The organism is Actinomadura physcomitrii (genome assembly GCF_008923205.2).
Lineage (GTDB): Bacteria > Actinomycetota > Actinomycetes > Streptosporangiales > Streptosporangiaceae > Spirillospora > Spirillospora physcomitrii.
On record NZ_WBMS02000062.1, the window covers coordinates 1 to 50938 of the forward strand.

The 50938-nt window shown below is 66.8% G+C and carries 42 protein-coding genes; 13 read left to right on the top strand and 29 right to left on the bottom strand.

The window, feature by feature from the left end:
• Positions 1–526 precede the first annotated feature (526 nt).
• Positions 527–1138, bottom strand: a complete 612-nt coding sequence (locus tag F8568_RS43145) for a hypothetical protein (RefSeq protein WP_151599951.1) — start codon at positions 1136–1138, stop codon at positions 527–529.
• A 397-nt stretch (positions 1139–1535) separates the two neighbouring features.
• On the opposite strand from F8568_RS43145, the gene F8568_RS43150 reads away from it, so the two are divergent.
• A complete protein-coding gene (locus tag F8568_RS43150) occupies positions 1536–3389 on the top strand; it encodes a serine/threonine protein kinase (protein ID WP_151599952.1) in 1854 nt (617 codons plus the stop codon).
• Here the strand turns inward: F8568_RS43150 and F8568_RS43155 are convergent.
• The 5 genes from F8568_RS43155 to F8568_RS43175 form a co-directional block, all read right to left on the bottom strand.
• Complete coding sequence (locus tag F8568_RS43155; protein WP_151599953.1) at positions 3373–5613, bottom strand: DUF3488 and transglutaminase-like domain-containing protein; 2241 nt, start codon at positions 5611–5613, stop codon at positions 3373–3375. The two genes, F8568_RS43150 and F8568_RS43155, sit on opposite strands and share 17 nt — an antisense overlap.
• Complete coding sequence (locus F8568_RS43160; RefSeq protein ID WP_151599954.1) at positions 5610–6737, bottom strand: DUF58 domain-containing protein; 1128 nt, start codon at positions 6735–6737, stop codon at positions 5610–5612. Before F8568_RS43160 ends, F8568_RS43155 begins: the two co-directional genes overlap by 4 nt.
• Positions 6738–6752: 15 nt before the next feature.
• A complete protein-coding gene (locus tag F8568_RS43165; protein WP_236010059.1) occupies positions 6753–7745 on the bottom strand; it encodes an AAA family ATPase in 993 nt (330 codons plus the stop codon).
• Positions 7746–7762: 17 nt separating this feature from the next.
• Positions 7763–9541: an NHL repeat-containing protein gene (locus tag F8568_RS43170; protein ID WP_151599955.1), complete on the bottom strand. Its 1779-nt coding sequence runs from the start codon at positions 9539–9541 to the stop codon at positions 7763–7765.
• Between the two features lie 200 nt (positions 9542–9741).
• A complete protein-coding gene (locus tag F8568_RS43175; RefSeq protein WP_328601300.1) occupies positions 9742–10347 on the bottom strand; it encodes a TetR/AcrR family transcriptional regulator in 606 nt (201 codons plus the stop codon).
• Positions 10348–10503: 156 nt separating this feature from the next.
• On the opposite strand from F8568_RS43175, the gene F8568_RS43180 reads away from it, so the two are divergent.
• The 4 genes from F8568_RS43180 (at position 10504) to F8568_RS43195 (ending at position 14281) form a co-directional block, all read left to right on the top strand.
• Positions 10504–10659 carry a hypothetical protein gene (locus F8568_RS43180; RefSeq protein WP_160573974.1) on the top strand — a complete coding sequence of 52 codons (156 nt, stop codon included), beginning with the start codon at positions 10504–10506 and terminating at the stop codon, positions 10657–10659.
• Between the two features lie 257 nt (positions 10660–10916).
• Positions 10917–12719, top strand: coding sequence for a serine hydrolase domain-containing protein (locus F8568_RS43185; RefSeq protein ID WP_160573975.1), 1803 nt, complete (start codon positions 10917–10919; stop codon positions 12717–12719).
• A 499-nt stretch (positions 12720–13218) separates the two neighbouring features.
• A complete protein-coding gene (locus F8568_RS43190; RefSeq protein WP_151599958.1) occupies positions 13219–13725 on the top strand; it encodes an SRPBCC family protein in 507 nt (168 codons plus the stop codon).
• 265 nt (positions 13726–13990) lie between these two features.
• Complete coding sequence (locus tag F8568_RS43195) at positions 13991–14281, top strand: transposase (protein WP_160573976.1); 291 nt, start codon at positions 13991–13993, stop codon at positions 14279–14281.
• Positions 14282–14825: 544 nt separating this feature from the next.
• On the opposite strand, the gene F8568_RS43200 is transcribed toward F8568_RS43195, so the two are convergent.
• Both F8568_RS43200 and F8568_RS43205 read right to left on the bottom strand, forming a co-directional pair.
• Positions 14826–15029, bottom strand: a complete 204-nt coding sequence (locus F8568_RS43200) for a hypothetical protein (RefSeq protein WP_160573977.1) — start codon at positions 15027–15029, stop codon at positions 14826–14828.
• A 113-nt stretch (positions 15030–15142) separates the two neighbouring features.
• A complete protein-coding gene (locus tag F8568_RS43205; RefSeq protein WP_151599961.1) occupies positions 15143–16054 on the bottom strand; it encodes a hypothetical protein in 912 nt (303 codons plus the stop codon).
• 421 nt (positions 16055–16475) lie between these two features.
• Between F8568_RS43205 and F8568_RS43210 the strand changes: the two genes are divergently transcribed.
• Entirely contained in the window at positions 16476–17750 is a 1275-nt protein-coding gene (locus F8568_RS43210; RefSeq protein ID WP_160573978.1) for an MFS transporter, read from the top strand.
• Positions 17751–17936: 186 nt separating this feature from the next.
• Here F8568_RS43210 and F8568_RS43215 read toward each other — a convergent pair whose 3' ends face one another.
• The 5 genes from F8568_RS43215 to F8568_RS43235 all read right to left on the bottom strand — a co-directional run bounded on the left by F8568_RS43215 (position 17937) and on the right by F8568_RS43235 (position 21454).
• Positions 17937–18491 (bottom strand): GAF domain-containing protein, encoded by a 555-nt coding sequence (locus F8568_RS43215; RefSeq protein WP_202126045.1) that lies wholly within the window; start codon positions 18489–18491, stop codon positions 17937–17939.
• Positions 18492–18555: 64 nt separating this feature from the next.
• Positions 18556–19131, bottom strand: coding sequence for a GTP-binding protein (locus tag F8568_RS43220; RefSeq protein ID WP_151599964.1), 576 nt, complete (start codon positions 19129–19131; stop codon positions 18556–18558).
• Positions 19112–19483 carry a DUF742 domain-containing protein gene (locus tag F8568_RS43225; RefSeq protein ID WP_328601301.1) on the bottom strand — a complete coding sequence of 124 codons (372 nt, stop codon included), beginning with the start codon at positions 19481–19483 and terminating at the stop codon, positions 19112–19114. Before F8568_RS43225 ends, F8568_RS43220 begins: the two co-directional genes overlap by 20 nt.
• Positions 19480–19911 (bottom strand): roadblock/LC7 domain-containing protein, encoded by a 432-nt coding sequence (locus tag F8568_RS43230; RefSeq protein WP_151599965.1) that lies wholly within the window; start codon positions 19909–19911, stop codon positions 19480–19482. The genes F8568_RS43225 and F8568_RS43230 overlap by 4 nt, the downstream gene beginning before the upstream one ends.
• A gap of 10 nt (positions 19912–19921) precedes the next feature.
• Entirely contained in the window at positions 19922–21454 is a 1533-nt protein-coding gene (locus F8568_RS43235) for a sensor histidine kinase (RefSeq protein ID WP_160573979.1), read from the bottom strand.
• Positions 21455–21816: 362 nt separating this feature from the next.
• Here F8568_RS43235 and F8568_RS43240 point away from each other — a divergent pair, with 362 nt between their 5' ends.
• Positions 21817–21993, top strand: coding sequence for a hypothetical protein (locus F8568_RS43240; protein ID WP_160573980.1), 177 nt, complete (start codon positions 21817–21819; stop codon positions 21991–21993).
• Between the two features lie 44 nt (positions 21994–22037).
• On the opposite strand, the gene F8568_RS43245 is transcribed toward F8568_RS43240, so the two are convergent.
• Together F8568_RS43245 and F8568_RS43250 are read right to left on the bottom strand one after the other, a co-directional pair.
• On the bottom strand, positions 22038–22472 hold the full coding sequence (locus tag F8568_RS43245; RefSeq protein ID WP_151599967.1) for a hypothetical protein: 435 nt from the start codon (positions 22470–22472) through the stop codon (positions 22038–22040).
• Positions 22473–22483: 11 nt separating this feature from the next.
• Positions 22484–23377: a sigma-70 family RNA polymerase sigma factor gene (locus F8568_RS43250; protein ID WP_151599968.1), complete on the bottom strand. Its 894-nt coding sequence runs from the start codon at positions 23375–23377 to the stop codon at positions 22484–22486.
• Between the two features lie 592 nt (positions 23378–23969).
• Between F8568_RS43250 and F8568_RS43255 the strand changes: the two genes are divergently transcribed.
• Positions 23970–24719, top strand: a complete 750-nt coding sequence (locus F8568_RS43255) for a hypothetical protein (protein ID WP_151599969.1) — start codon at positions 23970–23972, stop codon at positions 24717–24719.
• Here F8568_RS43255 and F8568_RS43260 read toward each other — a convergent pair.
• Complete coding sequence (locus tag F8568_RS43260) at positions 24676–25386, bottom strand: response regulator transcription factor (protein ID WP_160573981.1); 711 nt, start codon at positions 25384–25386, stop codon at positions 24676–24678. The two genes, F8568_RS43255 and F8568_RS43260, sit on opposite strands and share 44 nt — an antisense overlap.
• Before the next feature lie 177 nt (positions 25387–25563).
• Between F8568_RS43260 and F8568_RS43265 the strand changes: the two genes are divergently transcribed.
• Positions 25564–25920: a response regulator gene (locus F8568_RS43265; protein ID WP_151599971.1), complete on the top strand. Its 357-nt coding sequence runs from the start codon at positions 25564–25566 to the stop codon at positions 25918–25920.
• A 13-nt stretch (positions 25921–25933) separates the two neighbouring features.
• Here F8568_RS43265 and F8568_RS50830 read toward each other — a convergent pair whose 3' ends face one another.
• The 5 genes from F8568_RS50830 to F8568_RS51365 all read right to left on the bottom strand — a co-directional run bounded on the left by F8568_RS50830 (position 25934) and on the right by F8568_RS51365 (position 35853).
• Positions 25934–27895, bottom strand: a complete 1962-nt coding sequence (locus F8568_RS50830) for a sensor histidine kinase (protein ID WP_160573982.1) — start codon at positions 27893–27895, stop codon at positions 25934–25936.
• Between the two features lie 1472 nt (positions 27896–29367).
• On the bottom strand, positions 29368–30393 hold the full coding sequence (locus F8568_RS43285; RefSeq protein WP_151599973.1) for a phosphodiester glycosidase family protein: 1026 nt from the start codon (positions 30391–30393) through the stop codon (positions 29368–29370).
• A 602-nt stretch (positions 30394–30995) separates the two neighbouring features.
• Positions 30996–32858 carry a type IV secretory system conjugative DNA transfer family protein gene (locus F8568_RS43290; protein WP_151599975.1) on the bottom strand — a complete coding sequence of 621 codons (1863 nt, stop codon included), beginning with the start codon at positions 32856–32858 and terminating at the stop codon, positions 30996–30998.
• A 682-nt stretch (positions 32859–33540) separates the two neighbouring features.
• On the bottom strand, positions 33541–35178 hold the full coding sequence (locus tag F8568_RS43295) for an NlpC/P60 family protein (protein WP_151599976.1): 1638 nt from the start codon (positions 35176–35178) through the stop codon (positions 33541–33543).
• Positions 35179–35220: 42 nt separating this feature from the next.
• Entirely contained in the window at positions 35221–35853 is a 633-nt protein-coding gene (locus tag F8568_RS51365) for a DUF6668 family protein (protein WP_360753999.1), read from the bottom strand.
• A gap of 394 nt (positions 35854–36247) precedes the next feature.
• On the opposite strand from F8568_RS51365, the gene F8568_RS43300 reads away from it, so the two are divergent.
• Together F8568_RS43300 and F8568_RS43305 are read left to right on the top strand one after the other, a co-directional pair.
• Complete coding sequence (locus tag F8568_RS43300) at positions 36248–36847, top strand: RNA polymerase sigma factor (protein ID WP_151599977.1); 600 nt, start codon at positions 36248–36250, stop codon at positions 36845–36847.
• A complete protein-coding gene (locus tag F8568_RS43305; protein ID WP_236010060.1) occupies positions 36840–37889 on the top strand; it encodes a CU044_5270 family protein in 1050 nt (349 codons plus the stop codon). The genes F8568_RS43300 and F8568_RS43305 overlap by 8 nt, the downstream gene beginning before the upstream one ends.
• Positions 37890–37949: 60 nt before the next feature.
• On the opposite strand, the gene F8568_RS43310 is transcribed toward F8568_RS43305, so the two are convergent.
• The 8 genes from F8568_RS43310 to F8568_RS43345 all read right to left on the bottom strand — a co-directional run bounded on the left by F8568_RS43310 (position 37950) and on the right by F8568_RS43345 (position 48294).
• Positions 37950–39167, bottom strand: coding sequence for a hypothetical protein (locus F8568_RS43310; protein ID WP_151599978.1), 1218 nt, complete (start codon positions 39165–39167; stop codon positions 37950–37952).
• Positions 39168–39200: 33 nt separating this feature from the next.
• Positions 39201–40643, bottom strand: coding sequence for an AAA family ATPase (locus tag F8568_RS43315; RefSeq protein WP_151599979.1), 1443 nt, complete (start codon positions 40641–40643; stop codon positions 39201–39203).
• A gap of 228 nt (positions 40644–40871) precedes the next feature.
• Positions 40872–42440, bottom strand: coding sequence for an ATP/GTP-binding protein (locus F8568_RS43320; protein WP_328601302.1), 1569 nt, complete (start codon positions 42438–42440; stop codon positions 40872–40874).
• A complete protein-coding gene (locus tag F8568_RS43325) occupies positions 42437–43915 on the bottom strand; it encodes an SCO6880 family protein (protein WP_151599981.1) in 1479 nt (492 codons plus the stop codon). Before F8568_RS43325 ends, F8568_RS43320 begins: the two co-directional genes overlap by 4 nt.
• Before the next feature lie 135 nt (positions 43916–44050).
• On the bottom strand, positions 44051–45067 hold the full coding sequence (locus F8568_RS43330) for a hypothetical protein (protein WP_151599982.1): 1017 nt from the start codon (positions 45065–45067) through the stop codon (positions 44051–44053).
• 126 nt (positions 45068–45193) lie between these two features.
• Positions 45194–46690 (bottom strand): hypothetical protein, encoded by a 1497-nt coding sequence (locus tag F8568_RS47380; RefSeq protein ID WP_202126047.1) that lies wholly within the window; start codon positions 46688–46690, stop codon positions 45194–45196.
• 207 nt (positions 46691–46897) lie between these two features.
• Complete coding sequence (locus F8568_RS43340) at positions 46898–47806, bottom strand: hypothetical protein (RefSeq protein ID WP_151599983.1); 909 nt, start codon at positions 47804–47806, stop codon at positions 46898–46900.
• 167 nt (positions 47807–47973) lie between these two features.
• Positions 47974–48294: a hypothetical protein gene (locus F8568_RS43345; protein WP_151599984.1), complete on the bottom strand. Its 321-nt coding sequence runs from the start codon at positions 48292–48294 to the stop codon at positions 47974–47976.
• A 992-nt stretch (positions 48295–49286) separates the two neighbouring features.
• Between F8568_RS43345 and F8568_RS43350 the strand changes: the two genes are divergently transcribed.
• Positions 49287–49886 carry a hypothetical protein gene (locus F8568_RS43350; protein ID WP_151599985.1) on the top strand — a complete coding sequence of 200 codons (600 nt, stop codon included), beginning with the start codon at positions 49287–49289 and terminating at the stop codon, positions 49884–49886.
• Positions 49883–50455, top strand: a complete 573-nt coding sequence (locus F8568_RS50835) for an OmpA family protein (RefSeq protein WP_151599986.1) — start codon at positions 49883–49885, stop codon at positions 50453–50455. Before F8568_RS43350 ends, F8568_RS50835 begins: the two co-directional genes overlap by 4 nt.
• The last annotated feature ends 483 nt before the right edge of the window (positions 50456–50938 follow it).

A 50938-nucleotide genomic window follows, 5' to 3' on the forward strand; every position in this document is an offset into this window, starting at 1 on the left:
TTCCACCGCCATGATCCACCTCGCAATGATCGACCTCATGAGCCGCCGCCTCACCGGCGAATCCACTCCCACATGGCGGGGCACCTGACCCGGAATCAAACGGAACTCGCAGGATGAAACGCCCAGTTACTGCCGACTGTGCCGCTTGCATTTGCTCCTCCAGCGCACGCAGAGCCCGCTGAACCTCATCGGGCGTGCTGCCTTCTCTTGGAACCGCCACCATCCCGCCTCCGCCGTCGATCAGCCGCCTCGGAGATCAAGCGCGGACCCAGGCACTTTGGATCAACCGCCCGCACGCACAGGACTCGGTGGTTCGCTTCCACTTCACCAGCGTCGAGCCGATCGTGCAGGGAGCCTGGGGGATGGTCGCCGGACTCGTCTCGCTGGCCGCGGTGGCCGATCTCGCCTTGATCGTTGTGGCCTGGTGGGTCTGGCGCCGATCGCGGGCCCCTCGGGGTCGCCGCTGAGGAGCGCGGGCAGGTACCTGTTGAGGAAGGCGAACAGTGTCATCGGCGCGTTCGCGTGCTCAGGGCATCGGGTCGTCGCGGGACGGGACTCCCAGGCCCACATGAGGCACCCACATGCGGAGGGCCAGCAAGTACAGGCCGAGGATGAGCGCCGGCGCCAGCCACCGGGTGAGGCGCGTCCGGTTGGCCGGCATCGTGAGGACGACCAGCGCGGGAGTCGCCGACGCGGCGCACACCAGGCCGAGCGCATCGAGAAGCGGACCCGGTCGGTTCAGACAGCCGAACGTCTGGAATGCTTCTCCGCCGCAGACGTCCGCCTGGGTGTAGAAGAAGGCGAGAAGGCAGGACAGGCCGCCGAGAAACCATGCGCACGTGCCCAACGCCACGTCGAGGCCAGGACCCCGCATCGGCCGGAGCGAGCCATCGCGCCGGGTTGCGCGCACATCCTTGACCGCCACGGCCATCATCAGCCCGATCACGGCCACCACCGCCAGTGTGCCCAGGCCCCACCCCGCGCTGCCCGCCTGAAAAGGCGGTTCCTTCGGGTCCGTGTCGTCCGTCGGCCAGGTCGAAATGGTCATCACAAAAAGGGCCGCGAGCGCCGCCCAACCTCCGCCCAGCACCCCGTACTCGCGGAGGCGGCCGCGAGTCATCGCCAGGCCTTCGAGCACGCCGACGCCCCCATCCGTGATAGCCGGTGGTCGTAGATCGTTGTGCGTACCCAATGGCAGAAGTGCTCCTGGCTGCTCGGCTGCTCGATGTCGGGGACCATGACCCTTCCCTCGCTCTCGTTGTCGTTCGTCCCGCGCATGCCGAGACGAAGCATTACCGGATGATGGGCTTTAGAGACCGTCCGCGGTCGGGGCCGATGTACCACTCACCAAAGACCGCTGCTCAAAGGGCACGACCCGGGTTTTTGACCGTGCTCTGGGCGGTGACGCCCGGGAGGGCGCCGTCGGTGTCGGACCGGCCGGAAGGGTCGGTGATGGCGGTAGCGCCGCTCGCCTGAACTGTCTGTCTGGTGGAGCTGGTCCGGCTTGCCGTCTGAGCGCTGAGGATGAACAATCAATGACCAATGCCCTGAACCTTGTCGTGGCGGGAGACGTGGGCCTGTCACAGAAGTTGCGTGGCACAGGACAGTTTCCGGCCGTGTTCGATGTCGCCTCCGCCACCGAGCTTCGATCCCTGTCCAAGAGCGGCGAGGTTCGGCCTCCGGCCGCGTTCATGTTCGCGCCGGGCTTCGACGAGGACCTCCCCGACGTCCGTGTCACTCACCTGGCCAACGGGCTGGCGGCCGCCGGGTTCACTGTCCTCGTCCACTGCTTCTTCACACAACGTGGTGACCGCTTCAGCCCGGGGGTTCTCGCAAGCGCGGAGCCGATGAGCCTGTCGCAACTGCTGACGACGCTCGGCGCCGCCCCGCCCGTGAACGATGAGCAGCCGGACCTCCTGCCCGAGCCGCCACCGGAGCCCTGGGTGCTCCCGGGCGTGACGGCCGCGGGGCAGACCGGCCAGGCATGGCCCGCGGACGAGCCGCCGGCAATTCCGGTCCAGAGCGGCGTCGGCGATGAGCCCGTGGAAACCCCGCCCGGTTACGGCGAACTGACGGTCACCAATCGCGGTGTCGCTGCGGTCACCTACCGTGCCGTGCACGAAGAGTCCGGGACCATGGTCGCCCTCCGGATACGGCACGATGGTGTGGAGACACCGCCGGACGAACTGGCCGCCCTGGAGCGCGCCTCCCTCAGTGATCACATGGTCACCGTGCTGGAGTCCGGCCGCACCCCGGCCGGACAGGTGTACACGGCCTCAGAGCACTGTCTCGCGTACCCATCGGAACCGCCTCTGCCGCTCCAGGAGGCGGTCGACGTCGCTTTCTCGCTGGGCATGGGTCTGCAGGCACTGCACGAGCAGGGACTGATCCACGGTGACGTCAATCCCGGCCGAATCATGAGCGACGCCGGGAGGCCGCTGCTGAGCGGGGCGGCGAGTCTTCGGGGCCTGGCGGTACATTCCGCGCCGGGCATGCTCGAACCTGTGGACTTCGAACGCATCGATCCGGGGGTCGCCGCGCCCGAGGTCCTCCGTGGGCGACCTGCCACCGCGGCCTCCGATGTGTACGGGCTCGGCGCGACCCTATGGAGCCTGCTGGCCGGGCATGCCCCGTTTACCGGCGACGACCGGTGGGCCGTGCGGGAACGTGTGTTGACCGAGGCCGTGCCGCCGTTGCCGCGTGACGACGTGCCGGAGTGGCTCGCGAACCTCCTCTCGATCGCGATGGCGAGGGAGCCCGCCGAACGGTACCAGACGGCGCGCGCGTTCACCGATGCGATCGAGGAGAGCATGCGGGGCGTTCCCGAGTCCCCCACCGACTGGGAATCCCTGCTGGCATGGCCGTCGGGCACGACAGTGTCGGAGCCGGGCGGTGCGGGCCGCCGCCGCAAGCCCGTGATGGCGCTCCTGGCGGTGTTCGCCGTACTCGTCCTCGCCGGGGTAGGAATCAGTACGGCCGGACTGATGGCCGGGGACGACAGGGAGGGCGCGCAGCGGCGGCGGCCGAGCCCTTCGCGGACGGAAACATCGCCTTCGAATTCCTCGCCGGGCCCGACGTCCACCCCGACACCGGTGAAGCCGATCAAGGAGTACGCGCCCGGCCGGGTACGGATCGCCGACGCCAGGGTATCGATCGAGGTCGCATGGGCGGACCGCAGCGGGGGCCGGGCCGCGTACTACATCGTCGGGGGGCCCGTGGGACGCACACCCTCCACTCTGGCCAGCGCACCGCCGGGAACCGCGAAGGTCACGGTCACCGCGCTGAACCCGAGCGTGGACTACTGCTTGACGGTCGTCGCCGTCGTGGACGTCGACCGCGTGGCCCACGCCGAGCCCGTCTGCACCCACCGTGTCAAGAGGGTCGGCTGACCCGATCGCGGGGCCCGGCGGCGGGCTCTCCCCGCGTCAGGCGGGACGGTCGAGCCGCCCAGAGCGCCGCTCGCGGGTTCACCCACCACGACAGGCGGCGCGGCAGTGAACTGGAGCGCCGTAGCCGTGTGGCCAGCAGGCGAACCTGCTCGGACGTGAACGAGGCGTCGTCCGGTGTGACCGGACCACCGAAACCCGCCGCGTTCACCAGCCGGCTCAACCTGCGCAGTCGCCCAGGATCGGTGTCCGGCAGTGTCGCCGCGAGGCTCGCTGTCAGTTCTGCCGTTGTGGCGGACGCGGGCACGGTGTGGCCTGCGAGCCGCATCGCCACAAGGAGTTCTGTCCAGGCCGCGAGGATGCGCTTGCGGGCCGTTCCGCGGCGCGATCCGCGCGCCGCACGCAACCGCAGCAACGGCATCAGCAGCAGGAAGAGGACGAGCAGCCCCGGCGGGGTGGCGATCAGAAGGGTGTATTCACCACCTGTCGGCCGTGGCACGGCGCCGGGTGCACCAGTGTCCGTAGCGTCGGAGGTGTCGCCGCCGCGGTATGTCCCGTTGTGATCCGCCCGCTCCTGCGGGCCCGGACGCGCCGACGCCTCCGAACGCTTCCGCGGGTTCGGGTCGTAGGGCACCCAGCCCAGGCCCTCGAAGTAGATCTCGCCCCAAGCTACCGCGTCACCTGTGCGGATCACACGGCTGCCGCCGCCGCTGCCCGCCCCGAACCCGACCACGACCCGGCTCGGCAGTCCGGCCGCCCGGGCGAGGACTGCGAACGCGCTGGCGAACTGCTCGGAGGTGGCGCCGCCGCCCTTGCGTCCCGGCGGGACCAGCAGCTCGGCGAGTTCCGCGTAGCCGTGTCCGCCCGGGGCACCCGGCTCGAAGGTGTAGGAGTCTCGCAGGTACTCGGCGATCCGGGAGGCACGCTGGTGCGCGGTGCCGTTCCCTGCCGCCGCCCGGGCGATGTCGGGCAGGCGCGCCGGCGCGCCTGGCGGCAACCGAAGGTAACGCTCGTACCCGGTACCGGAGGCGGTCGCCGCCCGGGTCCCCTTCCATCCGCTCCAGTCGGGGACCATTCCGGCAGCCGTGTACGAACGGCCGGCGACCGCGCCGTCCAGGGAGAGCAATGTGCCGGAGACGGCGTCGTGGCCGACCGCGACGCCGTCCACCCTGGTGGCGATGCCCGGGACCGGCAGCCAGTCGCCGGGCAGGTCGCCGGCCGAGACCTTCACGGTGGTCCGCGTCGTCCGCGGCGGCACCACCTCGGGGAGAGGCAGGTCCGGCCCGGCAGGACGGTAGGAGCTGTCGGGCAGCCAGACAGGTCCTGTGAAATCGGCGAGCGCGACCCATCGCAGAGTGGTCCGCGGACCCGAGACCGTCATCAGCGGAACGTCCGGGGCGGCCGACCACGCCGACAGGTAGGACAGCGGATTGCGCACCTCGCGCGGCTTCTCGGGAAGATCGCGCTGCCCGCGCGGATCGGCTGCGCGCACCGGCCACCCCTCCAGCACAGCGGGCACCGCTACCGCGCCGATACCGATAAGGATCACCGAGCATGCCACCGCCGTCCCCGCCGCCAGGGTACGAAGAAGAGATCTTTTCCGGCCGTGCACCGCTGCCGCGGCCCACACGCGTAGCGAGAACCCGGCCCGAGTGGTAACGGGAGCATCGTGGCGAGCGCCGGCCAGTGCCATGGCGGCGGCGCCCGCCAGCAGCGCCGCCGACCGATATCCGGGCTCGATCGCCTCGGGATTGAGCGCGGCGGCCCCGCACAGGAGGACCGTGGCGGGGAGCAGGGAGGGCAGGACGCGGCCGTCGCGGCGCAGCACCGTCGCGATCGCTCCGGCGAGCCACACCGCAAGCACAGGGAACGCGAGCAGGTCCACGGTCGCCAGGGGGTGCGGCCCCGTGGTCAAGATGCGCGCTCCCGAGTGGAGCACCGCGTCCACCGCCGCGAGGACCGGCTCCTTGATCGGCCCGGGCGACCAGGCGGCCAGCGCGACCAGCACGACCGCGGCCATGGGAAGGCCGGCCGGCACCGCGACGGGCCCCAGCCCGCGCAGTACCCGGTGCGCCGCGGACGTGACGGCCACCGCCGCGATCGCCGTACTGACCAGCACGGCAGTGACCGGCGCCGACCGTTCGTAGCCGGCGGCCAGCAACGGCGCCGGCGCCGCCGCGGCCACCGCCACAGCGGCGGAGGCGAGGACTGCGCGTCCCCGGTTCATGTGGTCCACCAACAGGTCTGGTTCCAGCCGTTGGCGAACGCCGCGGGGGTGTGGGCCTGCAGGAGCCGCACCCCGGCGACCGATGCGGGGGGATGATCGGTTTCGCGGAAGCGGCCGATCAGGGCGACCAGTGACAGGACGCGCCGCGCGGCCAGAGCGTCAAGCGCCGCCGCGGTGTCCGCCGGCGTGGCTCGGGCGGACAACAGGACGACCACGCGCCCGGTCGGGGCTGAACGGAGCAGAGCGCACGCGGCCTTGAAGTCCGCGCCGGGCCGCGCCGCCGCCTCGGCGAGGAGGTCCAGATGCGCGGTGATCCCGGCGGATGGGGGCGAGTACCCGCCACTGGCCAGCCGCAGTTCGATCGGGAGCCCGCGGGCGGACAATACGATCGAGGCCGCCGCCTCCGCGAGGTCGTCCAGCTCCGCGTGGCCGTGGCGGTCGTCGACGAGCACGGTGACGCCGGGCCGGGGGGAGACGGCGTGCTCGCGCACCATCAGCCGCCCGCGGCGGGCCGTAGTGCGCCAGTGGATCTGACGGACGTCGTCGCCGAGCGTGTGCTCGCGCAACCCCGCGAAGGCGCCTTCGGTCGACCGGGTCACGGCCGACGAGGCGTCCCGGCCGCCGGCGCCGGCAGCGGTGAGGGCGGCCAGCTCGTGGTGGCGGGGATGCACGAGTACCCGCACGGTCTGGTCGTCGACCCGACGGGTGGCGCGTGCGAGCCCCAACGGGTCGGTGCGGACCAGGCTGAGCGGGCCCACCTCCAGCACGCCGCGCCGCCGCGCGGACAGTTCGTAACGGAGCGGGGCCCGGACTCTCCCCAACGGAATGTCGTACGTGCCGGCGGGCGAGGTCACACGTTCGGCGGCCGTCACACCACCTGCGTCCGCGTCGTCCGTCTCGATGATGACGGTGACGGACTCGCCGACGTGCACGCGCGTGTTCGTGATGCGGCGGTGCACCCGGGCGGTGCGCGGCGGCCGGGCCAGGACCATGGCCAGCGCGACGGTGGGGAAGGCGAGCGCGCCCAGCACGCCCGGTGCCAGGTAGCCGAGGCCGAGGCCGCCACCGGCCAGGACGGCGCCGGACGAGAGGATCCCCCAGCCGCGGCGGGTGGGCCGAGGCATGCGACCCGCCATCCGCTAGGGCCGGTTCCCGTGCGGCCCCGGTACCGGAACCTCGGCCAGGACCTCGGCCAACAGCGCTGTGTTCTCCTCCGCGCTGGAGGCGCGAGAGAAGGGCGCCAGCCGGTGACCCCACACGGGCCCGGCGAGGTCCTTGATGTCGTCGGGGGTGACGTACACGCGACCGTCGGCCAGCGCGTACATGCGCGCCGCCCGGCACAGCGCGATCGACGCGCGCATCGACACTCCGGCGCGCAGCCTCGGGTGTCGACGCGTCCGCTGGGCCAGCTCCAGCACGTACTGGTACACCGGATCGGCGAAGATGATCCGGTCGGCGGCGGCGGCCAAGCGCGACATCTCCGCTCCGTCGAGCACGCAAACCAGGTCCTCGGGAGCGGCCATGGACGCGCCGCGCATCAGCGACAGCTCCGCTTCCTCACCGGGGTAGCCCAGTGAGAGCCGCATCAGGAAACGGTCGAGCTGAGCTTCCGGCAGCGGGAACGTGCCCTCCAGATCGGCCGGGTTCTGCGTCGCCACCACCAGGAACGGGTCCGGCACGGGATGCGCCTTCCCGTCCACCGTGACCCGCCCCTCCTGCATCACCTCCAGCAGCGCCGACTGGGTACGGGGGGAGGTCCTGTTGATCTCGTCCACGATGACGACGTTGGCGAAGACCGGACCGGGGTGGAACTCGAACTCCCGGGTCCGCTCATCGAAGATCGTCACCCCGGTGATGTCGGAGGGCAACAGGTCCGGGGTGCACTGCACGCGGCGCGCGGTCCCCCCGGTCACCGCCGCCAGCGCGCGGGCCACCGTGGTTTTCCCCATGCCGGGCAGATCCTCCAGGAGCACGTGCCCGCCCGTGGCGAACGCGGTGAGGAGCAGCCGCACCGTCGCGGGAGCGCAGCGGGCCACGGTCCCCACGCTCTCCGCCATCCGGTCGAAGATATCGGCCGCCCGCATGGCCTCCTCGCCGGTGACCGCCGCAGTCTCGGGCGTACTGATGCTCAAGCTCGTCCCTTTCAGGGTCATCCGCAGTTGCCCCATCCGGCTGATGCGCTCGCGCCGGACGCGCCACCGGAGAAGCTGACGCAGATGCCGGGTGCATTCACGTACACCGGCCCGGCGTAGTACTTGAACGTGCCGCCGTCGTATGCGGGGTGGCCTCCGCTCTGCTTCTTCAACTGGACCCAAACACTGGTGCCCTTGCCGACGTTCGCGGTCTTCATCGTGACCGCGCAGTTCTTCTTGGTGCTGTTGCTGTAGAGCAGGTAGGCCCGCCCCCCATGGAATGAGATCGACCGCTGCACGTAATAGCCACCGCCAGAACCGACGTTGCAGACCTGCTGCGGTGTGTACGGGTTGCGCGTGGGCTTGGGTTTGGGCTTCGTCGTCGGCCGGGGCGACTTCTTCGCCGGCGCCTTGCTGGACGGCGCCTTGCTGGACGGTCCTCTGCTGGACGGTCGTCTGGTGGACGGTCTCGGCGCGGAGGGACGTCCACCCGAAGGGCCGGCCTTGGGTCCGGTGGTTCTGGATTCAGTCGGTTCGGGCGGGATTCCGGGCTTCGCCGGCCCCGGGTGCGGGGGAGTCGGGTCGAACGGGTTGGGGAAGATCGGGTCGATGGACGGTGCCGGTACCAGCGGCGGGGCCTTCTCGCCGCCCCCCGGCACGACCGGACGGTCTCCACCCTTCCCCGCCTTGCCCGGGTACTTGCCGACGATTCTGGCTCGGCCGTCGGATCCGATGACGCGAGCGTCCGGGCTGCCCGGTGCGTTGATGAACAGGTTGCCCTCCCGGACCTGCAACTCCAGGTCACCGCGTCCGGCCGGGATCGACTGCACACCGGTCTGCCGTCCGGCCGGGTCGTACACGTGGACCTGCCCGGTCTCCCTCACCGGCACGTACACCTTGCCCGCGAACGGTACGGCGGGCTCTTGGACCGGATCGCGCAACGGGAAGGACAGGACTGGGCCGCTCTTGCCCACGTCGCCCAGCGTGACCACAGAGCCGGCTGCGGGGACGGTGATCGCGGCCAGCGCGCCATGTGTGCGCTCGGGCACCAGCGCGCCCGCCAGCGGTACCGGCGCGGTGACGCGGCGGGTGCCGCCGGGTGTCGCGACCACCAGGTCACGTCCGCCGCGGTCGACCACCAGCGCTCCCTGGTCCAGCACGCTCAGCCCGAGATCACGGCCGGGCTCAGCGACTTCGGTGGTGAGGGTGACCGCGGCACCCCGAGCAGAGACCGTCAGCGCCACGGCCGTGCCCTGCTGGGGCACTGCCACCCACAACCGTCCGGCGTCGTCGAACTCGCCACCGGCCAGCGGGCCCGGCAGCTGCAGCACCGGTCCGACCGGGCGAAGCGTGGCGGGGTCCAGCGCGCGCACGGAGCCCGAGGCGCGGTCGATCACCGCGGCGGCGGTGGCGGTCATCGCCAGGTGCGGGTCACCGCGCAGGCCGACGTCCAGCCGTCCTGACAACCCCAGGCCGCTCAGGTCGAGGGAGGACACCCGGCCGGTGTCCAGATCGTGAATGAGCAGATGCTCGTCGTTCTGGGTGACCTGCACCCGATGGCCGCGGGCGTCGGTCACGCCGCGGCGTTGCTCCACCTGGCCGCTGTCGGGATTGACGCGCGCCACCTCGCCTGCCGTCCGGCTCCACAACCAGGCACTGCCATCGGACGCCTCGGTGGCGTGACCGATCTGGCCGCCGCCGAGCAGTGTCGCGGCAAGTGCCAGAGTGATGAGGGCGGCCGCGCCCCAGCCGCCGATGCGCGCCCGGCCCTTCGGCGCGGGCTTTCCCAAACCCATCAGAGGCACCCTTCGTCGTCCCCGCCATGCGGACCTTCTGGTACGGGGAACGACATCCGGACCAACCTCGGCCTCTGCAGCCTCCAGTTCCCGCTGCCGATCCAGCCCGCGCCACAGGTCTCCGTACCGACAGTCCGGAACGGCCTGCGATGTGCATCACCGGACCTGCGGTGGGCGAAGCGCCGGCCCGGGAGGGTGAGTCAGCGGTGACGGACCAGAGGCAGGAAGACCTGGTCGACGATCTCGATGAGGGCCTGGTCGGAGATGGGGGCGGTGCCGCCGCCCATCAGGTACTCGTTGCGGAGCAGGGCGATGGGGAGCGTGGCGATGCGGGGGACGAGGGCTTCCTGACGTGCCTCACCGCGGGCGACCGCTCGCGCCAGGATGGCCAGCATCACGCCCGGCTCCCCTTCGGCGAGTTCGTCGCGTATGCCGGCCAACAGTCCGGGGTCGCGGCGCGCGTCCATCATCAGCCCGCGGAGGATCTCGGTCCCTGCAGAGGAACTCATCCGGGCAGCGGTTGACCGGAGCAGCTCCAATACGTCGGAGCGGAGTTCCCCGGTGTCAGGTGGGCTTTGCGGACGGCCGACCATCTGCTTGTAGGCGGCGAAGGCGAGTGCCGTGCGGCTGGGCCAGCGCCTGTAGATCACCGTCTTGTTCGTGCCGGCGCGGGCGGCGACCCGGTCCATCGTGAAGCCGCCGTAGCCCCGCTCGGTCAACTCCTCGATGGCGGCCTGCAGGACGGCGCTGTCGATTTCCGCGGCACGGCGCCGTGGACGCCGTGCCGGGCCGTCGGCCTTCTCCACCGGGAGCACGTCCTCCGCTCGCATCGATGCCCCTCCGATCAGCTCGCCATCGGTTTGCGGGGTGCTGGAGGGCACATTCTAGCTTGATCAATCAAGAGACTGCGAGTACCTTATGAGGGTACTAATAGTACCTACAAAGGATGACAGGAGGAGATCATGTGCATCCGGTTGGCTCTCGCCGGCATGGCGTTCATCGTCCTGGGCGTGCTCGACCTCGGCGGCCTCAGGGAGTTCGTGATCGTGGCCGGCACTGTGGCTCTGCTCGGCTCTAGTATCGGCTGGCTCCTCGCCCGACGCGGCTGGACATCGTGAAGGGCGCACTCCTGCGCGCCGTCCTGTCCGGCCTGACGTCCGAAGGCGTTGCCTCAGCCGGGCCGCCGCGCGCAGAGACTCAGGCAGTGCACAGGACAGGTACTCATAGTGTCCAGGCCGACGAGCGTGGGGGAGGGGCGGCGAAGCGGCCGAGGTTCCTCGTCCGGTGGACGGCCCTGCCGCTCGCGCTCGGCATGGCCCTGGGCCCACTCACCCCGGCGGCTGCGTCCCCGCCCTCCCCGCCCTCCGCGCCGGACATGCGGAACGTCGGCTCGCTGGTCGACGCGATCGTGCCGAATCAACTCGCCGAGGAGAAGATCCCCGGAGCGGCCGTCACCGTCGTCGCGGGCGGCAGGACGGTGTTCAGCAAGGGATATGGGCTCGCCGACGTCGGCCGGCGCATGCCGGTGAGCGCCGAGCGCACCGAGTTCTTCACCGGCTCGCTGGCCAAGACCATCACCGCCAACGCGGTGCTGAAGCTGGCTGGAGAGGGGCGGATCGACCTGGACGCCGACGTCAACACCTATCTGCGCCGCTTCAAGGTCACCGAAGCTCCGGGCCGCCCGGTCCGGGTCCGCGATCTCCTCACCCACACCGCGGGGTTCGAGGACGATGTGCTCGGCCGGTCCTGGGGAGACCCGGACGACGTCCCGCGGCTGGCCGATCTCGCCGAAGACCGGCCGGACCGGGTGCGCCCGCCCGGCACGCTGGTCGCCTACGACAACTACGCCTACACGCTCGCCGGATACCTCGTGGAAGTGGTCTCCGGCCAGCCGTTCGACCAGTACGTGCAGCGCGAGCTCCTGGCCCCGCTGGGCATGAGCGGCACTACGTTCGCACTGCGGCGCCCGCCCGCGATCGACGCCGCGCTCGCCAAGGGCTACCGTCCCGACGGCGACGGGTTCACCGCCTACCGGCGCTACTACGGCGCCGCACCGTCCGGCGTCGGACCGGTCACCACCGCGGCGGACATGGGCCGATACATGATCGCCCAGCTGCGCCATGACCCGCTGCTCGGGAAGGACGCGGCCGTGCGTATGCAGGCCAGGCAATACGCCCAGGACCCCCGGCTGCCCGGCATGGGCTACGGGCTGGAGGAATGGCCGCGCAACGGCCGCCGGCGGCTCGTCAAGGGTGGAGACGTCACCGGCTTCCATCAGATCATGGCGCTGCTGCCGGACGACGGAGTGGGCATCTACGTCGTCTACAACGGCGAGGGCACGTCGATGGGGAAGGGGACCGTCCTCGCCGAACGCCTCGTCGACCGCCTCGTCGACCGCTACTTCCCGGCACGGCGACCCGCGCCGTCCCGGCCCATCGGGGCAGACGCCTCGAAGTACGCAGGCACGTACGTGCCGAGCCGGAGACGCGGCGACCTGCTGCGTTTCAGCACGTTGTTCAATCCGGTGACCGTCGAGGCGACCGGCGACGGGACGCTGCACACCACCGGGCTGTCACCCGATCCCGACAAGCCCGAGCAGGACTGGACGCAGATCGGCCCCGGCCTGTTCGCCGAGCGCGGCGGCCAGGAACGCATCGCCTTCGACGGGCACGGCCGGTTGGCCGGCGGCCACACCGAGGAGGCATCCGCCTTCGAACGCCGTGACGGGCTCTCCTCACCGGTGCTGCATCAGGTCCTGGTGTACGCCGGGCTGACCGCCTTCCTGCTGTCGTTCGCGGGCGTTCCAATCGCCGCGCTCGTCCGGCGGCTGCGGAAGCGCCGCGCCGACCATCCGTCCGCATGGTGGCTGGCCTGGCTGACCAGCGCCCTCGTGCTGGTCTTCGTGGCCGTCCTCGCCTGGCTGTTCATCGTCGACTCCAACAACGCAGGAGACGTGATCTTCCTCGGCTCACCGCTGCTGACGGGGGGCCTGCTCGCATCCTCGTCGGCCTTCGTTCTCACGGCCGGACTGGCCATCTGCAGCATCATCGCCTGGCTGCGCCGCTGGTGGTGCCTGCCCAGCCGCATCGCCTACACCGCCCATACCTTGTGCGCCGCGTCGTTCATGACGGTCGCGTACATCTACCACCTGGTCGGAGGCGTATTCGCCGCGTCCTGACTTCGACGTGGGTGAACGCGTCCCACTGAAACCGCAGGCGGGCCGCTGCTGATCGACCCGCATCGCACAGACAATCGAGCATCCACACGGCGAACTCCCTCCAGAAGCGGACCAGGGTGGCCGTGATGCCCTTCCCCCGGACGGTAGGCGGCACAAGACGCTTACCTACAAGACGTTGGATGGAGGGCAAGTCTCCTGAGCGGATTCCGCACCCAGAGGTTGGTCGTCCGCTTCCGATGCCGGAAGGACCGTGGTGTGAGCCGACCGCTACGTCCTATGGACCGAACTCCTCCCGCTCCCACGAGAGATGCAACAAGGGGACCCAGAGAAGAAGCTGCGCGGTGTGGCAACAGACGTCACGTTCTGTACCGCACAGCGGGCGTGCGCCTGACGGCCACCCAGAGCGGCTGCGGTGCGCGGTCGACGCAGCCCAGCACCCATGAACCACTCCCGGATACCTAGAGTGTTCGACGGCAAGGTCAGCCGAAGGAGATACCTGATGCGCATACCGCGATTCCCAGAGGCCGCCGCTACGGGCACGGTCACCATTGGGGCGACGCCGGACGAGGTCTACCGCGTCATCAGCGATCCGCCGTCCATGGCCCTCCTCGCCGAGGAGACCCACAGCGCCCGCTGGCTGGACGGCGCCACAGGGCCCGCCGTCGGGGCCCGCTTCCGCGGCTACAACCGCAACGGGCTGCGTCGCTGGTCCACCACCTGCAGCATCACGGACGCCGACCCGGGCCGACGCTTCGCCTACGAGGTGGCGGCGCCGTTCAACATCCCCATCTCGCGCTGGCAGTACGACATCGAGCCCACGGCGGACGGCTGCAGGGTCACCGAGACCAACTGGCTGCGCGTGCCGACCTGGTTCCTGCCGTTCGGCATCCTGATCACCGGCGTCGCCGACCGTGCCAGCACCAACGACGCCAACATCGCCGCCACACTGCGGAGCCTCAAGGCGCACCTGGAGACGACCCCCGACCTCCACACCGACAGGCGCTAGGCATACACCGTCTGTTCTGTGGCGTTCGCCCGATGGCTCATCCGGGGCTCGCATGCAGGCTGACGGCATAGCCCGGGTCGAGATTGACCAGCTCACGGGGTTACCGGCGCCGTACACGCGGATCCGGTTGGCCCGCAGCTAGGGCCTGTTTCGAAGTCGGTCGAGTGCCGGCGTGTTGTGAGCCGGACGCAGCGAGGTCTCTGGTAGGTGGTTCGTCTCTGGTAGGTGGTTCATCGACCAAGAAGAACCTGAAACCGGAGACCTCGTGGCCGGCGTAGTGGTGACGAGGCGGTTCGACCAGATCGACGCGCAATGGGCGATCCTGGGGCCGCTGCTACTCGTTGCCCGGCGGTCGGGTCGGCCGTCGAAGTGGACTAAACGGCAGCTCATCGATGGGCTCCGCTGGCGGGTGCGGACCGGCTCGCCGTGGCGGGACGTGCCCGCCTGCTACGGCTCCTGGCAGGCGGTCTACGGGTTCGGCCGCGGGCAGTGCAATGGCGTTTGGGCGCGCATCCTGGCCGGACTGCAGACACCCGCGCGGAGGCGGTCGGGCTGACCGGGTGGGATGTCAGCGTCGACTCCACCATCATGCGGGCGCACCAGCACGCCGCCGGGGGCCCGCCGGCGCGGTGACCTGCTGCGTGAACACCGGGCGGTGTGGCGTCCGAGCCGGATGATCACTCGCTGGGACGCTCCCGCGGCGGCGCTGTGCGGCGACTGGGCGTCCTTCAACCCGTTCGAACGGCTCGCGGGACTGCGGCTTGTCGACCAAGGTGGACCTGGCCTGCGAGCAGGGGCAGAGTTGGACGGGCTCGTCGCGCCTCGGGGTCACGTCCTCTCTGGTCATGTGAAGCTTCTGGGACGGCAGGCAGCGCCTCCAGGGCGGGGGCGAGACCGGGCACGGAACTGGGAGTAACAGAAGGCGGCCATACAATCCGTTCTGGCCTCTAAAGTGGCCATCGTGCCATTAGAAAACTGTGGACGGAGCCCTAGAGAAAGCCGCCACTGCAAGATTCTTCAATGACCATTGTGTCGACCCGCCGCGATGGTACTGCGCCAGCCGGACCAGGCGGTGACGCAGGCCCGCCGGGCCCTAGGAGTCAGCGGTCGTCTGCAGAGGTGACCGTGTGCGTAATGGTCAGCCGGTCGGCCTGCTCACCGGCCAGTTCCCGGAGCTCGTCCTCCAAATGCAGCGCGCAGCGCGCTGCCCCCGCCTCTGTGAGATGTCCGTGCCTGCACTCGCGCCTGTAAGTCTTCATCTCGTCCAAGACTGTGGTGACGGCGATCACAGTTGCGGTGTACACGACGCTCTCCTAGCCGGATTTCCTGTCCTATGTCCATATGAGACTGTCCTGGACATCGGCGCTCCGACAGCACGAGATAGGTTGGTGTAGCGAGTGGGTCCAGATGCCTCTCGTTACCGGCGCTCTGGCTGCCAGGTCATCTGGGGGATGCCGACCCTGGTGGGACGGGGGCGGCTCTGCACTGGGCCATCGAACGAGTATTCGACCCTGTGCATGGTCCATTTGCCGTCGCCGCTCGCCTGAGTCTCCGAGTATACGGGCAGCCGAGTCTGAGGATCGATATAGCGGACGATGCGCAAGGCGTCCACTTCCCTGCCTATGAGGTTGTACGGGTGGGTATCAGCCTTGAGTTCGGTGTACTTGAAGGCGTCCAGGTACATGCCTGCGCCGATGGGGTTCCCACTCCCGACGACTTGAGGCGTCACCTGGATCTCAAGGCGCACGTATTGTTTACCTGCCCGCTCCACCATGCTTTTCCCGCGGGCGTTGATCAAGCCTTTGCAGTCAGCGAGGTGTCCGACGAAGATATCGGCCTGCTCGGGGGTCAACCCGCCAACACCGAGTCCGTCGTTGAGCCATACCTGATCAGTAAGGGACGGGCACCGGTCACTCTCCTGCGTCCAGCGGCCCACACTCGACCAGAACCAATCCTGGTATCTGCCCTGGCACCAGTTCGCCCATGCGACGCTGGCCTTGCCGTTCTCCACCGTGACCTCTGACTTCTCCAGGCGGACGTCCTTGGTCCGGTAATCGACCCCCGAGATCACCGCCTCCCGGCTGCCGCCGGGATAGGCCTGCCGCTCCAAGTAGTATTCCTGCACCAGGTTGATGGACGGCTGCAGCGCCTGCCGACGCAGCGAGTCCAGATAGAGCCCACGCGCATCGGTGGTCGCGATGGCAGGTGCCCCATTCGCATTCACCCTGGCCGACGGCGAGTTACCAGCCGGCCGCGAGCCTCCTTCCTGATCGCCCGCCTTTCCGTGGATCACACCGCAACCGCAGATCACTGCCAGCAGAGTTGCCACCAGACCGTGTCGAAAAATACGCATCGGCACACCTCATCGTTCCGGCCGAGACACCGGCCACCGGTTTGACCAGCCTGGATTACCGTCCGTCGGCCTCGCGCGGCCGCAATCATCCCGGGCGCCGGATGTCGCCGCTTGCGATGTCGCTCACCCGGCGGACGGTCCTAGATGGCCCTTGGTGCAAACCAAGACAGCACAGATTGGAGGCAGTCATGCGTGACAGCGGCTGGGGCTGACGAGCCGACCAGAAGACCGATCCTTCATGAAGCGGCGGCAGGCCGGGTTCGGCTGAGCTCGCACCCCTGAGAAGGTCGCCTCCGCGGATGGGGCGCGCGGATGCCGGGTTCCGCGCATCCGCGCGCTCACAGATGGGTGTGAGAAGTACTCCGAGAAAGCTGAGCTCATCAAGGCGTGGGGGACCGTGTCAGCGGATCGGACGGCCACGTTCGCCGACCTCTTTCGGGTCGGCGAATACCGGGCGCTATTGATCGCCAACCTGATCTCCAATCTGGGGGACCAACTCGCCCGGGTGAGTCTCGCCCTCCTGGTCTTCGACAGCAGCGGTTCATCATTCCTCACCGCGCTGACCTACGCGCTGACCCTGCTCCCCGCGATGGTGGGCGGGCCGCTGCTGGGCGGGCTGGCCGACCGGTACCCACGTCGCGACCTGCTCATCGCGTCCAATCTGATCCGAACCATCCTTGCCGCGGCGATGGCACTGCCCATGTTGCCCTTGGCCGCGGTGTACGCACTGGTGTTCGCGTTGGCACTCCTGGACGCGCCGGAACGGGCCGCACGCACCGCCCTGGTCCGGGACCTGCTGTCCGGGGATCTCTACACGCTCGGAGTGGCGACCAATCAACTCACGTACCAAGTGACCCTGCTGGCAGGGTTCGGTGCTGGCGCCATGGTCGTGACCTCGATCGGCCCATATTCAGCCCTGGCGGTCAACGCCACGACATTCGCCTGCTGTGCGCTGCTTCTTTGGACATGTCTTCGACCGCGTCCCGCTCTGCCCGCAGCAGGACGAAGAAGCTGGCGAGTTGAACTCGCCGAGACATTCCGGCTGATAGCCGGTTCGCCGCAACTGCGCGCGATCCTCGCCCTCGCTCTGCTCGCGGGATACTTCGTGGTCCCCGTGGGCCTCGCCGTTCCGTACGCCGCTCAGATCCACCTGCCGACGCGGCTAGTGGGCCTGCTGCTAGCCGCCGTCCCGGCCGGAAACGTGGTCGGCATGGTCGTGATCGGCCGATTGCTGCGGCAAAGGACGCGGGTCACGGTCATGGGACCGCTGGCGGCGCTGGCCGGGCTCCCGCTCACCGCCTGCGTCCTGCACCCGGGGGCCACCGGATCCCTGACCCTGTTCGGTCTCACCGGTGTGGCCGCGGCCTATCAGGTGATCGCGCAGGCGGAGTTCGTGCGGGCCGTGCCCGCCCACCGGCGCGGTCAGGCCCTCGGCCTGGCGGCCCCGGCGATCACCGCCGTCCAGGGTGCGGGGGCCTTGCTCGGCGGCCTGCTCGCCGACCACATCGGCCCCGCCTACACGATCGCGCTCACAGGGACCGCGGGCCTGGTCACCGGGATTCCGCTGGCTATCGTCTGGCACAGGGTCCGTACGAGCGCACCCACCGTTCCCGGGCCCGATCGCGACGCCGCGGACACGCCGACCGCGCGTGATCCGGCTCGAGGGCCGTGAGGCGCCCCTTGGCCGCCGAGGAGATGTTGCCAGGGAGCACAACAGGGCTCACCTTCGCTCACCTCCACCTTGACCCGGTGACGGCCGGGCTTGGCGAGCCTTCCCCGCCGGCCTGCAATCCCGGCCGGCGGGGAAGGCTCATCGCGGTGACGGTACCGCGGGAGTTTTCTCAGCGGGCATTGCCGCTCACGACTCCGGCCGATCCGGCACGAGCCCGGATCCGTCGCCCGGGCGCGCTCGGCGCTCGATCTTGCGCATGAGTTCGGCGGCCCGGGACTTTATGTACGCGATCCCGTCCGCTCCCCACTCACGAGTCTTCGTGTCGATGACGGCGACGGTCCCGAGCGCCACCGTCCCATCGATCAGCGGAGCCCCCAGATAGGAGCGGACCCCGATCGCATCGACCACTGGATTGCCAGCGAAAATGTGGTAGTCGTTCACCTCGTCCAGCGCCAGCGCGTGCATGCGCGCGGTTGCGTAGATGCAGAAACCACTGTCGCAGGACATCACCCGGAAGGGGTCGTTCTTCGGGTCCACGCCCCTTTCCTCGGAGGATGGATAGATCCCTGCGAAGAACTGCCGCTCCGGACCGATGATGTTAACGCCCGCGATGGGCGTGTCCAGATCCTTTGCCAAGGCCGCGGCGAACTCGTCGAACTCGGGGTTCGGGTCCTCGCTCAGGAGGTCGAGTTCTCGCAACCGCGCGGTACGGCGATGCACGTCACGGTCGACGGGGGTCACGAATCGAAAGGCTGGAGAAAGAGTCACTCGGCACTCCTCATTTCCTTTTTGGTTGGATTTGGGCTTAGTGCGGGGCTAGTGTGTCTAGAAGGTATTTGATCAGAGAGCGCAGGACAAAATTCGCGGAGCGGGGCTCTCTGGCATCGCACAGCACGATCGGGACGTCCGGATCGAGCCCGAGAGCAGCGCGCACTTCTGCGGCTTCGTAACGGAACGCGTCGTCGAATTGGTTCACGGCGACCAGGAAAAATATACCTCCGCGTTCGAAGAAGTCCACCGCGGCGAAGCATTCCTCGAGATGGCGGGTATCGGCCAGGATCACCGCGCCGAGCGCCCCGTCGGCCAGTTCCTTCCACATGAACCAGAAACGTTCCTGCCCGGGCATTCCGAACAGATACAGCACGATGTCGTGCTGCTCGATGGTGATACGACCGAAGTCCATGGCGACGGTGGTGGTCGACTTGCTCTGCACCCGGCTCACGTCGTCGACGCCGACGCTGGCTGTGGTCACGATCTCCTCCGTGTTCAACGGCTCGATTTCGCTAGCCGAACCAACGAAGGTCGTCTTTCCAACGCCGAAGCCGCCCGCGATCAGGACCTTGACCTGTGTCGAGGCGACTTCAGATTCGCTGTAGACCATCGAGAAGTCTCTCCAGAAGAGCTCTGTCGTGCGCAGGGGCACGAGGACTTGGTGCCTGGGGGGCTATGGCGCCGCAGTCAACCAGGTCGGCCAGAAGGACTTTCATCACCACCACGGGAAGACGCATACGCGCCGCCAATTCGGCGACTGAGATCGGCCTGCGGCACAGTTCGAGCACCTGAACGTGCTCCAGCTCCAGTGCCGAGCCGGCACGGCCGGTGCTGACCAGCATCGTGAGCAGATCCAACTCCACCTTCGGGCGGGTCCGCCCCCCGTTCACGGTGTATGCGCGTACCAGCGGCCCGGCCGCGTCGTCGACCCAGACCCTGTCCTCCCGACCGGCCACGATCACCGCATCCGGTCATCGGCCGCGGCGGGCGCCGGGCGGGGGGCGGTGCCCAGGAAGGGGCGGACGGCTTTGATCAGGCGGGCCATCTCGAATCCGATGACGGCCGGGTCGGCACTCCCCTCCGCCAGCACCGCGAGGACCGAGTTGAACCCGGCCCACGAAATGAACAGCTGACTGGAGTGGAGTTCGACCACGACCTGCCGGACATCGGTCCCGTTGTCGAATCTCGTGCTCGCGCTACGTGACATGGAGAACAGGCCGGAGGCGAGCGCCGCGAGATATTCTGAATTGGTGCGGTCCAGGCCGTGGCGGGCTTTTACCATTCCGTCGGAGGACAGTAGGACGCTGCCACGGATCGCCGGAACCTCTTGAGCCAGCCCCTTGAGGAGCCAGGCCAGGTCCGCCAGCTGGTTCGAAGTGGTGCCGGCCATTGGACGCTCCTTACGGGTTCATGGTGGATGAGGGGTCGATGCCATTCGGGCCATTAGCAGGACGTGGTTGCTCGGCATCACGCATCCCCTGACGAAAAGCCGCCATCAGGCCGTGATTGAGCTGGACGTCCTCGGCGCTGTCCAGCGCCAGGGGTGCCTCTGTTGGTTCAGGGGCGAAGTTTGTCTGGGCGCGCCGCTTCGGCAGTTCCGGACGGCCGTCTTCGGCCACGGGAGACGTTGAGCCGGGCTGACGGTCCGGCCGGTCGGTCATGGTCGCCCACTCGTCCGGCCACGGCTCGGACGGCGCTGCACTGTAGGTGTCGTCGGTATTCGGTGAACTCGGTACCGGGCTCGGAGGGGGCCCGTACCGATCCCGAGACGGAGGCGCCGGGGGCAGGCCCGGCGAGGGGGCCGGCACGGAGCCGGGGAAGTCGGCTGGCGGCGCCGGATGAGCATCGATGCCCGGCACTTCCGAACCGATCAGCTCGTGCGGAATCACCACGACCGCCTGTGTCCCGCCGTAGATGTTCGCCTGCAGCCTGACGGCGATTTTGTGTCGGCGTGAAAGTGCGGCCACGACGAGGAGGCCGATGCGCCCCTCCTCCAGCAAACGGTCGTCGCCGAGCCGTTCCGCGTCGTACAGGAGGTCGTTCAGCCGGTGCTGGGCTTCCACCGGTATTCCGAGGCCGCGATCTTCGATTTCGACTGCGAGCCCGGCGGTCACCGTCTCCACCCGGACGAACACCTCCGTGTGCGGCGGAGCGAACTTCGTGGCGTTCTCGATGAGTTCGGCCAGAAGATGGACGACGTCGGAGACCGCGCCCCCGTCGAGGGTGCCTTCGACGGGGGGAACCACTTTGACCCGGGCGTACTGCTCGACTTCGGCGATTGCCGAGCGAAGCACCTCGTGCACGGAGACCGGCCTGCTCCACTGGCGGCGTGGGGCGGCTCCGCCGACGACGGCGAGGCTTTCGGCCTGGCGGCGCACCCGGGCCGTAAGATGATCGATTCGGAAGAGTTCCTTGAGGAGATCCGGGTCCTCGACCCGGTTCTCCAACTCGTCGAGGCTCTGGAGCGCCCGATGCAGCAATGTCTGCATCCGCAGGGAGAGATTGACGAACACCTCTACTCTGCGCTCGAGGCCGTTTGCAGGCTCCTGCCGGGTCGCCGACTCGACAAGAGCGTTCCATGCCTCGTTGTGAGCCTTCTGCAACTCCCATCCGAGCCGCTCGGCCGGGTCCGCGGTCTCGGCCGGTTGAGAATCGACGGCACGAAGCGACGGGATCTCGCCGGCCGCGATCCGATTGCCGAGGTCCCGTAGTTCCTCTCTGCCGTGGAGTACCAGGCCGGCCAATGCGTCAAGTCGGGAGTGGGCTCCCTCACCTCTCTGGGCCGGCGCGGCGGGCATCGGCCGTGCCCGGCGGGCTGTCGCCTCAGCCGCGAGGGCGGCGCCGAAAAGAACCCCTGCCGCTGCCATAGCGATGACGACGAGCGCCCATCGAACCTTCACCGGCAACGGCTCGGTCCTGATCAGGATCGTCACCGCGAGCAGTCCAAGACCCGCCATCAGGGCCGAGGGGATGACCGCCGCGCACAACTGGACGACACGATCGTCGGCAGGTCGCCTTCGTCGCCGACGGGACGGGCGGGTCGCCCCCGTTGTGCCTCGGCGTGCAGGGACCGTGGTGTGCGGCGAAGGCTCAGGCATCGGCGTCCTTGGTTCGGCTGATAAAGCTATAGGGGCTACCGTCCTGAGTTACGTGGAAGGCGCACGGGCATATCCATAGCTGTGGAAGCCGCGGGGGCGCGGTTCCCGCGTTGCGGGGACCAGTGGGTGCGGCCGAACACCGGTGGCGTCGGACGGTAGGACCTGTGACGCATCCTCTCCGGCCCCGCCCCCCGCACATGGTCGCCCTGGCGGATCAGATGAAGGCGGCCCTTCGTGACAAGGACGGTGATCGTTTCGCTCACACCGTCCGTGCGCTTTACCTGCACGACCCTGCCGCAGCCAAGATGATCCTGCGGGAAGGGCTGCGGCAGGCGGCCGGTTCCGAGCCCCGCCTGAAGCCTCCGGGACGGTGACTTGCAGGGGCGCCGACCGGCGGCAAGGGCAGCGTGTTCGCCCGCTATCGGTCGAGGTTGATTTCGGCCCACGTCCACGAACCGTCGTCCATCGAGTGACGGCCGAACGCGGTGTTCGGCAGGTCGAGGTCGGCGAAGTCCGCCGAGCCGGCCCTGTGAGCGTGCCGTGCCGGGACTTTGTCGAAGATCTCGATACGGACGTATCGCCCGTCCTGGCGGTGGATGAGCCGGATCGCGACCTCCAGCTCGTCCGCCCGGCCCGCGGCCCGCATGCCGCACACCGCCTCACCCACCAGTTCGCTGACGGCGACCTCCGCGGCCACGGTGACGCGGAAGTTCTTCACCGCCCACCCCGCGAGAGCCGCGCTCAGGAGGCCCTCGGCGGCGCGTACGAGCCCCATGGTGGGCTGGTGGAACAGGACGTAGCAAGCCTTCTCGTCCGCCAGCGGGATTGTTGTCGTGCCCGGAATCCTGGTCATGGCGCATTCCCTCAGACGGCGTCGGCGATGGGCTCGTTGAGCTTGGCCAGAGCCTTCTGCTGTATTTGGCGAACTCCTTCACGAGACAGCCCGAGCTGTTCACCGATGACGCGCAGCGGCTGTTCCTCCTCCCCATCCAGGCCGAATCGGCGGGTCAGCACGTACAGTTCGCGTGTGTTGAGGTTCGGCAGTCCGTGATTGATGAGCGCACGCAGGTGGAACCGGAGTTGCACCTGGTCCTCGATGCTCGAGGACGGATCGGGGAGACGGTCCTCCCAGGGAATCGTGTCCTCACCCTGCCCGCCGATCGGCGCTTGGAGGCTCTCCAGGCGAGGCGCATCCAGGACTCGGTGGACCTGGGCTTCGGTGACTCCCGCTCGCCTGGCGATCTCGGCGTGATCGCAGACCGCGTCGGCTCCGTGGTCCTCCAGGAAGGCGCGCTCGGCGGCGAGGATGGCCGGGCGCTTCTCGAAGTCGCTGAGGTTGAGATTGGGGTGATCGGCGTCCCGGACGGCCCGCAGCACCTCGCGCTGGATCGGCTTGAACGCCCAACTGGCGAACGAGCCCCGCGCGGGATCGTAGGACGCGATGGCCCAGAGCAACCCGACCTTGCCGGCGCTCTGAAAATCCTCACTGTGCTGACTGGACCTTGAGGTGAACATGGCGACATACCGCCGCACGAGACCGTAGTTGGCGGCCATGATCTCGGACGTCAGATCGTCCAGCTCGCGCTCGTCCCGCCGCAATGCCGCCTCGGACACCTCGTCGAGGTCACCGGCTTCGGCCTTGGCCCGCAGCTCGGCGATGCGATCCGAGAGCTCTTTCCGGCGGGCGAAGAGTTCGTCGTTCCGGCTGTGGAGTTGGGTGGCGGGATGTCCGTCACCGGTCGGCTGCGCGATGTCCATCTCACTCTCTCCCTGGCTTGTTCTCCACGCAAGCTGCGAGGTGACGATCTCTAATAACGGTCGGTGCGGAAAAGAGGTCGTTGACAGGCCGATGACGGTGGCCGACGGCGGAAAACGTTCGGGATTCTCAAGCGGTAGGTCAGGGGAGTAGCCGTATGTCCAGGTAGGAGGCCATCGCTAAGGTCTACAGGCGTGGCCGGATCAGGGCCGCCGCCGTATTCCGTTGACACGTTATTGATCGCTAGTAGGCGGCACGTTGATGCGCCGGTGTCCCCGCGGTGCGGTTGTAGTGTGCGAATTGGCCGAACGACACGGGCTTGAGCGAAACAGCTTGCCGATCCGTGCGCGCACGGACTTTAGAGGGCATGGCGGAGGTTAAGCGTTCTGGTGGGGACGGGCGGCGACACCGCGCACCCGCGAGCCCGAGAGCAAACGGAGATTCAACGGACGATTCCGGCGGTCCAGGGCCGCGCTCACCGCTCGTCGGGTCGGTATCGGCATCGCGAGGGGCTACCACCGGCACGCGCGGGGAGCCTGACGTAGCTGGTCCGGATCAGCCCTCCACCGCCGGGTGCTGAGGTAAAACGGTTCAATGGGTTTCGCGTTGGTCCAGGCGCAGGCGGGAACGCCGCCTGGTGGTGTGGAGGAGCTGATCGGTGCGGGCGATGCTGCCCTGGATCGGGATTCCCTGGTCGTCGCAGGCCAGGCATTGACCTGGCAGACGACGTTCACGAGCGGCTCTCTTACCGCCGTTCCGCTGAATGAGACCTCCGCGATGGTCTTCAGCCGGGTCGGCGGGACAGGCTCGGGGCAGTGGCACGAGCGGTTCGCGCGAGGACTCGGTCACCGCATGGCGGGCGAGATCACCGTCGCCTCCGTCACCGCCGGACTCCTGGACGAAGCGGCCGGGATGGCCGAGGACTCCGAGATGCTCGGTTCCGCCATCGACGGGCTGGCGCGGCTGCTCACAGAGGTGGAAGAGGCGCAGATGATGGAGGTGTCCGCCGCCCGGATCGTCGCCGATACCCTCAGCACCCACGCCGCTCTCATGGGCGCACTCACCGATCAGCAGGTCTCCGAGCGGCGGCAGGGGGACTTCACCATCCATACCGTGCGTTCGACGTCCGCCGGTCTGCCGCGTCCCGCTCTCGAACGCGCTCGGGCGCGGGTCGGCCTCCCCTGGCCCACGCGGGTGGAGAACGGGTTAGGCAGTGACCTCGGGCTGGCCCGCTGGTGCACGGCCATGCAGGCTCACGGCCACCAGATGTGGTCGCGGCTGGAAGACGAGGGGATCCTCGTCACCGACCTGTGGCTGCGGAATCATCCGGTCTCGCAGGGATGAGGTATCCGTAGCCCGTCTGGGTCACGATCAGGCCATCGCCCAGCTTGCGGCGCAACCTCGAGATGTGCTCGGCCAGTGTCCGGGAGACGCCTCGGCTTGTTCCCCACACGTGCAGCATGAGTTCCTCTTTGGAGACCGCCCGGCCGCGGTTCGTCGCCAAGAACTCCAGGACGGCGTACTCCATGGGGGCGAGGCGCACCAGTTCTCCGTCCTTGAACACCTGGCGTGCGGCGAGATCGATCTTCACGGGCGGGAGTTCCAGCAGGTCTCCACGCGGGCTTTCGGCCCGCTGGGAGGTGCCCCCTGCGGCGCGCCGCAGCACGGCCTCGATTCTCGCGAGCAACACTTCGGGCTCGAACGGCTTGGCGACATAGTCGTCCCCGCCGAGCCGCAGCCCGAGAGCCTGGTCGTGCACCTCGGTACGGGCCGTCAGCAGGATCACCGGTATGTCATTCCCTTCCTCGCGGAGCTGGAGGACGAGGGAGAGACCGTTGACATCCGGGAGGTTGACGTCCAGCAGGGCGATGTCGACATCCCCACGGCGCAGCACCTGGCGCGCCAGCTCTCCGTTGGGCACCGACTCCACCAGGTGGTTGTGCTTTCGCAGAAGGCTTCGCACGACCTTCACCAGCCGTGGATCATCATCCACCACCAGTACCCGAGCCACGACCACATGTTATCTGCGCGGCCACAGTGATCGAAAGCCGAGTGGCAGAACGCGGGCGACTCCCGCTGGCTCCGTCCACCTCGGCTGACGGCTGAAGGCGGTGCGGGCAGCGCTGGTACGCTCCCTTGGGAGGTTTCCACCAGAACGGCAGCTTCTCCGGACGCAGAGGGCGAGAACATGCGGGTACTCATCGTTGAGGACTCCCGGGTTGGTCAGTTGCTCCACACCGTCCTGGAGCGCGACGGGCACGAGCCCGTCGTCGCCGAGAACGGCACGAACGGATGGTGCGAACTCACCGGCGCCACCCCGCCGCAGATGTTGATCCTGGACCGCATGCTTCCCGATATGGACGGCGCGGACCTGCTGACCCGGCTCCGCGGTGACGCCCGGACCGCTGCACTGCCCGTGCTCATGCTGACGGCGGCCGCTAGCACCTCTCGCGACCTCGACGACGGGACGCTGACCCGCGTTCTCGGCAAGCCTTTCGACCTCGTGGAACTGCGTCAGGTCCTTTCCGAACTCGCCGGCAACTGAACAACGATCACGATCAGGTTCGGCAGTCCTCCGGATGGTCTCCTCCGCGGCATCCGTCCCCGGTCGCGAGCGGAAGCCGCAGGTCCACCTGGAGGCCGCCCGACGGCGCGTCGACCAGCTGGATCTCTCCACCCATGACTGCCATCATCACCTCGGCGATGTGCAGGCCCATACCCGACCCGGGCAGGTCCTGGGTGGCGGCCGATCGATAGTAGGGCTTGAGGACCAACCGGCGTTCGTCCTCGGGGATCCCGGGTCCTTCGTCCGCGATGGAGATCACGCCGTGGTCGCCTTCCCTGTGCAGGGTCACGGTGATCTTGCCGTCGGGAGCGTACTTCTCCGCGTTGCCGAGCACCAAGAGCAGGCACTGGCGAAGCCGGACGGGATCGCCATGCACGATCATTTTCGCCGGCGTGACGGTGGTCGTGCGGGCCGCCACCGACGGAAGGATCTGCAGCGTCCTCCGCAGCAGGGACGGCAGGTCGACGGGCTCCCTCGCCGCGGCCGGTCGGGCGGAGGGGTCCTCGCCGAGTATCAGGACGAGATCCGCGATGACGTGGTGCATGATCTCGACGGCGTCGGTGATGGCCGTCAGCGAGGCCGCCTCGGCCTCGTCGCTGACGACGGTGCCCAGCAGTTGGGCATGACCGCTGATGCTGGTGAGCGGACCGTGCAGCTCGTGGTGGACCGATGCCAGGAGAAGATGCCGCATGTACTCCAGTTGACGGATCGCGGACTTGTCCACGAACACTGCGGTGCGGAGTCCGGACGCGCGCACATCGTCCGGGGTCGATGAGGAGATCTCGACCCAGAGCGAACGGCCGGTCGGCATGGTCAGCCGGGCGCTGCCGTTCACTCCGTTCACGAGGTCCAGCATCGAGCCGTCCTCGTCGGTCAGCGTGAACAGCTCCTCGGGCCTCCGCTGCAGGGCGTCGGCGGTGGGCGTGCCGGTCAGCCCGGCCATCGCAGCGTTCCAGACCACCACACGGCCGGACGGCTCAAGGGCGAGGATGGCGACGTCGGAGTGATCGATGGCCGCACTGAGCCTGGAACGCTCGCTCTCGAGATCGTGGGCGGCCCAGACGTTGGCCCAGAAGGCGCCCAAGGCGCGGCCAGTGCTTGTCATCGCCCCGCCCAGGACGCCGGCGACCATCCAGCGTGCCAGATACGGTCCGGTCCGCCGGGTCCAGCCCAGCAGTAGGTATCCGGCGTCCCGTCCGTCAGGAGCAGAGAGCGGAACGTAGACGGCAGCGCGCCAGCCGGGCGGCAGGGTTTCACGCTTGAGGATCTGGGGCCGTTCCGGCCGGGAGGGCCGCGTGAACCCGAGGTCGTCGTCCGGCCTGCATTGGACGGTGCCGTGGGCGGATGCCTCGACCAGCACGGTCCCGGACGGAAGAGTCGTGTGCATCCACAGCACGTCCGAGCCCAGGATGCGCCGAAGGTCGTCCACGAAGGGGACCAGATCCGCGACGGTGGTCCGCTGCACGGCGATCAGGTTGGGAAGCCTGAGCAGTTGCTGCGCGGTGCTGAGCGCGCTCTCGCGGGTCAGCAGGACACGGGTGTCCAGGTAGTGCGCGCTTCCGGGGATCAGAGCCAGCAGTCCCCATATCAGCTGCCCGCTTTGCAGTGCCTCAAGCACCAGAATGGCGAACGCGACGGCGAAGCCGGCTCTGGCGAGCCCCTCGCCGATCAATGCCGCCCGCACTGAGCGGCTGATGATGGCGTCGATCGCCATGGCGGCGACGGCGAGAACGCCGATCTGTGCGGTGGTCGGATCCACGGAGGGGAGACCCGCGGAACTCACCATGATGTCGGCGATCAAGAGCGCGAGCATCGTATCGATGGCATCGAGGACGGACTGTCGCGGCGCTCTGCGGAGGACCAGTGCCTTACCCAGCAGCACCATCCCGGCTCCGACCAGTACCACGACGGTGCCCTCGGCCAGGCAGAAACCCAGTGGGGCCGCGAAGGCCACGATCGAAGTCGTCGTCGAAGGGGGGCGTGTGAACCAGGTCCTGACCTGGGTCGCCGGCTGGGAGCGTCTCATGGAGCCCTCTGTGGGATGAAACGTGACGGGCACGTGTGCGGAGCCTGCAGCCATCTTCCTTCTTCTCGTGGTCTCCCGCATCCGCAGCCGGTCGTTCACCTGCCGTTCGTTGCGCGACGCCGGTTGAACCGGTGGTGCTGTGGACGGCCCCCGCACCCACAGAGGCATCACCTGTTCGCAGAGATTCGTCCGTCGTCGCACAGTTGGTCACGGCCCCGACCGTCCGGGTAACCACCTCGACCGCAAGCACTGAGGCGCATCCGGCATCGAGAGGTCACACAAACTGGTGACGATCATCGGCGGCGTCAGGGGGCAGCGGTCTCCCTGGAGGCGTATGCCCTGGCGCGGCAGGTCAGGCTACCGTGATGCGGGTTCGGTGGTGGGTGCACGTTGGCGTTGGCGCGATAGCCCTCAGCTGGCGGTCGAGGCGGTCATCCCGGCTGGCGCTCCCGACGAGACCATGCGTTCGGCGCCCATCGGCACGGTCCTGCTGGTCGCCGGCCTGCGCGCGCTGGGCGAGTCCTCGCAGCCCTAGCGCGCCGCTGATCGACGTCCCGGGAACGGTCCTGTACGTACTGGGAGTGGGGGGCGCTCACCTACGGGCTCCCAGTTCTTCGTCGACGTCCAGGGCAGCTCGATCCTGCGAGCTGAGGTACAGACCTTGCTGCCGCCCTTGCGATGGTCATTGCCAGCCCGTTCGCGGACCGGTTTGCCGCCCGGTACGCCCGCTACCGCATCCGCTGCCACCTTGGCGGCTAAGCTCGTCAACGAACTCGTCGAGGCCCCCGACGACAAGCAACTCTCCAAGACAATCGCCCGCTACGGCCGCGTCGACCTGCTCCGCCTCGACGACTAGGCTGTGCGCCACGAGGCGCTGAGAAAACCCAGCGGAAGGAGCGATCCGCCGCCGGTCATCGCAGTGACCGGTTGAAACGAGAGGCAGGTCAAGCCTCGGGTCGGGGTCAGGCCGGGAGCACCTCTGAGAGCCGGACGGGCACGCCCGCTCGGCAGGCGGGGACGAGGAGACCGACACCTGAAAGGGTGCACGGCGTCTCGTCCCCGACCTGACACATGGAGCTCGACAAACGCGGTGCCGACCTGCTCTTCCAGGTCCTCACCGAACGCGAGGAAAGAGCCAGCGCCGCCATCGTCTCCAACGAAAGCTTCGGCGGCTGGACAAGACCTTCACTGACCCCCGCCTCTGCGCCGCCATCGTCGCCCCGCTCACCTTCGGCGGCAACATCATCGAGACCAGCACCGACTCCTACCGCCTCGCCCAAACCCGCGCGAGCCAGCAAGCTTGACCAGCGGCCATGCCCGCCATCAGCCTCGACACCGCCGACGCCATCGAACTCGCCGAGCTCCTGCAGTTCACGCCGCCTTCGCCCTTGAGGGGTGGTTCAACGCGGGACGGCCACCAGGGCCATCGGCAGGGCCCAGCCCCGGTAGTCGAACAGTGGCCGCAGCAACTGAAGGTGGTCGCCGTGCACGGCCATCTCGTAGCGCCCGCAGAAGTCCCGTTGGTATCCGCTGGCCGATACCTTCTGGCAGGCGACCGGCCCGCCGTCAAGGTTCAGGGCGAGGCGCAGGTCGAGCTCGGTGCGGGGGAGGAACGCGGCGAGCGAGGGCAGGGAGAAATAGGCGTCACGGGTGGTGCCGACGATGATCCGCCCAGCGCGGTCCTGACCGAGGAAGCTGCGGTTGGCCAGCCACCGCTCGTCTTCGCCGGCGGTCCGGCCGCGCCCGTCGGCTCCCAGCAGCATCGGATAGGACACCATCGCCTGGCTCGCGCCGTCGGTGACCTGCCGCCAGTCGAGGCCGGCAAGGTCCACCAAGCGGGCGCTGCCCGAGCCACCGGGCCCGTCGGCCAGGAACGCCCCGTGCGTGGCCTGGTACGACGCAGGGCCGAGTCGGCGGCCGTCGCTGATCACGGGGGTGTCCGGCGTCCCGTCGTGGCCATAGTAGCTGCCGTTGACGACCAGCGACGCCCCGGTAGCCGCCATCCAGTCGCCGACGTCCCGGTCGCCGGCCGGGCGGTTGAGAACCCGGAACCGGTAGCGGGCCGGGTCGATCCGGCTGAGCAACAAGGCGTCCACGGGTTGCCCGCCCACCCGGACGGGCAACTCGGCGACTTCCAACCCCGCCGCCACCTGGCGCCAACGCACCGGTTCGGCCGGGTCGGGCGTGCGCTGCCCGGCCAGCGACAGCCGGATCCCTGGGGACAACCGAGAATCGTCCGGGGATACGTCGACCCAGGTGCTGGCGCCGCGGCGCAGCATCACATTCACGCCGTACCAGCCGCCGGCCGTCCCGTACGCCACCGCCACCGCCACCGCCGCCACCAGGACGGGAGCTAGGGACAGCGCCACGAGCCACCGCCATCGCCGTGACCACTGCAATGGCTGCAGGATTCTGATCCAGGTCATGCAGGTTATGATGCTTTACCTTCACGGCCGGTTCGGTGACTCATTTCACCCGTATGGACGGACACCTATCACGGCGTGATCGCGATGTGAGTGTCCGGCGGGGTGGCACGAAGAAGCCCTGTTAGACGGGGTCGATTACGGCACCCAAGCGCGGTCAAAACTCACGAACAAGTGCGGTCAGTTCCCCCGAACAAAACCACGGGAGCGATCACGAAATCTAACGGACACGGCTGAATAAGCCAGAGGCTGCGGCCGGTGTGCGGGCAGAGGTCGGCGGCTGCGGGGCTTCGGGCCGGGGCGGTGCGGCGGTCGGCCAGCGGTCCTGAGGTGACCTCGCCGACGAGCCATGGAGGCAGCCGCCGGGTGGTGCCGGCGGCCAGACGCCCAACCGGTAAAGGAGCGTAGCGCCGAGCGGCGTTGGTTCCAGGCGCGGGCCGCCGCATCCTCCGGCCGTCAGAGCTGACGGTGTCGGTATCCAGGCCGCGGCAGGCCTGAGTCCTCGGCTGCTTTGCCGAAGGAACTGCCGTTCGGATGCTGCTGCCGGTTCAGCCGGAGCAGCGCAGAACGCCGCGGTAGCGGCCTGAACAACGACATCGCTCGTGTCACAAGGAGGGCCAGGGATCCTCGTCGTCTGTGGTGGTCAGCAGGGGAGCGGTCTCGGCGTTCGGGGTGACCGTGGGAACGGTGTCAACGTTCGGCGTGGCCGGGGCGGGGGAACTCGGCGTTTGGCCGGCGGCCTGCATCCGGATCAGTTCCTCGACGGCCTGCTTGCCCGCCGCGATCTGGTCCCGGTCCTTCCGCTTCCACCACGGCGTGAGCCACATCTCGACGGGACGGGCCGTGCCCGCGACGAGGGCCGCGCGGCCGAAGGGCATGGTCCGGATCTCCTCGGGGCGCAGCGCGGGCTCCCCGTGCTGCTTGCCGACGAGATCGGAGAGCTCCGCCAGGTCCTTTGCGGTACCGGTGCCGCCTGAGATGACCCGGAAGGTGGCATTGTCCCACAGACGTGCGGCGCCCTCCGTCCCCCACTTGGCCCGCGCGTCCGCAAGCGACGTCAGATAGGCGTGGATGGTGATGCCGTAACCGCCGGACTCTCCCATGTACGTGGGGAGGCCCCCGATGGGGCAGATGTCGGTCACCTGGTTCAACTCGAAGGTGAGCGGCGGGTCGAGGCGGCTGGTCGGGTTCTTCATCGCCGCACCGCGTGCCGACCTGAAGAACTGTTCGACGATCGTGGTGACGATCGGGGCGATCCCTCCGTGGTCGATCTGCTGCTTGCTGACGAAGTACAGGGTGTTGCGGCCCTTGAGGAACTCCTTGTAATTGAACTCCTCACCGGGGGACGGAGAGAGGTCGTCGAGGATGTCGCCGATCGAGAAGCAACTCATCACCTGCATCACCCCGGACCAGAGGCGCTCGTCCCGCCGGTTGAACTCCAGTTGCGCCGAATATCCTGGGGCGACCCTGCCGTCGCGTTCGCCCTGACGCAGGATGTCCATCGCCTCGTCCGTGTTCGCCTCGTAAACCCAGCGCACCACCTCGCGAATGGTGAGGCCGCCGATCGCGCCCGCGTGCAACAGGCAGCGGATGACCGTGATCACACCGCCGAGCCCCTGGGCCCCCTCTCTCGCCATATCGAGGCCGCTGGTGGCGACGAGCGTGCCGGACCTGACCGCGGCGACGTTGGTGTCCTCGCATCCGTCCAAAAAGTTCCAGCGCATCCGATGCGGCCACGCCGTCCAGTTGAACGGATCGAAGACGTGCACCTCGCCGTACTGCGCCCGCACCATGGCGGTGTTGACGAACGTCTCCCGCCGACTGGAGGTGACGATGCAGGGACCAGGGGCGTCGATTGTGAAAGGCGTGACGAAGTGCACGTCCTTCCCCTGCCGCGGTGCCGCGACCACGATCATCATGTCTTCAAGGGACGTGTACAGCTTCCGCCGGGACCTGATGTCCCGCCCGATATAGAAACCGACTTCCTCGGGCTTCACTTCCCGCAAAGGCCGGCTCTGGAAGGACGGCCGGACTTGATACGCCTTGCTAAGCACGGTTCGGGCGCTGAGTAGTTTGCGGACCTCCCACCCGGACGCGAACCCAAGCCGCAGCCGCCGAACCGGCCGCCGCCGCCGCACATTCAGAACCAGCCGAATGCCGAAGTAGAGCCCTCCCGCAAGGGCTACGAGGAACACGAACAACAAAACGAAGAATACTGAGGCGGGCCCCACCGCACCCGCCGCCCCGGTCGGCCACGCCGCCCGCGGATTACTGGGATTCCGCAAGAATCGAAACGCGATTTCCGCGAAGTCCGAGGGGTTCGAGTCCGGCCACCCGCCACCCGCGATCACCCCGGACACCTGCCCCGCCAGCCAGGTAAGGAATCCGCCCGCCAAGCCGAGCACACTGACAAGAAGAGCCGCGCCGATGAAGACCGCATAAACCTCGTCGTCGTCGCTACTACTCACAAGAATCCCTACCTCGAAATGCGAGCCATTTTTTGGTTTTCGGGGAAGCTACATGGCGTCCTGGACGGTAATAGTTGAGACCTGCCAGGGACCGCTCTGGGCAGACCTGGCAAGAGTTACGTAGGCCACCTTCTTGGCAACCCTGCCCTTCCAGTGATCTCTCCCCGTAGGGAGTGTGGTCATCTCCCATTGGCGATAAGCGGCAGTCGGTCCGTCGGACGGCGCCCCGGCCTCCCGGACGAGCGGCCTAAGCCGTACCGAGAGGTAAACTCGGTGCCGCCGCCATTCATCTGGGACGTACTGCACAGGTTCCGCCTTGATTCTCGCCCAGAGGGCAGGGGTCAAGTACCGTGCCGCGCGTAGTCGCGCATCCCGCAATCCGGCGTCGGTGGAGCTGTCGACCGTGTACATGAGGATCAACGCCGCCCTTGACACCGCCGTCGCGTCCTTGAGATCGACCCGGCGCGGATCCGGCAACCCGCCGGGTATTCGAGGACTTCGTGATGGTGACGGTGAGACGCTGACCGTCGGAATAAGGCTCTTCACAACCGGATGAGATGGCCGCGCAGAGGCCTGCCCAGCCGATTTATGACCCTTCCCGCCACCACAGCCGGTTGCCAAGGCGGAAGCAGATATAACGCTGAATGCCAAGCAGATTCGCTTCGCCAAGACGCGGGTCATCTCACACCGCCGCCGACGATTCTGCTCCTAGCGGAGCCAATGCATGCACAGAGGGAGACTGCGCAATGCGAATCGCTCCCACATAGCCCATTTTTGACATCTCATCCAAGGTATTGAAGCGAACGAAAGCGCCCGAGTGTGGAGCTTCGACGACCCATCGCTTGCCATTGTATGGCCCGTAATAGATGCCGACATGTGCCGGGCCGGACTTCCCCTTCTCGCCATTCATGTGGAAAAATACCAAATCACCCGGGAGCAGTCGGTCGAGGTTTGTGATTTTAGTTCCGATGTTGCTATTCCACATGGATTGACTTGTTCGAGGGATCTTGATTTTATTGCCCGTCACCGTTTTGACGGTAAACACCACTAGGCCGGAGCAATCAAAACCTCCTTCACTAAGTGATTCTCCGCCCCAAACATATGGAATGGGGACGGAGTCGACTCGGTCTTGCACAGGTGGCGCATCCTTGTTCCTCATCGTGTATTTCGCAGCAAAAGCGGCCATCTTTCCACCGAGAGAACCTCCTCCGATTCCGGAAAGCCCAGTGGATGTGCAGCCTTTATCGGCATAATTGGGTGACCCAAGAGCATATTTCTTGGCGTATTGATTTGCCGCCGTGATGACATCATTCACATAGATCTGTGAATGGTTGTAGGAAAATATTGAGGAACGCAATTCTCCTGTTGTCAAGATTCTGCTCTTCAGGATTTTCGGGTCTGCGTCCTTGCCGAGAATATGTACTTTGAGAAGCTTTGCTGCAGTGAAGATCGCATCAGCGGGGTCCCATCGACTGACCTGGCCGTCATGGTTTCCGTCCACTGGACCTACTCCTTTCCACGTCGGCGCCAAGAACTGCATCGGCCCTCCTGCGCCGGCGAAGTTCTCGGTGCCCCAGCGAACGCCCGGAGCGAGCTTCCCATCACTCCCCTTGAGTGTGCCGTGCTGAGTTTCAATCCAGCCAATACCGGCCAGGATGTACCATGGTATATTCCATTCCGCTGCGGCGCTGCGGTAGAGCTTAAAATAGTTCTCGGGTATGGGGCCTGCGGATGGCGCCACGAGAGATATTGAATATGCTGTCGAAGTCACCCCATGGGTGCCACTCTTCTTGGGGGCCAGCTGCAACTGCTCTGGCTTGTCAACGCCATACGCGCGCCAAGTGGGACCATAGAATTTGGTAGCTCCACTTGCGATGCCATAAGTATTCACACCTGAGTGTGCGCCAGGCAGGGGAGAAGTACCGCGTCCGCTTTCCACTTGCCTGGCTCCAGCGAGACTTTTCCATGGGATCCCATGCCTCCAGGCACTCCCATAAAGTGGTTTGTAAGCCTTGAAGTCCGAGTAGTTTTTCGATATTTTCGCGGTTGTCGGCACGACCCTGGTCCCCCCTGAATGGTCAAGTGATGCGCAGGCCTGCTGCATTCCAGGGTTGCCGATCGGCAGGACCAGCAGGACGACTATGAACATAAAAAGGAGGACGAGCAGTCCAATGGTATTGCCCCCTGCCGCAAGGATTATTATCCTTATGCTGACGATGGTCAGCCTTCTGCCGGTGATCACCGGTTTTCTTGCTGGCATCTCAATCGACTCTTCCAGGTAAAACGCTCGTCCGAGTGGCCTCTCCAGGGCTTGCTGCATTCGAGTTAGGACGACTCTGTCTCGCCCCAGCTGAGCGCAATTTTAATGATGCTGATCGCTGAAGATTATGCGCTCAAGGTCCTTGACCAATCGTGAATAGGCGGACGGTAGCCTCACCTGATCCAGGGGAGCGCCCAGCCGCAAGGCCTCCACCCACGGAAGCTGCCATAGCCGTGGCACGCCTCCGGAGATCAGCTGCACGAGATCGTTCAGTGGCTTCGGACGCTTTCCAGGTGCGTCGGCGATCACTACCAGCCCTAGAAGCCGGACGTTCGGGAGGACGCCTGCAGCCCATTGGCGGGCGGCGGCCTGGGCCGCGCAGAGCCCGGACGCATGGCTGCGTGCGACGAGGAGCACGCTGGCCTGACCAGGGGACGAAGGGGTCGGCCAGTACCGTCCGGCACTCATGCTTCGCGGGATGAGGGCGGCCAACGTGGACGTGCCGGCTCCCCCGTGGCATGAAGACAGCCAGACGTTGGGGCCTTGGCCGCCGTAGCCTGCCAGTCCCAGAGAGCTCGTCGGTGGCGGCGCCAGGTGTGCCGGCACAACCACCTGGGCGCCGAGCTCCCCACCCGGGGCGTCCTGCGGTCGGGCGGAGTTCGCATTAGGAGCCGACGTGGCCGACACAGCCTTCAGAGTGGATGGCCGCTGCAGCCCGGTGCCGGGCAACGACATTTGCACCTCTGACGCCCCCTCTACCGAACTATCAAGTACTCGGTCGCCACGCTGACGACGCCGCAGTGCTCGTTCAGAACGGTTCGCAGGGCCACCTGTAGCGGCTGGCCCTGCGAACCGGCTCTGTGGTATCGACTGGAATCCAAAAGCCGGTAGCGCCGGATGGTTGTCGATTGACCTCCCGAGCAGCAGCTCCGTGTTACAGGACTGACCGTCCGTACGTTGTCATGATCGTCAAGCGCGGCGCCGCCAGATGGCTGCGGGTCGCATGGCTGCGGTGCATTCCGCCTATAGCTGGCAAGTGATAGCGAGCCGCCTTGGGCATCCCGGCGGGAACTGGATGGGGGCGGGGTGGCAACAAGGGGTGTTCTGTTCCGACGCCGAGAGGCCGAGCATGAGTGAGTCGAGGGAGGTGGACGCCGATGACGCGTCCGTCATCGAGCGGTCGCGGCGGGAACCCGAGGCCTTCGCCGAGGTCTTCCGCCGGTACGCCCCGGACATCAAGCGGTACGTGATGCGCCGGCTGGGCGCCGATGCCGCTGAGGACGTCGTGGCCGAGACGTTCCTGGCGGCATTCCGTCAGCGGGACCGGTACGACCTGACGCGCGCCAACGCGCGGCCGTGGTTGTACGGGATCGCCACCAACCTGATGGGACGGCATGTGCGCACGGAGGTGCAGCAGCTGCGCGTCCTGGAGCGGATGGGCACCGACCCGGTCATGGCCTCGTTCACCGAGCGAAGTGACGAGCGGCTCAGCGCGGCGGCGTCACGTCGGGCGCTGGCCGGTGCGCTGGCCCGACTTCCCGCCGGGCACCGCGACGCGCTGCTGCTCGTGGCCTGGGGTGACCTCAGCTACACCGAAGCCGCACAGGCCTTGAACGTGCGCGTGGGCACGGTGCGGTCCCGCATCAACCGGGCCCGCACCAAGTTGCGAAAGCAACTCGGTGCGACCCCTTCTGTGAACTTCGTCTGTGAGGAGCCCGTCCATGAATGAGATGACCGAGCTCGAGCGGTTCCGCTCGGATGTGCCGGAACTCGGCATGGCCGACGTGCGCGCCGAGGAGCGTCGGCTGCTGAGCGTGTTGCAGGACACGGCCCGGCGTCCCGAACGTCCCACCGCACGTGCTCCGAGGCGCGCGCCCCGGAGGCACCGGCTCCGGATCGGCCTGGCCGGGGCCGGTCTGGCCGCCGCCGCGGTGGCGGCCGGGGCCGTCGTGGTCACCACAGGCGGGGACCCAGAGCCCTCCCCGATCGTCCATACGATGCCGGTGGCGTCGGTGCAGGTTCTCGAGCGAGCCGCAGACAATGCGGCCAGGACCCAGGAACTCCACCCCAAGCCCGGGCAGTTCCTGGTGTTCGAGTCGCGGAGCATGAACCCCGTCGAAGGCAGCACGGGCGGTCACGAGGAGCGGTATCTGGAGCGGACGAAGAGCAAGACCTGGCTGCCCGTCGAAGGCCACTCCACGCGCGGCGTCGCCCAAGTGGAGGTCCTGGCGCCGAAGCCGTACCCCGGTTGGCCGATCCCGCCCGAAGCTCGCAGGAAGGTCGGGTGGAGCGCACCGGAAAGGATCGGAGGCGTCGACAATCGCGCCGAGCACCTCCGCAACGACTACGCCTATCTGAGCCGCCTGCCGGCCGACCCGGCGAAAATGTACCAGCACCTGTACACGGGCCTGGGTACAGGCCCACAGGCCGACGTAGTGGCCTGGCAGAACGTCGGAAACATGCTCAGCGATGCCTACATGCCCGCCGCGCAGCGGGCGGCGTTGTTCCGGGCCGCGGGCGCGATCCATGGCGTGACCACCGTCGGCCACGCCGTGGACGCGGCGGGCCGGACCGGCGTCGCCGTGGCGCTGACCACTCCCGACAGCGGAATCCGCGACGAGTACATTTTCGATGAGGACACCTACCAGTACCTGGGCCAGCGTGTCGTCGTCACGAACGCCGCTCAGGGAGGAGCACCGGTCGGCACCGTACTGACCAACTCAGCGCAGCTGAAGGTCTCCGTCGCCGACCGCGCCCCGGCGGTGGACTGACCCGGTGGTGGGCTGATCCGGAGCGCCGAGCCGGGGTCGGGGACTTCCTCCGGCCCCGGCTCAGCCGTCCGCAGACGCAGCAACGGCAGGATCGTCCACCTGGGTGACCGTCTGAACGGACGCGAAGCGTCCCGAGACGACGAGCCGGACGGCCGCGCGGAACTCGGTCTCAGGATTGGCGATGAGCGCGCCGATCTGTCCGGCCGCCGCCATCGGCTCCGCCGGCGCCCCGGGGCGCACACCGATCACGTAATCGGCGTCCAATGGGCTGGCCGCGGCCACGCATCCAGCGGGCAGAACCCCGTACGGCCCTTCGAAAACACGACATCCCTGGGGGATGAGCGAAGCGAAGGCGTGGACCACCATACGGGCGGCCGGACCCACGACTGTCACCGCCTCCATGTGCGCCAGGGCCTTCTCGACCTGGGCGAGGTGGTCATTGGTGACGACACCGGACGTGACGAGGTCGGTCGCTCTCAAGCCCGTGCCGTCACGTCGGCTCACGATGACGGACTCGCCGACGTGAGTGACCACGGCCCCCATCCGGTCCTTCGCCGCCTCCACGGCATCAACGGCCCTGCGGGCCACGGCGGTTTCGGTGAAACCGGGAACCTCGCGGATGCCGTGCTTGTCGCAGACCGTGACTCGGGTGCCGCGGACGTGGATTTCGGCGACGCCCTCGTCCTGCCACAATTCACCGATCAGGTGCTGGCCGTCGAGGATGTGGTACACCCGGCGGCCCATGACCTCATCGCCACCGGCCTCCTGGACGAGAAGGTCGAGCCACATCTGGCCGAGGCGTGGCCTGATCGACTCGGCCATCCGCGCGGCACTCTCCCAGCTCAGGTCGGGTTTGGGTGGAGGAGGCGAAGGATTGGGATACCCAGGGCCCTCCACGACCGGGCCCCTCGCATGGGCAGGACGAACGGGCGGCTGGGACGATTCCTGATCCTCGACCGCCGCGGCTGTGTTCTCACTTGAGAGCAACGCGGCCCGTTCGGGCTGCACGTCCGTAACCGCCTCACGATCGTCGAAAGCCTGGGACGGGTCCGGGGAGAGCATCGGCTCGGCTTGAGCCGACTCATCCTCAGGCAACGGCGCCATCTCCCCTTTTTCGAAAGCAACGACACCCGGTGGCTTGTCTTGGAGCTGCTGGGTCTTGGCGACCGCAACGCGCTTGTCCTGCGGATCCGGCAGCGCCTGTTCTCCGGACTCCTCGCCGACCCCGAGCGTCTCCCAGAAATCCAGTCCGGCGGTGGGCTCTTGGTCCATCGCCATCAATCAAGTCCTTTCCGGCCGGTGGGCCTTCGGTTACCGTGGCTTCAGGGCAAGAAGCTTCTTCCAGCGGTTCGCCGCCGACATGCTCGTCGGCGGCATGGTCGGCGGTGGCCCGAAGACAGGGTCGTCGCTGACGACCCGCATGATTCCTTGGAGAGTCTCGGCGAGTTCAGGGCGTACCCGGTGCCCTGTCAGCCGATGGGTGTTGACGGCGTGTGTCCATCCCTTGTCCTCGCGGATCACACCGGTGAAGCGCCATCCGCGCAGCATTTCCATGACCTCCGCGGGACCGCACTCCACATCGGCACGTGCCCGGTTGAGGATCAGCGAGATCCGCTCCGCGGGGACGGTGCCCTGCGGGCTGTGCGCGCTGGTGACCGCGGCCAGCCACGCGCGAGCGGCCTCCAGCGTCACCCTGTTGGGCTCGACGGGCACCAGGATCGAGTCCGCCTCCGGAAGGATCAGATCGGTGAAGGTCGCGTGGTGCAACTCGGCGACCGGCGTGTCGATGAACACGTAGTCGAAAGCCTGCCGCAGCACGGCGAGGATCCGTCGGTACAACGCCGAGTTGATCGTGGCCGGGTCGGCGCTGACGGCGTCCGGCGGGCCGAGGAGCGCGTACAGCCCGATGTCGGCGAGGTAAGCGAGGTGCCGGCGGACCGATTGCGGCGCAAGGGCGTCCGGAGCCTGCAGCAGATCGAGAATCGTCGGCGATCTCAGGCTGAGGTACCGCGCCACGTCGGCCTGCTGGAAGTTGGTGTCGACCACGATGGCCGAACCTGCCCGCCCCGCCGCATGCAGAAGCCTTGCCGTATGGACCGCGAGGTTCACGGTCGTGCTGGTCTTGCCGACCCCGCCCTTCGCCGAGGCGATCGCGATCACCCTGCCTCGTCCACCCCCGAGCGGGACGGCCGGAGGGGGCTTGGCCGCGGCGGCCGCCCAGGCGTTCACGGGTCCGGTACCTGGAGGGTTCGGCTGAAGGCTCGGGCCGACCAGAGCAGGACCGGGAGCCGGCTCACCATTGACGAAGCCCTGCACCCGTGGCTGAGAGCTGAGGATCGGAGCAGCCGGCGTCCCACCCGAGGGCGGTCGAGGAGCCGGACCGGGCGGCGGTCCGGATGGCGATGCGGGTAGTGATCTGGAAGGCGGGCCGGGTGCTGCCCAGGCCTCCGGTGGCGGGGGCGGTTCGGGCGGCGCCGCGGGCTCCGCGACGCCGAGACTCGCCAGCAGATCCGCCATGTTCAGTTGCTTCCCCGCGGTGATCACCTTCGTATCGAAGACGTCGCCGCGCTCGGCGAAGGACGAATGGACCAGCACGGTGAACCCGCTGCGCGCCAACCCGTTCGCGAGCGCGTTGACCTTCGCGCCGGGGAGGTCCTCCTCGAAACCAGGCGCAAACATGAAGGCGGCCGGGGAGCCCACCTTGCCGCTCTTCGACAGTTCCCGGAGCTCCGAGGCCGATGCGACGTCGAACACGACCCGAAACCTCCCGGTGTCCCGGAGCTTCCGCGCGACGCCCGGGTGCCCCGCCACAACAAGGTGCGGCGCAGTAGCCATCACAAGTTTCCTTAACGCTCCGTATGTCCGGCCCACAGGAGGACGAACAGTCCCCCGTATCAGACAGTGCGGTCGGCGCGCCCCGCCGCCATCGCCAGCTGACCGCTGTGGCGAACGCCTGGGGCCCGGCCTAGCGCATCTCGCCGGTCAGGTGCCTTTGGCGTGAGATCTTGTGGTCGAGTTGATCCAACGCTTGTTTGTGTCGTTGACGTCTCGTTCGACGGAGGTGAGCTCCACTTTGAACGGGATGCCAGGGCGGCCGCCCACCTTGACGAGAAACCTGCCGCGTCCCGGAGGTTCGCTGTCCTCCTTGAGATCGGGGTTCCAGGAAGGCGGTGTCGACCAGTCGACGATCATGCTCTGTTCGCGGGATGACAGGCGCACCACTTGGTTCACCATGGACATCTCCGCCTGGGGCAGGCCGCCGCATATCACCATGCCGGCGCGTTCGGCGAAACCCTTGGCCTTGAGTTGGTCGGCGTGGTCGCTCAACGACATCAGGTCGGCCATGGTGTGCGTGATCATCACTTGGCCGGTCCCGCGCTGCCGGTTGAGACGGGTGAGGGCGTCGACTCGGTCGACCAGGCCGCGCCCGGACCGCAGGACCCGCCACAACTCGTCGAGGACGACGAAGAAGTGCCGCTGCGGCGCCAAACCCTCGTCGGCCAGCGCGTGCGCGGCCTCGATCGCGCCGAAACCGTCCGACCAGCACGCCAACAGGACGGCGGCCTGAAGTTCGGCGTCGGCGTCGTCGATGCCACTGATATCGATGCAGACACCGCCCGGATTGTCCAACTCGATCGCGGTAGTGGTCTGGCGCGCGAACGTCTCACCCATCGGACCGTCCAAAGCCCCGAGCAACGAGGCGTGCAGCGGGTCAACGGCCGCGCGGTACCGTGCCTCGTCCCCGCGGGCCAGGGTCACCGCGCGGAGCCGCTCCGGCCCCTCATCGATCACTCTGATGAGATCGGGCAGGACCGGCACACCGCGATGACGTTCGTCCAGCACTCGCAGGGCCGCATTGAGAACGGTGCGCTCGGTGTCGGCTATCGGGCCCCCGCGCAGGATCGTGAGCAGCGCCGCCACGATGTTGAGCCGGCGGCCGTGCGCGTCGGCGATCAACTTGGTCCGCGCCTCCTCCGGTAGCCTGGCTGCCGCGGCGGCCGTCGCGCCAGGGTCGAGCACGTTCAGCGATCCGAGCCCGCGGCCGAGCTTGATGATCTGCCCGCCCATCGCCCGGATCAGATCGACGTAGTCGGGTTTGAGGTCGCCGAGCACCATCGGGAAGACCCCCTGCCCCACCAACCCCACCACCATCCGGCGAATGAGGGTCGACTTGCCCAGGCCCGGCTTGCCCAGCAGCAGGGCGGACGGATTATGAATCAAGTTCGCGCGCTGGAACCACGAGATCGGATCGCAGCAGAGCGTGGCACCGGTGGTCAGTTCACGTCCCAGTGGGACACCCACCATCGGTGTCCCGGAACCGGCTCCGAACGGCCAGAGCCCGCACACCTGGACGGTAGTACCACGCCACTCCGAAGGCATCTCCACGTGCGAAACCCGGCCCCCGCCGCGGCGACTGAATCCTCTGAACCCGGGTTTGGGTTCGGACTTGCCGGCCTTTTTCTTCTTGCCTTTACTCTTCGTGTCACCGGCCTGTTCAGCGGGTTGCTCTTCGGCGGCGTCGCCAAAAAGTGATTCCAGCGGACTGCTCACAGAGATTCCCTTACCAGCGCAGGAATTTGAATATGGTCGGGAAGTACAATGCCCACCGGCAGGGCCGCCGCGAACGAAGAGGCCTGCGCCCCGTACATCCGCCGCAGACGCAGCCGAGCGGGGGCCGCGAGCGTGTCGATCGCGGCCGCCGCGACCGGAAGCTGATCGGCCGAATGCACGGTCGCGGTGACGAGAATGGTGAACCGGGTGACACCCGCACCCCTGGCCTCTTCGATGGCCGACTGGTCACTCTTCATGACGTCGATCTCGTTCCGAGCGGCGCTGGCATTACCATCGAGACGGAAGCGCGAGTCCCTGCGGTCCCGCTCCACGATCCGAGCTGCGGAGGCCGGGTCGTGCGGCCGGAAGAGGAAGGTCACACGCTTGCGGTCGATATCGTGATGGGGCGCCACCAATCCGGTCATGACATTGGACAACACCTCACCGCGAGGAGCCTCGGACATCCCCCAGGTGATGGAATGGCCACTGTCGTGAATGTAGTGATCCCATGATTCCTGCGCTGCGACCGGCCCTGCGTCCTCCCAACGCAATTCCTGGTCCTTACTGGTCTCCATGCTCGACTGCGCGGTCGGGTCGTAGGCGATCCGCACGGCGCGGGTGAGTTGGTCCGCGGTCATCGGGCGAGCGGCGCCGGCACCGGTCATCTCCAGACCGGAGATCAACCCCGGGATCCGCATGCCGATCTCCCGCACCATGCTCTCCTGGTCACGGCGTTTGCCTCCCGGGTGCGGCAGGGCGGCATAGGTGACCGCAATGCGGGTGGAGACCCGTGCACTACCCACCGGATAGTTCCAGACGATCTCCTCGAGAGCGGCCCGGGCCAAGTCCGGAGCGTTCGGATCAAGATTGGCGTAGACCTCCTCCTTGAGGCGGCTGCCGGTGTCGGGAGCCGTCTCGATGGTCACGCTCGCGGCGACCAAGCCCGGCTCGTAGCTCAGCGAGGCCAGCCACTGCCCCCAGTGGGCCACCCATGCGTTCACCTGGCTCTGATCCACGAGTGCAGCCCCTTCGGCGTTGCAGTCGAATACCACCGTGTAGTGCCTAGTCGAGGGGATCACTACCAGGGCGAAGGGGCGCCCGTAGGAGTCACGGCCTTCGACCAGCCGAGACTGAGCCAACAGCCCGGGAAGGCGGCACGAGCCGCGCGAGGTGACGCTCAGTGGCCCCGAACGGTAGAGATGCCAGCCCTGAGAACGCCCCCACCACCAGTTGAACCGGGCAGTGAGCGACTGGAGGGCCGTCCGCCCTTGCGCGTCCTGAATGACCAGCGGAAGCATGACCACCGCCAGCACCACGATGCCGAGCGCGCTGGCCTTCGGCGACACCATGGCGATCATGGTGATGACGACCAGCCCGGCCATGAGCATCAAGGTCCCGGCCAGTCCCAGTCGCCCAACCCCCGGAGAGACAGGCTTACGCCAGTTCCCGTACGTGGGTTCAGGATCAGAAGCCATCCCAGTTCACCTCATTCCTTGACCTACTGGCAGCCACCTGGGCTGCCAGTCTTTGTCATTCGCCGGCACTGCCATGCGGGCGGTCGTACGTGGAGACAAGCCTCCGGAGGGCTTCCAGGCGTTGCCTCAGCAACCTCAAAACGGGTCGACAATAATGACAACGAAGGCGATGGCGAATCCCGAACAAGTCATGACGCATGCGACCATTAGCCAGCCAAATTCTCCGGCATGTGAGTCGACTTCACCCCGATGGTGTTTCAGCCCCAATTTGCCGCCGAAGATTATGATGCCGAACACACACCCCCCCGACACTGTCCAGACCAACCAGCGAAGCGCCGGCCGCAAGGGTTCAGTGACCCACCCGACATCCTTCGCATGACCTCGCGGCAAACTGAGATCAGGTCGGGCATTAATATCCGGCTTTTGATTTCTCGGCTTGGGTGGCGTTATGGCTTCTGGTCGATCTCCACACAATCTTGTTCTGTCCTTGTTGAGTGGATTGTCGACAAAAGAGTCGCAGAATTCCTCCAGTCCTCCCACGCAATCGACGGCGGCTTCGGCGCCATCCCTTTCCCATACACCCTGACAATAATCTCCACTCCTCTCCGCAGTTGGCCACATTCTATTATCGCTCATGTTGCAATATCCGTCCGGATGGTCGTAGCTCCGGGCCAGACAAACTTTGAACTTGTACACGTTAGTTCGGTTGTATCCTGGAATGCTAGTCTCGTCGCAATGACCACTTCCGCCTCTGCGCGCGCTGGCCACGACGATGCCGCGAGGGTGATTCAAGTCGACAATGCTGACTGTGCCGCGCACGACATGGTTGTCCTGGTGCTCGTCACACACTCTTACGCGCCCGCGTTTGGCGTCGAACTCAAAGCATCCTCCCGTGTTACCATTGTTAACAGTCCACATTTCATCCTCTACTTTTTCCCAGGGGCCGGTGTGGTCGCACGATTGCTTTCTCTGCCTGGCCGTTACCCTGCGCTCCGTCACCTTAATGGCCGGGAAGATAAAATTTCTGATTTGGATCTGGTTTATGAGGAGCGACTTGACCGTGGCGGATCGGGCAAAAGGGCCTGGTCCGGCTGAGCCGTAGCCAACCGTCAAAGGGGCGGAAGCAAGAAGGAGGCCGACCACTGCCCACAAGGCGCTCAGCGTAAGGAATGCGGCAGGCCGGACACGAATGCGTCTCCGGAGGTTCTGATTCCGGTCAGACACCGCAAACGCTTCAGGGTGATTGAACACCATTCCAGTTCACCTCATTCCTTGAATTTAGCGGCTTCCGGTCGGGCCGCCGCTGCCACTTAGCCCGTCGCTTCCACTTGGGCTGCCGTTCCCGTCACTGCCGCTCGGCCCGTTATCCCACTCGATGCTGTCCCACACTATGTGCGCCCCCTCTTCAAGAATGCGAAAGTCCGGATCGGGAACCCGATAGGGCTCAATAATGGGGACGAAGTCTTCAGCGGAATCGAAGGGGTCATGTGTGTCCCCCGCGGCGCTTCGCCCGGCGATGGGCTGGATGCCTGAGCCACTGGGGCCTGGGCCGGTGGTGGGCTGGATGCCTGAGTTACTGGGGCCTGGGCCGGTGGTGGGCTGGATGCCTGAGTTACTGGGGCCTGGGCCGGTGGTGGGCTGGATGCCTGAGTTACTGGGGCCTGGGCCGGTGGTGGGCTGGATGCCGGTGCCGGTGCCGGTCCCAGTAGGACCCGGGCCGGTTGCGCCCTGGGGTCCGGCGCCGCTGCCACGGCGGAAGTTGTTCGGATCGCGGATCCGCCACGACACCCACTCAAAGATGCTGAAACTATCAGCGCTCGGACCGAGGCGCCACCACGACGACCTTGCAAAGGCGCTGCCACCACCACCGTTCGGTCCGGTACCGATGCCCGTCCATCTGGTCCAAATTCCGGCTCCCTGACTGAGAGTCACAGATGTACCGCTGGCGGCGAAATGGCCGACCTGACGTATGCCGAAGGATGCGTTGTCTTCCTCGACTTCGGGGACCACCGCGCGCAGGGTTGCAGGCAGGGCGAACACCGCACCACCGACTAGGGCCAGGCCTCCAAGGCGATCGGCTTCGTATGGGGATGCCATCAGATCCAGTGCTGCGGCGTAGATCGTCGCGGCAGCTCCCTCGAACAACCAGAGCGAAATCCCTAAGCGGACGAGACTCTTATATGCGGCATTCCCATGCGAGGTGAACCTTGATGCCGCGACCGGCGGAAGAACCCCGACTATGATCAGCAGGACGCCGGCCCGAAACATCATCAGAATGAATTGGATCACTGAGGACACGAGCGCAGCCAAGGCGAAGGCGGCCACGAGAAAGCTCGTTCCGGCCTCATGGCCCTTGAGGGAATCATATGACCTAGTATTCCAGTACTTGCTCCAATCCTTCTGTTTCGGCGCCAGGTCCGTGATGACCCAGTTGGAATATCTGTCCATGAGGATGAATGCCAGATTTGCGATGGCAACCACACTGCACGAGATTACGACCAAAGAGAGGAATTGCGAGAATATTTCGCGGAAAGGCTGACCATTGCGTTGCATCGCAGTCTTGCAGGCCGCGAAAAGGAATCCGGCAAAGACCATCACCGCGGTCAGCCAGTTGATATGCGCACGAAGGTCGTAGAGCACGCCGCCCTTATCACCCGTCAGCGGCACTTCGTACGCGTCACTGGTGAGCCACCAAGTGAGGAGTGTAAGTAGGCTGGACAGTGCCCACGTAAGCAGTTTATTGCAGAACCATTCCCATACATCGTCCGGGGTCATCTTGAGCAATCTCCCAACAATGTGGAATGGAAGTTGCAAAACGTGATCAGATTAGGTGTTCCGGCGCTCCTCCCCACTCCGATGGGAGGTCTCGACGCGAACTTTCGCTCTAAGAATGCGTCGGCGAGAACGAACGCGCGTTATGGTAGCAGTCCAAATCGGGCGATATAGTTGCTATCTCGGAAGGGATATGGCTTGTCATCTGAGTCATTTTTTTTCTTTGCCGATGCCCGTCCACCTAGTCCAAATTCCCTGTCCCTTGCTGAGATTCATTGCGGTGCCCCCCGCAGCGAAATGGCCGACCTGACGTATGCCGAAGGAGGACATGTCTTCCGGAACTCCAGGGGCCACTGCGCGCAGGGTCGCAGGCAAGGCGAACACGGCGCCGCCGACGAGGGCTAGGCCCATAAGGTGGTCAGCTTCATATGGGGACGACAACAACTTCAGCGCAACCCCGTAGATCGTTGCGGCGACACCCTGGAAAAGATAGAACGAGATCCCCCAATGAACCATTCTGCGATACGCGGCGTTCCCATATGAGGTGAACCTCGATGCGGCCACCGGAGGAAGAAGGCCTACGATGATTACGAGAATGGCCGAACGAAAGAACATCAGCGCGAATTGGATCACCGAGGCCAGTGCCGCAGCCAGAGCAAAGAAGGCAACAATAAAGGACGACGATCCATCGGGGTCCTTGAGGGAGTCGAACAAGTGGCTGTCCCAGTAGTTGATCCAGTCATCGTTCTTCGGTCCCATGCCCGTGATGATCCAGTTGCAATACCTGTCCATGAGGATGAGTGCCAGGTTCGCGATGGTGACCACGCTGAGCGAGATGATGGTCAATGAGAAAAACTGGGAGAGGATATCCCGGAAGGGCTTGCCATTGCGTTGGATTGCGATTTGGAAAGCCGCGACCAGAAAGCCGGCGAAGACCATCACTGCGGTCAACCAATTGACGTGCGTGCGAAGGTCGTAAAGTACGCCGCCCTTCTCTCCGGTCAGCGGCACCTCGTAAGCGTCACTGGTCAACCACCACGTGAGAAGCGTCTGGAGGTTGGAGAGCGCCCAGACAATGAGTTTATTGCAGAGCCAATCCCATAGGTCGTCTGCGCTCATCTTTTACCTCTCCAGCACTGGAATATGGTGTTGGATCACCTGATCGGGCGGTACTTTCGTTCATCCATTCGCGGTGCTCATTTGGAACGTGCCATCGAGTGAGGCATGCGACTTGGGGAATTCCAGCGTCAGGAGCGCGGCTAACCCCGGCGATACCGTGCGTACGCTCAGCCCCCTGCGGCCCCGGCCAGATTGCGGACGATGGCGTACGCGGTCACGATGAGAACACAGCCGAAACCAACGATGGCCATGCTTCCCATGTGACTTCCGCCCTCGCCCTTCTTGTGCTGGATTCCCATTCTCGCACCGATGATGATGAAGCCCGCCACGCAGCAGAAGAGGGCACCCCACATCGCCCACCTGAGCAGCGTTTCGATCTGGTTACCGAATGGCGGTTCTGAGCCGTCGCCGGGGTTCGGGATGGTCGGGCCGGCAAGGTATGCCGCATGAAGCAGACCGGCCGTCCGAGTGATCACAGTGTCAAGCATTCACGCCTCCTAGGTGGTGCGTCGAGGTCCTGATCAGCCGTGCGAACTGAGCCTCAAGGGGCTCGTCAGCGGATTGACGAGCTTTCCGGTGGCATCATTCGCTGCAGCAGGCCTCGCAGCCGTATGTTCTGGGACACGCCTGCGGCCCGCCGTCGGACGGCCGGCTCGGAGGCATGGATGCGCGCAACGTGAGCCAACCGGTCCTGTCCAACCGGGTCGGACGCCGACCAGAATCGTTCGGTGCCTCGGCCAACGAGGGTGGAGGCGTCGACTCCTCTATTGCGTGAAGAGAACCAGAAGGCAGGAGCTGGGGCGGCTGTGACCAGCGCATTTCGACCGACTAGTGGCTGCTTGCGCAAGCGGTACCGGCACGATTGCATACCGAAGCCCGCTGACCGGGCCTGTCGCTGTTCCAGGCGCCCTGCCCCCGTAGCCGACGGACTCAGCGAGTGACCGAGATCGAATATTTCCTGAGATCGGGCCACGCCCGCCACTTGCATCATGGATGACCCCCTCTCAGAAGGGGGTCTCTCGTCGGTCACAGCCGAATCGACGAGACGAGCCACCTCCCGAGCACGGTTCTGCGCTTGTGCTGGACAGTCCGTAAGCCGCCGCAACTGGCAACCGCCCGAGGGAGAAAATTTGGCGCAATGGGGGAGCACGTGTGGGAAGGTCGCCGTGCGGCCGGTGAGCAGCGTGTAACTGAGCAAGTCCATCCCGGCCCCGGAACCATCCTGCGGGCGGCTGGCCTCTGGCGGCCCTTCGCCCAGAGCCGATCACTCCGGTCTGGACCGCCGTGTTCGCGCCACCTTGTTGAAGCGTGAGTGCCCATGGTTCCCGTTGAAGGCGTGCCAGGGTGACGGGTTGCGTGTTGGCGGGCCTCTCGGACGGTCTTGGGTGGTGTTCGTCGGGGGGACGGCGACCCATCTCAAAGGGAGAGACGGGCGCGAACGCTCAGATCTGAGCCGACCCGCTGGAAACGGAGGCAGGCCATGCGAATCGACATCCGACGAGGGACGGTGCTCATCGTGGCGCTGGCCGCCCTCGTAAGCGGCTGTTCATCGTCCGATGGCGGTGACAAGGGGTCGGACGCAACGGGGAAGAACGTCGCAGCGCAGGGCTCGGGCCAGGGCGCGGGAGCTCCCAGTCCGGACGGCATCGCGGGCGGTGGCGGTGCCGCCGCCACCGGCGCCCCCGTGGCCACCGTCACTTTCGACACCCCGAAGTTCCCCAACGGCAAGGTCGAGGTCGCCGTCATGAGCCTGCAGGTGCGCGGGAAGCTGGCGATCCTGACGGTTCGGCTGACGCCGCACCTGCCCCAGGGGTCGCCTGAGAAGACCAATCCTTACGAACTCAACGACGAGATACCGCTCGCCCCCGAGCTGATCGACACCGTCAACCTGAGGCGGTACGTCGTCGTCAAGGACAACCAGCAGAAAGAGGTTCAGACCGACGACGTCATGTCGCCCATCTACAACGAACAGGCGGGTGTGGCGACCTACAGCTTCGCCGCGCCGCCGGCCAATGTGCAGTCCGTGGACGTGCATTATGGCCACTGGCCGGCTTTCAAGAACGTCCCGGTCCAGCGGTGAAGACGGTGGCCGCGCGGGGCGCCGCGGCGCTCGTCGGCGCTTTCGCGGTGATCTTCTCCGGCATTCCCGGGGTCGCCGGAGCCGACCCGAGCGTCTCCGACGTGAACATCCAGGAGTCCGTCCGCACGATCGAAGCCGATCGGTATGTGTACGCGATCGAGGTCGGTCCCTTCGTGCGGCCGCTGCAGACAGTGGAGAACGACGGCAAGCACGTCACCGTGCGCATCTCCGCTGACCTCCTGTTCGACTTCGACAAGGCCGACCTCACCGACGCCGCGCGCAAGCGGATCTCGCAGCTTGCGCCGCAGATGAAAGACGCCGTCGGCACGATCGAGGTTTCGGGTCATTCCGATTCCATCGGAGACCCGAGCTACAACCAGGAGCTCTCACAGAAGCGTGCGGACTCCGTCAAGGCCGAGATCGAGCGCGTGCTGGGCGGCGGCAGGCATATCAAGGCCACCGGGTACGGCGAGAGCAAACCGATCGCCCCCAACCAGGTCGGTGGGAAGGACAACCCCGAAGGCCGGGCTCAGAACCGGCGGGTCGAGATCGAGTTCACGCAGCCTTGATGCGGAAGTAGGGCCGAGGTAGCCCTGTCGCTGCGGTTTGCTTTGTGCAGCCGGCTGTCGTCCTCATTCTGTCCTTTTCGCGTCCCTGGCCCCGATGGGGAGAAAGTGAAGTTTCCGTGAAGCACGGCCTTGGTGAAGACCCGCAGGATGCGGCCAGGCGGCTCCAGCGGTACAGCGGACGCTGGCTCTGCTGGTACGGATTCAGGACCGGTCACTATTGGGCGGTGACACGGTACGGCCGGGCAGTCCTGCTTGAAGCGACAACGCCCCAGGAACTTCTCAACGAGATGACGCGTGTCGACGTCTCTCATGGGATGGGAGATTCGCTTGTCCTTTCGTGACTCACTTAGAGCTTGTCTCATGTGGGCTGTTTGGTGAGCTTCTTGTAGCAGGTGATGGCGGCGGCGAGGACGAGAAAGGCGTTGAACAGGTGGCCGTGGCGTTCGTAGCGGATGGTCAGGCGCCGGTAGCCGAACAGCCAGG

Bases quoted from the DNA above. Each gene is read 5' to 3' on its own strand.
- F8568_RS43295 (WP_151599976.1), bottom strand. From the start codon at position 35,178: ATGCAGCAAGCCCTGGAGAGGCCACTCGGACGAGCGTTTTACCTGGAA.
- F8568_RS43310 (WP_151599978.1), bottom strand. From the start codon at position 39,167: ATGGCGATGGACCAAGAGCCCACCGCCGGACTGGATTTCTGGGAGACG.
- F8568_RS43185 (WP_160573975.1), top strand. From the start codon at position 10,917: ATGCGGAACGTCGGCTCGCTGGTCGACGCGATCGTGCCGAATCAACTC.
- F8568_RS43230 (WP_151599965.1), bottom strand. From the start codon at position 19,911: ATGGCCGGCACCACTTCGAACCAGCTGGCGGACCTGGCCTGGCTCCTC.
- F8568_RS43285 (WP_151599973.1), bottom strand. From the start codon at position 30,393: ATGACCTGGATCAGAATCCTGCAGCCATTGCAGTGGTCACGGCGATGG.
- F8568_RS43325 (WP_151599981.1), bottom strand. From the start codon at position 43,915: ATGGCTTCTGATCCTGAACCCACGTACGGGAACTGGCGTAAGCCTGTC.
- F8568_RS51365 (WP_360753999.1), bottom strand. From the start codon at position 35,853: ATGTCGTTGCCCGGCACCGGGCTGCAGCGGCCATCCACTCTGAAGGCT.
- F8568_RS43160 (WP_151599954.1), bottom strand. From the start codon at position 6,737: ATGCCTCGGCCCACCCGCCGCGGCTGGGGGATCCTCTCGTCCGGCGCC.
- F8568_RS47380 (WP_202126047.1), bottom strand. From the start codon at position 46,690: ATGACCCCGGACGATGTATGGGAATGGTTCTGCAATAAACTGCTTACG.
- F8568_RS43305 (WP_236010060.1), top strand. From the start codon at position 36,840: ATGAATGAGATGACCGAGCTCGAGCGGTTCCGCTCGGATGTGCCGGAA.
- F8568_RS43150 (WP_151599952.1), top strand. From the start codon at position 1,536: ATGACCAATGCCCTGAACCTTGTCGTGGCGGGAGACGTGGGCCTGTCA.
- F8568_RS43170 (WP_151599955.1), bottom strand. From the start codon at position 9,541: ATGGGTTTGGGAAAGCCCGCGCCGAAGGGCCGGGCGCGCATCGGCGGC.
- F8568_RS43350 (WP_151599985.1), top strand. From the start codon at position 49,287: ATGCGAATCGACATCCGACGAGGGACGGTGCTCATCGTGGCGCTGGCC.
- F8568_RS43255 (WP_151599969.1), top strand. From the start codon at position 23,970: ATGGGTTTCGCGTTGGTCCAGGCGCAGGCGGGAACGCCGCCTGGTGGT.
- F8568_RS43190 (WP_151599958.1), top strand. From the start codon at position 13,219: ATGCGCATACCGCGATTCCCAGAGGCCGCCGCTACGGGCACGGTCACC.
- F8568_RS43345 (WP_151599984.1), bottom strand. From the start codon at position 48,294: ATGCTTGACACTGTGATCACTCGGACGGCCGGTCTGCTTCATGCGGCA.
- F8568_RS43340 (WP_151599983.1), bottom strand. From the start codon at position 47,806: ATGAGCGCAGACGACCTATGGGATTGGCTCTGCAATAAACTCATTGTC.
- F8568_RS43300 (WP_151599977.1), top strand. From the start codon at position 36,248: ATGAGTGAGTCGAGGGAGGTGGACGCCGATGACGCGTCCGTCATCGAG.
- F8568_RS43240 (WP_160573980.1), top strand. From the start codon at position 21,817: ATGGTCGCCCTGGCGGATCAGATGAAGGCGGCCCTTCGTGACAAGGAC.
- F8568_RS43265 (WP_151599971.1), top strand. From the start codon at position 25,564: ATGCGGGTACTCATCGTTGAGGACTCCCGGGTTGGTCAGTTGCTCCAC.
- F8568_RS43220 (WP_151599964.1), bottom strand. From the start codon at position 19,131: ATGGTCTACAGCGAATCTGAAGTCGCCTCGACACAGGTCAAGGTCCTG.
- F8568_RS43180 (WP_160573974.1), top strand. From the start codon at position 10,504: ATGTGCATCCGGTTGGCTCTCGCCGGCATGGCGTTCATCGTCCTGGGC.
- F8568_RS43245 (WP_151599967.1), bottom strand. From the start codon at position 22,472: ATGACCAGGATTCCGGGCACGACAACAATCCCGCTGGCGGACGAGAAG.
- F8568_RS43155 (WP_151599953.1), bottom strand. From the start codon at position 5,613: ATGAACCGGGGACGCGCAGTCCTCGCCTCCGCCGCTGTGGCGGTGGCC.
- F8568_RS43250 (WP_151599968.1), bottom strand. From the start codon at position 23,377: ATGGACATCGCGCAGCCGACCGGTGACGGACATCCCGCCACCCAACTC.